The 56,730-nt window shown below is 64.0% G+C and carries 53 protein-coding genes (1 of these 53 only partly in view); 18 read left to right on the forward strand and 35 right to left on the reverse strand.

The genetic code is table 11. The annotated features are described in order from the left end of the window. Positions 1-161 precede the first annotated feature (161 nt). A complete protein-coding gene (acnA, locus tag AWB67_RS23985) occupies positions 162-2,879 on the forward strand; it encodes an aconitate hydratase AcnA (RefSeq protein ID WP_087658716.1) in 2,718 nt (905 codons plus the stop codon). Between the two features lie 91 nt (positions 2,880-2,970). On the opposite strand, the gene AWB67_RS23990 is transcribed toward acnA, so the two are convergent. Further along, positions 2,971-3,282, reverse strand: a complete 312-nt coding sequence (locus tag AWB67_RS23990; RefSeq protein WP_087658717.1) for a DUF2917 domain-containing protein — start codon at positions 3,280-3,282, stop codon at positions 2,971-2,973. 375 nt (positions 3,283-3,657) lie between these two features. Between AWB67_RS23990 and AWB67_RS23995 the strand changes: the two genes are divergently transcribed. After that, the gene (locus AWB67_RS23995) at positions 3,658-4,017 is read left to right on the forward strand and encodes an H-NS histone family protein (protein WP_087658718.1); all 360 of its coding nucleotides are present in this window, start codon (positions 3,658-3,660) and stop codon (positions 4,015-4,017) included. 33 nt (positions 4,018-4,050) lie between these two features. Continuing rightward, positions 4,051-4,311, forward strand: a complete 261-nt coding sequence (locus tag AWB67_RS24000; RefSeq protein WP_087658719.1) for a hypothetical protein — start codon at positions 4,051-4,053, stop codon at positions 4,309-4,311. Between the two features lie 4 nt (positions 4,312-4,315). Here the strand turns inward: AWB67_RS24000 and AWB67_RS24005 are convergent, their stop codons facing one another. Further along, positions 4,316-4,738, reverse strand: coding sequence for a universal stress protein (locus AWB67_RS24005; RefSeq protein ID WP_087658720.1), 423 nt, complete (start codon positions 4,736-4,738; stop codon positions 4,316-4,318). A 721-nt stretch (positions 4,739-5,459) separates the two neighbouring features. Between AWB67_RS24005 and oxlT the strand changes: the two genes are divergently transcribed. The 5 genes from oxlT (at position 5,460) to AWB67_RS24030 (ending at position 10,049) form a co-directional block, all read left to right on the forward strand. Next, positions 5,460-6,782, forward strand: a complete 1,323-nt coding sequence (gene oxlT / locus AWB67_RS24010) for an oxalate/formate MFS antiporter (protein ID WP_087658721.1) — start codon at positions 5,460-5,462, stop codon at positions 6,780-6,782. A 153-nt stretch (positions 6,783-6,935) separates the two neighbouring features. Beyond that, positions 6,936-7,166 (forward strand): hypothetical protein, encoded by a 231-nt coding sequence (locus AWB67_RS24015; RefSeq protein WP_087658760.1) that lies wholly within the window; start codon positions 6,936-6,938, stop codon positions 7,164-7,166. 575 nt (positions 7,167-7,741) lie between these two features. Further along, positions 7,742-9,154, forward strand: coding sequence for an aminotransferase-like domain-containing protein (locus AWB67_RS24020; protein WP_087658722.1), 1,413 nt, complete (start codon positions 7,742-7,744; stop codon positions 9,152-9,154). A 35-nt stretch (positions 9,155-9,189) separates the two neighbouring features. Beyond that, positions 9,190-9,606 carry a MarR family winged helix-turn-helix transcriptional regulator gene (locus AWB67_RS24025; RefSeq protein ID WP_087658723.1) on the forward strand — a complete coding sequence of 139 codons (417 nt, stop codon included), beginning with the start codon at positions 9,190-9,192 and terminating at the stop codon, positions 9,604-9,606. Between the two features lie 53 nt (positions 9,607-9,659). Beyond that, positions 9,660-10,049, forward strand: a complete 390-nt coding sequence (locus tag AWB67_RS24030) for a tautomerase family protein (RefSeq protein WP_087658724.1) — start codon at positions 9,660-9,662, stop codon at positions 10,047-10,049. Positions 10,050-10,095: 46 nt separating this feature from the next. On the opposite strand, the gene AWB67_RS24035 is transcribed toward AWB67_RS24030, so the two are convergent. From AWB67_RS24035 to AWB67_RS24045, 3 genes are read right to left on the reverse strand one after another with little or no spacing between them, the layout of a single operon-like run. Beyond that, a complete protein-coding gene (locus AWB67_RS24035) occupies positions 10,096-10,710 on the reverse strand; it encodes a hypothetical protein (protein WP_087658725.1) in 615 nt (204 codons plus the stop codon). A gap of 41 nt (positions 10,711-10,751) precedes the next feature. Next, positions 10,752-11,534 carry a molybdopterin-dependent oxidoreductase gene (locus AWB67_RS24040; protein ID WP_087658726.1) on the reverse strand — a complete coding sequence of 261 codons (783 nt, stop codon included), beginning with the start codon at positions 11,532-11,534 and terminating at the stop codon, positions 10,752-10,754. Between the two features lie 3 nt (positions 11,535-11,537). After that, positions 11,538-12,140: a cytochrome b/b6 domain-containing protein gene (locus AWB67_RS24045; protein ID WP_235025283.1), complete on the reverse strand. Its 603-nt coding sequence runs from the start codon at positions 12,138-12,140 to the stop codon at positions 11,538-11,540. Positions 12,141-12,292: 152 nt separating this feature from the next. Here AWB67_RS24045 and AWB67_RS24050 point away from each other — a divergent pair, with 152 nt between their 5' ends. Both AWB67_RS24050 and AWB67_RS24055 read left to right on the forward strand, forming a co-directional pair. Next, entirely contained in the window at positions 12,293-12,964 is a 672-nt protein-coding gene (locus AWB67_RS24050) for a heavy metal response regulator transcription factor (RefSeq protein ID WP_087658728.1), read from the forward strand. Continuing rightward, entirely contained in the window at positions 12,961-14,415 is a 1,455-nt protein-coding gene (locus AWB67_RS24055; protein WP_087658729.1) for a heavy metal sensor histidine kinase, read from the forward strand. Before AWB67_RS24050 ends, AWB67_RS24055 begins: the two co-directional genes overlap by 4 nt. Here the strand turns inward: AWB67_RS24055 and AWB67_RS24060 are convergent. The 14 genes from AWB67_RS24060 to AWB67_RS24125 form a co-directional block, all read right to left on the reverse strand. Beyond that, the gene (locus AWB67_RS24060) at positions 14,373-16,097 is read right to left on the reverse strand and encodes an FAD-dependent oxidoreductase (protein WP_235025285.1); all 1,725 of its coding nucleotides are present in this window, start codon (positions 16,095-16,097) and stop codon (positions 14,373-14,375) included. The genes AWB67_RS24055 and AWB67_RS24060 overlap by 43 nt on opposite strands. A gap of 92 nt (positions 16,098-16,189) precedes the next feature. Beyond that, positions 16,190-17,269, reverse strand: a complete 1,080-nt coding sequence (locus tag AWB67_RS24065) for a DedA family protein/thiosulfate sulfurtransferase GlpE (RefSeq protein WP_087658761.1) — start codon at positions 17,267-17,269, stop codon at positions 16,190-16,192. Between the two features lie 234 nt (positions 17,270-17,503). Continuing rightward, positions 17,504-18,460: a D-erythronate dehydrogenase gene (denD, locus tag AWB67_RS24070; RefSeq protein WP_087658731.1), complete on the reverse strand. Its 957-nt coding sequence runs from the start codon at positions 18,458-18,460 to the stop codon at positions 17,504-17,506. Between the two features lie 17 nt (positions 18,461-18,477). Beyond that, positions 18,478-19,266 (reverse strand): 2-oxo-tetronate isomerase, encoded by a 789-nt coding sequence (gene otnI / locus AWB67_RS24075; protein WP_087658732.1) that lies wholly within the window; start codon positions 19,264-19,266, stop codon positions 18,478-18,480. A gap of 165 nt (positions 19,267-19,431) precedes the next feature. Beyond that, complete coding sequence (locus tag AWB67_RS24080) at positions 19,432-20,766, reverse strand: MFS transporter (RefSeq protein ID WP_087658733.1); 1,335 nt, start codon at positions 20,764-20,766, stop codon at positions 19,432-19,434. Positions 20,767-20,802: 36 nt separating this feature from the next. Then, positions 20,803-21,444, reverse strand: coding sequence for a 3-oxo-tetronate 4-phosphate decarboxylase (gene otnC, locus AWB67_RS24085; RefSeq protein WP_087658762.1), 642 nt, complete (start codon positions 21,442-21,444; stop codon positions 20,803-20,805). A 7-nt stretch (positions 21,445-21,451) separates the two neighbouring features. After that, complete coding sequence (gene otnK / locus AWB67_RS24090; protein ID WP_087658734.1) at positions 21,452-22,717, reverse strand: 3-oxo-tetronate kinase; 1,266 nt, start codon at positions 22,715-22,717, stop codon at positions 21,452-21,454. Further along, complete coding sequence (gene ltnD / locus AWB67_RS24095) at positions 22,714-23,619, reverse strand: L-threonate dehydrogenase (RefSeq protein WP_087658735.1); 906 nt, start codon at positions 23,617-23,619, stop codon at positions 22,714-22,716. Before ltnD ends, otnK begins: the two co-directional genes overlap by 4 nt. Positions 23,620-23,643: 24 nt before the next feature. Further along, a complete protein-coding gene (locus tag AWB67_RS24100) occupies positions 23,644-24,348 on the reverse strand; it encodes a FadR/GntR family transcriptional regulator (RefSeq protein ID WP_087658736.1) in 705 nt (234 codons plus the stop codon). Positions 24,349-24,436: 88 nt separating this feature from the next. After that, positions 24,437-24,775, reverse strand: a complete 339-nt coding sequence (locus tag AWB67_RS24105; RefSeq protein WP_087658737.1) for a thioredoxin family protein — start codon at positions 24,773-24,775, stop codon at positions 24,437-24,439. Between the two features lie 62 nt (positions 24,776-24,837). Continuing rightward, positions 24,838-25,365, reverse strand: a complete 528-nt coding sequence (locus tag AWB67_RS24110) for a chromate transporter (protein WP_087658738.1) — start codon at positions 25,363-25,365, stop codon at positions 24,838-24,840. Further along, positions 25,362-25,928: a chromate transporter gene (locus AWB67_RS24115; protein ID WP_087658739.1), complete on the reverse strand. Its 567-nt coding sequence runs from the start codon at positions 25,926-25,928 to the stop codon at positions 25,362-25,364. The genes AWB67_RS24110 and AWB67_RS24115 overlap by 4 nt, the downstream gene beginning before the upstream one ends. Positions 25,929-26,005: 77 nt before the next feature. After that, entirely contained in the window at positions 26,006-26,947 is a 942-nt protein-coding gene (gene panE, locus AWB67_RS24120; RefSeq protein ID WP_087658740.1) for a 2-dehydropantoate 2-reductase, read from the reverse strand. Between the two features lie 32 nt (positions 26,948-26,979). After that, the gene (locus tag AWB67_RS24125; RefSeq protein ID WP_087658763.1) at positions 26,980-27,321 is read right to left on the reverse strand and encodes a hypothetical protein; all 342 of its coding nucleotides are present in this window, start codon (positions 27,319-27,321) and stop codon (positions 26,980-26,982) included. A 269-nt stretch (positions 27,322-27,590) separates the two neighbouring features. Between AWB67_RS24125 and gnd the strand changes: the two genes are divergently transcribed. Next, on the forward strand, positions 27,591-28,997 hold the full coding sequence (gnd, locus tag AWB67_RS24130) for an NADP-dependent phosphogluconate dehydrogenase (RefSeq protein WP_087658741.1): 1,407 nt from the start codon (positions 27,591-27,593) through the stop codon (positions 28,995-28,997). A gap of 49 nt (positions 28,998-29,046) precedes the next feature. Here gnd and AWB67_RS24135 read toward each other — a convergent pair whose 3' ends face one another. The 6 genes from AWB67_RS24135 to AWB67_RS24160 form a co-directional block, all read right to left on the reverse strand. Further along, complete coding sequence (locus AWB67_RS24135) at positions 29,047-30,189, reverse strand: Gfo/Idh/MocA family protein (protein WP_087658764.1); 1,143 nt, start codon at positions 30,187-30,189, stop codon at positions 29,047-29,049. Beyond that, entirely contained in the window at positions 30,183-31,244 is a 1,062-nt protein-coding gene (locus AWB67_RS24140) for a sugar phosphate isomerase/epimerase family protein (RefSeq protein ID WP_087658742.1), read from the reverse strand. The genes AWB67_RS24135 and AWB67_RS24140 overlap by 7 nt, the downstream gene beginning before the upstream one ends. 34 nt (positions 31,245-31,278) lie before the next feature. Continuing rightward, positions 31,279-32,241: a substrate-binding domain-containing protein gene (locus AWB67_RS24145; RefSeq protein ID WP_087658743.1), complete on the reverse strand. Its 963-nt coding sequence runs from the start codon at positions 32,239-32,241 to the stop codon at positions 31,279-31,281. Between the two features lie 63 nt (positions 32,242-32,304). Beyond that, on the reverse strand, positions 32,305-33,321 hold the full coding sequence (locus AWB67_RS24150; protein ID WP_087658744.1) for an ABC transporter permease: 1,017 nt from the start codon (positions 33,319-33,321) through the stop codon (positions 32,305-32,307). Beyond that, on the reverse strand, positions 33,302-34,789 hold the full coding sequence (locus AWB67_RS24155; protein ID WP_087658745.1) for a sugar ABC transporter ATP-binding protein: 1,488 nt from the start codon (positions 34,787-34,789) through the stop codon (positions 33,302-33,304). Before AWB67_RS24155 ends, AWB67_RS24150 begins: the two co-directional genes overlap by 20 nt. Before the next feature lies 1 nt (position 34,790). Then, entirely contained in the window at positions 34,791-35,816 is a 1,026-nt protein-coding gene (locus AWB67_RS24160) for a LacI family DNA-binding transcriptional regulator (RefSeq protein ID WP_087658746.1), read from the reverse strand. Positions 35,817-36,008: 192 nt separating this feature from the next. On the opposite strand from AWB67_RS24160, the gene AWB67_RS24165 reads away from it, so the two are divergent. After that, the gene (locus AWB67_RS24165; RefSeq protein WP_087658747.1) at positions 36,009-36,422 is read left to right on the forward strand and encodes a YciI family protein; all 414 of its coding nucleotides are present in this window, start codon (positions 36,009-36,011) and stop codon (positions 36,420-36,422) included. A 28-nt stretch (positions 36,423-36,450) separates the two neighbouring features. On the opposite strand, the gene AWB67_RS24170 is transcribed toward AWB67_RS24165, so the two are convergent. The 3 genes from AWB67_RS24170 to AWB67_RS24180 form a co-directional block, all read right to left on the reverse strand. After that, complete coding sequence (locus AWB67_RS24170; protein ID WP_087658748.1) at positions 36,451-37,641, reverse strand: thiolase family protein; 1,191 nt, start codon at positions 37,639-37,641, stop codon at positions 36,451-36,453. A gap of 18 nt (positions 37,642-37,659) precedes the next feature. Next, entirely contained in the window at positions 37,660-38,367 is a 708-nt protein-coding gene (locus AWB67_RS24175) for an SDR family oxidoreductase (protein ID WP_087658749.1), read from the reverse strand. A 109-nt stretch (positions 38,368-38,476) separates the two neighbouring features. Continuing rightward, a complete protein-coding gene (locus AWB67_RS24180; protein ID WP_087658750.1) occupies positions 38,477-38,917 on the reverse strand; it encodes a MarR family winged helix-turn-helix transcriptional regulator in 441 nt (146 codons plus the stop codon). 270 nt (positions 38,918-39,187) lie between these two features. On the opposite strand from AWB67_RS24180, the gene AWB67_RS24185 reads away from it, so the two are divergent. Next, positions 39,188-40,348 carry a branched-chain amino acid ABC transporter substrate-binding protein gene (locus tag AWB67_RS24185; protein ID WP_087658751.1) on the forward strand — a complete coding sequence of 387 codons (1,161 nt, stop codon included), beginning with the start codon at positions 39,188-39,190 and terminating at the stop codon, positions 40,346-40,348. A gap of 13 nt (positions 40,349-40,361) precedes the next feature. Here the strand turns inward: AWB67_RS24185 and AWB67_RS24190 are convergent, their stop codons facing one another. Continuing rightward, entirely contained in the window at positions 40,362-41,279 is a 918-nt protein-coding gene (locus AWB67_RS24190) for a LysR substrate-binding domain-containing protein (RefSeq protein ID WP_087658752.1), read from the reverse strand. A 111-nt stretch (positions 41,280-41,390) separates the two neighbouring features. On the opposite strand from AWB67_RS24190, the gene AWB67_RS24195 reads away from it, so the two are divergent. From AWB67_RS24195 to AWB67_RS24205, 3 genes are all read left to right on the forward strand, one after another. Beyond that, complete coding sequence (locus AWB67_RS24195) at positions 41,391-42,545, forward strand: methionine aminotransferase (RefSeq protein WP_087658753.1); 1,155 nt, start codon at positions 41,391-41,393, stop codon at positions 42,543-42,545. A 29-nt stretch (positions 42,546-42,574) separates the two neighbouring features. After that, positions 42,575-43,363, forward strand: a complete 789-nt coding sequence (locus tag AWB67_RS24200; RefSeq protein WP_200822297.1) for an ABC transporter substrate-binding protein — start codon at positions 42,575-42,577, stop codon at positions 43,361-43,363. Between the two features lie 93 nt (positions 43,364-43,456). Beyond that, positions 43,457-45,046, forward strand: a complete 1,590-nt coding sequence (locus tag AWB67_RS24205) for a DHA2 family efflux MFS transporter permease subunit (RefSeq protein ID WP_087658754.1) — start codon at positions 43,457-43,459, stop codon at positions 45,044-45,046. A 27-nt stretch (positions 45,047-45,073) separates the two neighbouring features. On the opposite strand, the gene AWB67_RS24210 is transcribed toward AWB67_RS24205, so the two are convergent. Both AWB67_RS24210 and AWB67_RS24215 read right to left on the reverse strand, forming a co-directional pair. After that, positions 45,074-48,745 (reverse strand): DUF748 domain-containing protein, encoded by a 3,672-nt coding sequence (locus tag AWB67_RS24210; protein ID WP_087658766.1) that lies wholly within the window; start codon positions 48,743-48,745, stop codon positions 45,074-45,076. Between the two features lie 128 nt (positions 48,746-48,873). Then, positions 48,874-50,331 carry a DUF1254 domain-containing protein gene (locus AWB67_RS24215; RefSeq protein ID WP_087658755.1) on the reverse strand — a complete coding sequence of 486 codons (1,458 nt, stop codon included), beginning with the start codon at positions 50,329-50,331 and terminating at the stop codon, positions 48,874-48,876. A 277-nt stretch (positions 50,332-50,608) separates the two neighbouring features. Between AWB67_RS24215 and AWB67_RS24220 the strand changes: the two genes are divergently transcribed. Both AWB67_RS24220 and AWB67_RS24225 read left to right on the forward strand, forming a co-directional pair. Next, complete coding sequence (locus AWB67_RS24220) at positions 50,609-51,247, forward strand: FMN-binding negative transcriptional regulator (RefSeq protein WP_087658767.1); 639 nt, start codon at positions 50,609-50,611, stop codon at positions 51,245-51,247. Positions 51,248-51,395: 148 nt separating this feature from the next. Then, positions 51,396-53,591 carry a heavy metal translocating P-type ATPase gene (locus AWB67_RS24225; RefSeq protein WP_087658756.1) on the forward strand — a complete coding sequence of 732 codons (2,196 nt, stop codon included), beginning with the start codon at positions 51,396-51,398 and terminating at the stop codon, positions 53,589-53,591. Here the strand turns inward: AWB67_RS24225 and AWB67_RS24230 are convergent. The 4 genes in view from AWB67_RS24230 to AWB67_RS24245 are tightly spaced (at most 25 nt apart) and all read right to left on the reverse strand, a layout consistent with a single transcriptional unit that may run on beyond the window. Continuing rightward, the gene (locus AWB67_RS24230; protein ID WP_087658757.1) at positions 53,531-54,028 is read right to left on the reverse strand and encodes a thioesterase family protein; all 498 of its coding nucleotides are present in this window, start codon (positions 54,026-54,028) and stop codon (positions 53,531-53,533) included. The genes AWB67_RS24225 and AWB67_RS24230 overlap by 61 nt on opposite strands. 10 nt (positions 54,029-54,038) lie before the next feature. Next, the gene (locus AWB67_RS24235) at positions 54,039-54,986 is read right to left on the reverse strand and encodes an L-carnitine dehydrogenase (protein ID WP_087658758.1); all 948 of its coding nucleotides are present in this window, start codon (positions 54,984-54,986) and stop codon (positions 54,039-54,041) included. Between the two features lie 21 nt (positions 54,987-55,007). Further along, positions 55,008-55,937: a 3-dehydrocarnitine:acetyl-CoA trimethylamine transferase CdhC gene (gene cdhC / locus AWB67_RS24240; protein ID WP_087658759.1), complete on the reverse strand. Its 930-nt coding sequence runs from the start codon at positions 55,935-55,937 to the stop codon at positions 55,008-55,010. A 25-nt stretch (positions 55,938-55,962) separates the two neighbouring features. Beyond that, positions 55,963-56,730, reverse strand: the 3' portion of a protein-coding gene (locus AWB67_RS24245; RefSeq protein ID WP_125477651.1) for a choline ABC transporter substrate-binding protein. It continues 192 nt past the right edge of the window; the window shows 768 of its 960 coding nt (coding positions 193-960); the start codon falls outside the window, past its right edge; it ends in the stop codon at positions 55,963-55,965.

Genomic DNA, 56,730 nt, shown 5'->3' on the forward strand with positions numbered 1-56,730 from the left:
CCGCAAAAGCAGCAACAGGCGATCCTCGCGGTATCGCTCGATCAGGCAAAGCTCGAAGCGATGCCGGTCAATGAATACGTCGATCTGTACGTGATCTAGTCAGTCAAACAGAAACGTTGCATCGAAGGTATTTCCTCGTTTAATACCCACGGAAAAAAATCATGGCCCACAATCTCCACAAAACGCTTAAGGAATTCGACAGCGGCTCCGGCAAAGGCAAGTTCTACTCGCTGCCGCAGCTCGGCAAAGAGCTGAACGTCAAGATCGAGCGCCTGCCGGTGTCGATCCGCATCGTGCTGGAATCGGTGCTGCGCAACTTCGACGGCAAGAAGATCGCCGAAGAGCACATCGAGCAACTCGCGAACTGGAAGCCGATCGCGGCCCGTACCGACGAAATCCCGTTCGTCGTCGCGCGCGTAGTGCTGCAGGACTTTACCGGCGTGCCGCTGCTCGCCGACATCGCCGCGATGCGCGGCGTCGCGAAGCGCGCGGGCAAGGACCCGAAAGCGATCGAGCCGCTCGTGCCGGTCGATCTGGTGGTCGACCACTCGGTGCAGATCGATCACTTCCGCGAACCGAACGCGCTCGACCTGAACATGAAGCTGGAATTCCAGCGCAACAACGAGCGCTACCAGTTCATGAAGTGGGGCATGCAGGCATTCGACACTTTCAAAGTCGTGCCGCCGGGCGTCGGCATCGTGCATCAGGTGAACCTCGAATATCTCGCGCGCGGCGTGCACAAGAAGTCGGATAACGGCGACACCCTGTACTACCCGGACACGCTCGTCGGAACCGACAGCCACACGACGATGATCAACGGCATCGGCGTGGTGGGCTGGGGCGTGGGCGGCATCGAAGCGGAAGCGGGCATGCTCGGCCAGCCGGTGTACTTCCTCACGCCGGACGTGGTCGGTGTCGAGTTGAAGGGCAAGGTGCGCGAAGGCGTGACGGCAACCGATCTCGTCCTGACCGTCACCGAATTGCTGCGCAAGGAAAAGGTCGTCGGCAAGTTCGTCGAGTTCTTCGGCGAAGGCACGGCGTCGCTGTCGCTGCCGGATCGCGCGACGATCGGCAACATGGCGCCGGAATACGGCGCGACGATGGGCTTCTTCCCCGTCGATGAAAAGACCATTGAATACTTCAGGGGCACGGGCCGCACCGACGCGGAAATCTCGGCCTTCGAAAACTACTTCAAGGCGCAGAACCTGTTCGGTATTCCGAAAGCAGGCGACATCGACTTCACGAAGACGCTCACGCTCGATCTGAGCACCGTGGCGCCGTCGCTCGCTGGCCCGAAGCGTCCGCAGGACCGCATCGAAATCGGCAACGTGAAGTCGAACTTCACGGAACTGTTCTCGAAGCCGGTCGGCGAAAACGGCTTCGCGAAGAAGCCCGCTGATCTCAACGCGCAGTACACGACGACCAACGGCGTCAACGTGAAGAACGGCGACATCCTGATCGCCGCGATCACGTCGTGCACGAACACGTCGAACCCGAGCGTGCTGCTCGCGGCCGGCCTGCTCGCGAAGAAGGCGGTCGAAGCGGGCCTCACGGTCGCGCCGCACATCAAGACGTCGCTTGCGCCGGGATCGCGCATCGTGACCGAGTACCTGACGAAGACGGGCCTCATGCCCTACCTCGACCAGCTCGGCTTCACGCTCGCCGCTTACGGCTGCACGACGTGTATCGGCAACGCGGGCGACCTTACGCCGGAACTGAACGACGCGATCACCAAGAACGACATCGTCGCGGCCGCCGTGCTGTCGGGCAACCGCAACTTCGAGGCGCGCATTCACCCGAACATCCGCGCGAACTTCCTGGCATCGCCGCCGCTGGTGGTCGCATACGCGATCGCGGGCAACATCACGCGCGACCTGATGACCGAGCCGGTCGGCACGAACAAGGAAGGCCGCGACATTTTCCTGGGCGACATCTGGCCAACGAGCGAGGAAGTGCATTCGCTGCTCAAGTTCGCGCTCGACGCCGACGCATTCCGCAAGAACTACTCGCAGCTCACGAAGGAAGGCGACCTGTGGAGCAAGATCGCGGGCGAAACGGGTCAGGTCTACGACTGGCCGAAGTCGACCTACATCGCGGAGCCGCCGTTCTTCGGCAGCGACTTCTCGATGCAGCCGGCCGACAGCATCCCGGCCGTGAAGGGCGCGCGTCCGCTCGGCATCTTCGGTGATTCGGTCACGACCGACCACATCAGCCCGGCGGGTTCGATCAAGGAAGATTCGCCCGCGGGCAAGTGGCTGAAGGCGAACGGCGTGCAGAAGGCCGACTTCAACAGCTACGGCTCGCGCCGCGGCAATCACGACGTGATGATGCGCGGCACGTTCGCGAACGTGCGGATCAAAAACCTGATGATTCCGCCGAAAGCGGACGGCGCGCGCGTCGAAGGCGGCCTGACGATCCATCAGCCGAGCGGCGAACAACTGTCGATCTACGATGCCGCGATGAAATACATCGACGCAGGCACGCCGACCGTCGTGTTCGCGGGCGAGGAATACGGCACGGGTTCGTCGCGCGACTGGGCGGCGAAGGGTACGCAACTGCTCGGCGTAAAGGCCGTGGTCGCGCGCAGCTTCGAGCGGATCCACCGCTCGAATCTCGTCGGCATGGGCGTGCTGCCGCTGCAGTTCAAGGGCACCGACAGCGTGCAGACGCTCGGTATCACGGGCGATGAAACCTTCGACATCGAAGGTCTCACCGACAACATCAAGCCGCAGCAGGAAGTGACGCTTGTGATCCGTAGCAAGGACGGCAGCGAGAAACGCGTGGCCGTGCTGCTGCGTATCGATACGCCGATCGAAGTCGATTACTACAAGCACGGCGGGATTCTGCCTTTCGTGCTGCGTTCGCTGCTCGCAGCGTAAATCGACTGGAAGCTTTGCAGGTGACCGCGCTCGATATGAGCGCGGGAACGTTGAACCCGGCCGCGGCCGGGTTTTTTTTATACGCCTGCGTTTAAGACGCCATCACGCGCGTAGCCGACGGGCGGCGTGCAAACCACGCGATCGCGCGCTCGACCCAGTGCTTGCGCGGCGCCGACACCGACGCCATCGAAAAACGCCCGCCCTCTTCGGCCGCGCTGACCCAGATCGTCGAGTAAGGCTGCAGTTCGAGCGATTCGCCCGCGCGCAGCCAGATGTCGCCGCCTTCGCCTTCGACGGTGACCCAAATCTGGCCGTGCATCACCTTCAGGGTTTGAGCACGGTCGATGAACCAGCCAGTGGGAACATCGCGCCGATCGAGTTCGTAATACCGGAATTCACGCATTTTGCCGCTCCTGAGTGCGCGTCGCGAAACGTAACGCATGCGGTTCGAAACCTTTTTGGTGTTGACAGCAGCCGCAGATTTGTCTCGCTGATATTTCATGTTGCTGGGAAGAGCAACAAAACCGGCGGCGGGCTGTCGATACAGTTACGAACCAGTGATCCCATTATCGAAGACTTTACGGCCAGCTTGAATGCACACTTGTGAACACTTCAGCCGAACTGTTCCGTCGCAATGGGTGAACACTTGGGTCTGCGGCAAGCTAGACGGTTGATAGAGAACAGCGGGGCGGTAACTCGGCAGCAATGCATCCAGACGAGTCCGCCCGCGCGTGATAGCCTCTCTTGTTTGTGACAATCCTATTTCCCCAATATCGTTATGGCATATCAAAGTCCGCAGCTCACCGAGTTGCTCGAAAAACACAACGCCCTGGAAAAACAGTTGGCTGAAGCGCGAGCAAAGGAAGTGCGTCTCGCAATGATCGAAATCGTGCAAAAGATGCGCGAGTACGGAATCACGCTGCATGAACTGGTCGGCCGGAAGGCAACACCGAATCCGGTTCAGGCCGAAGCCGCTCCGAAGTATCGCGATCCCGTCACCGGCGCGACCTGGAGCGGACGCGGACGAGCGCCGCATTGGATCGTCGGGAAGAATCGGGACGACTTCATCGTGTCGGCGCGTACTGATTCGCGCGCAGCGGCGCTTTCGCAAGCGTCGCTCTTTTCCGAAGACGCCTGACCGAGCGGCCAGCAGCATTTGAACCGTTGAAATATGGACAAGTGCCGATATTGCGAAAGAGTCCGTGACGAATGGGACTGTCACGGCGAGGATTGTCGAAGCGCGATAGCCAAAGCGCTCCGACGGCACCGCGCGGGCCTGCCGATGGTGCCCAAGACAATCCGCAACGAAGTCCCTGCCGGCGCAACGACGGGCGAGATCATCGCCGTTCTTTCGCGCCAGCGTCTGCGCGCTCGTCGTGAGAATGAAGATCGCCGCAAACGCAAACAGATGGAAGACGAGGACGTGAGCTAGCCCGCTAGCGAACGAGCAGCACCGGCACGTTACACCGTGCCAGCACACCGGTCGCCACCGATCCAAGCAGTACGTTCGCAATCCACGAGTGGCCGTGTGAACCCATCACAATGAGGTCTTGCTGTTCCGCCTTGGCGAATATGGCAATGGCTTCCCCGGCATGACCCACCGCGTATTTCGTCGCAATGGGAAGCGAATGGCGTTTCGCCGACTCGCGCAACGGCGAAAGTATTTTCTCGGCCTCATCACGGTAATACTCATCGACGACGGCATGACTCAAATAACGCGCAGCATGCGCGGGAATCGGAGCGACCGCGGTAAATGCCGTGTAGGTATGCCCCGGTCCGAATAGTGCGCCGTGGCTCGCAATGTAATCGAGTGTGCGCTGCGTGAATTCGCTACCGTCCACGGGCAAGAGGATGTTCACGGTGACCTCGCATTGAAGCGGCAGAAAGGATCGTCACAGTATCTGGCAGGGAACCGACGCGTTCAAGCGTGCATTTCGTGGTGATCGCGATACCGACGGCGCGCTCGAAACCGAGTAGCGAATATTCCACCACCAGGCCGCGGCTCTACATGACTGCGTTCAGCCTGCCCTGTCGGCCGCTATCAAAATAATTAATAAAACGCCTTTACATTACGTTTAACTTTCATCTATAACTGCGTGTACGTGTTGCGGACTGCCTGTCACGCATCATGCCTCGGCCCGCCAGGCTTGCCTGCGGGCCTTTTTTTGTCTGGAACTTCCGTAGTTACCCGCGCTGGTGAAAACCCTCCCGTACCTTTCACTTGACTTACTTGATATATCACATATTGTGTATCCAATCGCTGGTCGCTGTTTGATCGGTGACGACGGAGACGTCGGTCGACGTCCCATTACAAAGGCAGCAACGCCAAGGAGACGGTGATGGAAAGGAATCCCCACGCAGGTGCGTCGCGACCAGGTTAGTTGGGCAACGCTCGCTGCGCTGGCCCTGCTTGATTGAGCAAAGGGCCAGCGTACGGCTTTCAATTTTGTGAGCGGATGTCGATTGACGACATCACAACCCATGATCTAGGAAAACTAAACATGCTCGACGCCATATCGAATCTGAGGTGCATGTCCGCACCCACGCCTGTATCAAATCATATGATTCAAGGAGCGCCCAATGAATAACGCATCGACGGCGGCGCTTCGCCCCAACCATCCCGCCTCCGACAAAACCCGCTGGATCCAGCTTGCGGTCGGCGTCATCTGCATGATCGCGACTGCGAATATCCAGTACGCGTGGACTTTGTTCGTTCCCGAGATACAGGAAACCTACGGCTGGCCGCGCGCCAAGATCCAGATTGCCTTTACGATATTCGTGCTCGTTCAGACCTGGCTCGCGCCGATCGAAGGCTACTTCATCGACAAATTCGGCCCTCGCCTGATGGTCGCTTTCGGCGCCCTTTTCATCGGGGCGGCGTGGTGCATCAACTCGCAAGCGACCAGCCTGACGGGCTTCTATGTCGGCGCGGCGGTTGGCGGGATTGGCGTGGGGTCGATCTACGCGACTTGCATCAACAACGCGCTCAAGTGGTTTCCGGATCGGCGCGGCCTCGCTGTCGGCCTGACCGCCGGCGGCTACGGCGCCGGCTCGGCTGCGACGATCCTGCCGATCGCGGCGATGATCGAGTCGACGGGCTTTCAGGGGACGTTCCTGTTCTTCGGCATCCTGCAAGGGTCGCTCGCTTTTATCGCTGCATGGTTCCTGCGCTCGCCGAAGTCCAGCCAGGTCAAGGCATCGCAGAAGCTTGTTCAGGCGAGGCGCGACTACACGCTAAAGGAAGCGCTGAACACCAAGTTGTTCTGGCTGATGTTCGTGATGTTTATCCTGGTCGTCACCGGCGGCATGATGGCCGTGGCGCAACTCGGTGTGATCGCGAAGGATCTGGGCGTGAAGGAATTCCAGGTCGATTTGCATTTCTTCGTGATGGCTGCCCTCCCGCTCGCGCTGATGCTCGATCGCATCATGAATGGCATCTCGCGTCCACTGTTCGGCTGGATTTCGGACAACATCGGTCGTGAGAAGACGATGGTCATCGCCTTTACGCTCGAAGGGATCGGCATCATTGCTCTTGGATATTTCGGCAGCAATCCGTATGCGTTCCTGATCCTGTCGGGTGTCGTCTTTCTGGCGTGGGGCGAGGTGTATTCGCTGTTTTCGGCGCTCGCCGGCGACGCTTTCGGGACCAAGCACATCGGCAAGATTTATGGGGTGCTTTATACGGCCAAGGGGATCGGCGCGCTGTTCGTCCCGATCGGCAACCTGATGATGGAGGCGACCGGAACGTGGTCGACGGTTCTGTACACCGTCGCCGCGATGGATTTGACCGCGGCTTTTCTCGCGATCCTGATTCTGCGGCCAGTGCTCGCTACTCACGTCGCGACGTCCCGAAGTCTGTTCGCGAAGGAGACGGCTACCAATAACGCTGCTGCCGGCGCGTGACAATTGCAGCGACTAAGCGGGCTTCTTCGGTAGCTCGCCTCAGTCGCACCAGGGCTCCGTACCGTTAAGCGCTTAACGACAAAAGGTAACTTTTCCCGCGAACAAAAATAAGACGTTAAGCTAATTCGTTGACAATTCTGGAGGAGACACGTGATCGTTTTCTACCATCATGGAGCAGCCATTCAGCCTTCCGTGATTCGCGTCGGCAACACATTCATCGCGCGCGCATCGATCCTGGAAGAAGACGGCGAAGCTACTTCGCTCGGAAATCTGGGGCAATTCGCCAACCGGGACGGCGCGTTCCAGTTCGCCGTCCGATGCGCGACAGCCTTCATCGACGGCGAGTCGATGCCCGCACCACCGTTCACCGCCACGACCCAATGAGGCTGCGGTCTCGTCCGACGAGTCGATAGTTCGAGCGAGACGCGAGCGGCACGGCGTAGCGACGTGCCGCTCGCGACTTGCGCCCAACCTTCTGCACTGAGTCCTGTCCGCGTCGCTCACGCCGCTCTTCTTCATGGCGGCGCACGCCATCGTGTCAATCTCGCCGCCTGGTTCGTGCCGTGCGGCGCGGGCTTCGCTCGCCGCCGGCACCTACGCGTGCGCGATCGCCGAAATGTTCCCCGTCGATGTCAGATTCAGCGGCCTCGCGACCGCCATGACCCCGTCGCCACCGCCAATGCGAACTGGAGTCCCACGTTGCGCTCGTAACGTGTGCAGCGCTTGCGTTCGCGGCGTCCTTCGGCATGCCCTCGCGGCACCTGTCAGACCAATCACAGCGGAGCAGCCAGCCGCGCGCCTCGCAAAGAGCGCGGCTGAAGAATTCCTTAACTCCCTCTGCTCGCTCAAACCGATTGACGCCAATATTGCGATAAGGTCGAATATCGGGATGCACAGTACAGAACAGTTGGCCCAAACTGTTCACTAGTTTCGGGCGAACACCTGCGGGGAGAGGCCTTATGAGACTTGAAATCGACTCAAAAACCGGCGTGCCGTTGACCGACCAGCTCGTCGATCAGATCGAATCGCTGATTCGCGGACGCCGCGTCCTGGCGGGCGCGAAGCTGCCCTCGATCCGCCAGCTCGCCGCCGACCAGAAGATCAGCCGCTTTCCGGTGATCGAAGCCTACGACCGTCTGGCATCGCGCGGATTGATCCAGCCGAAACATGGTTCGGGGTTCTATGTCGCGGGCCATATCGATGAAGCCGAGCGCGGCAACGGCCGCTGCAATCCGCGTCTCGCCGAAGAGGAATCGAACCAGATCCTGCAGCAGTTCAACTACCCCGGCGAGACGCTCAAGCTTTCGAGCGGGTTCATCCCCGAGTCGTGGCGCGACGTCGACGGGCTCACGCAAGCGATACGTCACGCGTCGCGCATGGACGTGAGCAGCGTGATTGACTACGCGATGCCCTACGGCGACGCGAGCCTGCGCCACCAGGTTCAGATGCGGCTACATCTGCTCGGCATCGACGCCGATCTGAAAAACCTGATGATCACGTGCGGCGCGAGTCAGGCACTCGATCTCGTCGTGCGTTTCTTGCTGAAGCCGGGCGATACGGTGTTCGTCGAAGACCCGGGTTATTACAACCTCTTCGGCTTGCTGAAGCTGCAAGGCGTGAAGCTCGTCGGCGTGCCGCGTCTCGCGACCGGCCCCGACGTCGATGCCGCCGAGGAACTGCTCAAGATTCATCAGCCGAAACTGTTCTTCATCAACACCGTTTTCCAGAATCCGACCGCGACGAACGTCGCGCCGCAAGTCGCGTTCAAGCTGCTGCAACTCGCGCAGCAATACGGATTTTCGCTCGTCGAGGACGACATTTACGCCGACTTCCAGGCCGTGCCGACGCAACGCCTGGCTTCGCTCGATCAACTCGATCGCGTGATCTACGTGGGCGGGTTGTCGAAGACGCTGTCGTCGTCGCTCAGGATTGGGTACATCGCGGCGAATGCGGAACTTGTCAAGAATCTCGTCGACGTGAAGGTGCTGACGAGCCTCGGCGGCACGCGTTTCAGCGAGGCCGTCGCGGCGAATCTGCTGGAGCGCGGCACGTATCGGAAGTATCTCGAGCGGCTGCGCCGGCGCGTGCGCGATGCGCTTTCCGGAGCGGTTCAGCAACTCGAAGCGTGCGGCTGGGACGTCTTCGATGAACCGAGCGGTGGCAACTTCGTGTGGGCCAAAGTGCCGGGCATCGACGATTCGACGGTGCTCGTCGAGGAAGCGCTGAAGTTCGGCGTGACGCTCGCGCCGGGCAACTACTATCGGCCGAGCGGCGAGGCTTGCGCGTATGTGCGGATCAACTCGGCGCATACGGACGACGCGCGCGCAGTGCGGTTCTTCGAGGCGATGGGGGAACGCGCCTCGAAAAACTAGTTGCATAGCAAACTTGTATCTCCTACACTCCCCTCATGTTCGATCAATGCCTCTACTTCAACACCACCGCGCTGGCTCGCGTTCTTGAACGCGAGTGGACGAAGGCGTTCAAGCCATTCGGGCTGACGCCGTCGCAGGCTTTCATGCTGCGGGCGATTCTCGACAAGCCGGGTTTGCTGCAAAGCGAACTTGCGGCCGGGCTCGCCATCTCGCGTCCTACCGCTACGCGCTCGCTCGACGGGTTGCAGAAAATGGCGCTGATCGAGCGCTGGTCCACGGATCGTGATGGCCGCGAGTCCGCCGTTCACGCTACGGCGCTAGGCGAATCGATGAAGACGGATCTCAACGCGGCAAGCGCGGAAGTGACCAAGCGCTTGAAGAAAAAGCTGGGCGCCGCGCACTTCGACGATTCGGTATCGAAGATGAAAGGCATTCGCGCGCTGCTCGACTGATTTTTTTTGACCTTATAGTTGCATTGCTAACTACACATCGATGGAGAAACGTCATGCCGATTCTCAACGTGAAAGTCAGTGCCAAAAAATCGCCCGAACTGACGCGGAAGATCTCCGAGTTGCTGCTCGATCTCACCACACGCATCCTTGGAAAGAAGCGTGAAGTGACGGCCATTGCGATCGATTTCGTCGATCGCGACAGTTGGGTCGTAGGTGGGGAATTGCTGAGCGAGCAGAACAGGAACAGCTTCTACTTCGACATCAAGATCACTGACGAAACGAACACGAAGGACGAGAAGGCGCGCTATATCAGGGAAGCCTTCGCGGGCTTCGAGCGCATTCTCGGCAACCTGCATGAAGAAAGCTATATCTACGTGCAGGACGTGAAAGCGGCGTCGTATGGGTACGGCGGATACACGCAGGAATATCGCTACCATCATTAAATGCGACAACGCCCGCCGTTCGGCGGGCGTCTTTCGCGCACGAGAATTACATCGGCGGCACGACGCCATCCTTCTCCACGACGATCCGTTGCGCCGCGAACTGCGTACCGTTCACCGGGCTCGCTACGATGAATACCTTCTTGCCCGCGGTCAGATCGGTGCGAGCGGCCGGAGCGAATGTCACGACCGGTACGTTCTCGGGCACCGTCACCGAATTGTTGCCGCCCTTGTACGACAGCTTGAGGTCGCGACCGCTAGTGGCTTGCACAACGCTGTCCACGTTTGCGTTCGTCATCGAGCTGTTCGGGCCCAAGTCCCACGCGTAGTGACCTTCGCCCGTGCCGCGCGCGGCTTCGGGGAACACGAGCACTTCGGTGGCGGTCAGCTTGCCATCGGTGCCGGTCGTCGCAGCAGTGCCGACGAACGAGCCGGGCTTGATGTCCTCCAGCTTGATGTTCTTCACGGCCGTGACCGGAACGCTCGACTTCACATCGATCGTCACGGTGTCGCCGCTGCGTCGATGGACCGTCAGCGTGTCGCCGGTAAGCGAGACGATTTCGCCGCGAATGCGCGTGGGCTTTGCTGCGGGCGTCTGCGCGAACGCAGCCGAAGCGATGACGAACGTGGCGACAGCAGCGCCGAGTTTCAATTGCAGTTTCATGAAGTCTCCTTGGAGGGAACAGCAAAAAGCGAGCGGCAGACTCAGGACCCGCCGAACCAGTTGTAACCCTGGTTCTCCCAGTAGCCGCCGGGATAATCGTTCGTCACGGTGATCGAGACGATGTGCTTCGGATTCTTGTAGCCGAGCTTGGTCGGCATGCGCAGCTTCATCGGGAAGCCATATTTCGGCGGCAGAACCTGGCCGTCGTAAGTGAGCGTGAGCAGCGTCTGCGCGTGCAGCGCGGTGGGCATGTCGATGCTCGTCGAATAGTTATCCGCGCAATGGAACGCGACGTACTTGGCCGTCGTGTCGGCGCCGGAGCGCTTGAGGAAATCGGCAAAGCGCACGCCGCCCCACTTGCCGATCGCGCTCCATCCTTCGATACAGATATGCCGCGTCACCTGGCTTTCCTGCGGCAGCGCGCGCAGTTCTTCGAGCGTCCAGACGCGCTTGCCTTTGGCTAAACCACCGACCTGCAAGCGATACGTCGAAGCATCGACCTCGGGCACTTCATCGATGTCATAGAACGCGTTGAATGGAAACGGTCGCGTGATCATCGATTCGGGATAGGTTGGCGCGAGCTTGTTTGGATCGAAGAGCAACGCCTGAGCGTCGTCATTGAACGAGGACATCTTGCGCAGCATCGCGTTGACCGATTTATCGTTGGTGAGGTCGCAGCCTGAGAGCATCGCGAGACCGCCGAGCGTGAGAATGCGCTTGCCGAAGAGACGCCGCGCTGGCGCCTTCAATTCCTTCTGCGCATCCCTGACGATCGACTCCGCGTCCAGCCCCAACGCGCCCGTGAAAATTTTTCGAATCGACATGAATCAGCGTCCCCGGATCATCAAGAGCAGCGAGCGCGGCACGAGCGCGACCATCGCGACGTGCAGCACGAAGAACGCTACCAGAAAACTCATCGCGAAGAAGTGCACGACGCGCGCCGAATCGTAGCCGCCCATCAGCGCGCGAAGCAACGGAAACTGCACCGACTTCCACACGGCAAGCCCCGACACGATGACGATCACGATATCCACGATCACCGCGATATACGCGAACTTCTGCACCGCGTTGTAGTGCGTGAGATCGTCGTGCTTGAGCTTGCCGCGGAACGCCGCGAATGCATCGGCGATCACGCTCTTCACGCTCACCGGCCACAGCTTGCGGCGAAAGCGCCCGGTCGCCACGTTCAGCACGAGATACACGGCAAAGTTGACGACCAGCAGCCACATCGCCGCGAAGTGCCACAAGAGCGCGCCGCCGAGCCATCCGCCGAGCGTGATGCTTGCGGGAAACGTGATCGACTTGAAGATCGGCGAGGCGTCGTAGATTTGCCAGCCGCTCGTCACCATCGTGACGACCGCAAACGCGTTGATCCAGTGCGTGATGCGAACCCAGCCCGGCTGAGCGGTTTGCTGTAGCTGCTGTGTCATTGGGCCTCGGCGGGAGTGGTGAATCATGAGGTGAAATCGTAGCGGCGCGGCTCTGATGCACGCATGACGGCTCGATGACTTTTTTGTCATTTTCGCGAGTCACGTCCCCATGCTCGCTAGAATGTGCTCACTCCATTCATCGCAACGCGCGCATGACCATTCTCGTTATCGAAGACGACCGCAAGACGGGCGACTATCTGAAGAAGGGGCTCACCGAGTCCGGCTATCAGGTCGATCTCGTTCGTAACGGCACCGACGGGCTGCATCAGGCGCTCGCGCATCCGTACGAGCTGATCGTGCTCGACGTGATGCTGCCCGGTATCGACGGCTGGCAGATCATGTCGGCGTTGCGCGCGAAACGTGACCTGCCTGTCATTTTTCTGACTGCGCGCGATCACGTCACCGATCGCATCCACGGCCTCGAACTGGGCGCCGACGACTATCTCGTGAAGCCCTTTTCCTTCACCGAACTCGTGCTGCGCATCCGCACGCTGCTGCGTCGCGGCGTGGTGCGTGAAGCCGATGTGTTCCAGATCGCCGACCTGCACATTGATGTCTTGCGCCGCAAGGTCACGCGTCAGGGCATCGACATCGCGCTGACCAACAAGGAGTTCGCGCTGCTGCATCTCTTTTGCAGACGGCAAGGCGAAGCACTCTCGCGCACGCTGATCGCATCGGAAGTGTGGGACATGAATTTCGACAGCGATACCAACGTGGTCGATGTCGCGATCAAGCGGTTGCGCGCAAAGATCGACCAGCCGTTCGACATCAAGTTGATTCACACGGTGCGCAGCATCGGCTATTCGTTCGGAGAGAATCCTTGAACGCGAAGTGGCCGACGCATTCGCTCGCCGTTCGCATCACCTGCCTTTTTGCGCTGATCGTGTGCGTGGTGGTCGGCATGGTCGGCGCGTCGCTATATCAGGCGACGAATTCCGCCCTCTCCACGCGTGCGGACTATCAGTTGATCGGGCGCGTCGAGCACTTTCGCTCGTTGCTGCACGACATGTACACGATCACGCAGATCGAATCGCGTCCGCGTCTGTTCGAAACGATGCTCGGCGACAGGCAGGACGTCATCATTTTTCGCCGCGCGGGCGTCGCGCCGTTCATCAACGTCAATCCTGAGCAGAGGCCATTGCCGTCGCTCACACCCGTGCCGGTGACGCAGCCGGTCACACTCGACGCGCTTTACGAAGGCAAGAGCGCCGACGGCGTGCGCATGCGCTGGGTCGCGGCGCAGGCGCAGATCGGCGAGAGCGGCGAGACGGTCGAGATCATCGCCGCCCACACGATGACACAGGAAGCGCGCGTGCTCTCCGCGTACCTCGTGCGCGTGTGGATCAACGTGATCGGTGCCGTGGTCGTGACCGTGCTGCTCGCGTACTGGGTATCGAGCCGCGGCCTGCTGCCGCTCACGAAGATGGCCGCGAAGGCCGCCGAGATCACGCCGAACCGGATGTCGGCGCGGCTCGATGTCGCGAACGCACCGGCAGAATTGCAAAGTCTCGCGGAGTCGTTCAACGCGATGCTCGATCGCCTCGCGACGGGATACGAACGCTTGCTGCAATTCTCGGCGGACCTCGCGCACGAGGTGCGCACGCCGATCGGCGTTTTGATCGGCCAGACGCAGGTCACGCTCGCGCATACGCGAAGCACCGGCGAATATCGCAGCGTGCTCGAATCGAATCTCGAAGAGCTGGAACGCCTCGGAAGGATCGCGCAGAATATTCTGTTTCTCGCGCAGGCCGATCATGAAGAGCAGCAGATCGAACGCACGCGTTTGTCGATCCGCGAAGAGCTCGAAACAATCAGCACTTACTTCGAAGGCATCGCCGACGAGCGGCAGATCACGTTCGATGTTCAAGCCGAAGGTGAAATGGTTGCACATGCAATCATGTGCCGGCGCGCGATTGGTAACGTCGTCGTGAATGCGGTGCGGTATGCGACGCCGGGCACCGTCGTGCGCCTGTCGGGCTGCGCGGACGAAGATGGCGCGAGCATCGTGATCGGCAATCAGGGGAAAGCGATTGCGGAAGAAGAACTAATGCGTCTCTTCGACCGCTTCTATCGCGGCGATGCGGCCCGCAGCGAGTTCACGGAATCGAGCGGGCTTGGACTCGCGATCGTGCAGGCGATCATGCGCCTGCACGGCGGCCAGGCATCGGCCGCGTGCACGCGTGACGGGTGGATCGAATTCACGCTGCGCTTCGCGAACGCTGCCTCATCGGCTCAAACACGCGCGGCGCAAGGCGCGTCGACATCGAGTTCCTGACGCGCCGCGAGCAGCCCGTGGATCTGCGCGACGACCGCCGCGCCTTCTCCAACCGCCGCCGCCACGCGTTTCGTCGATGCCGAGCGCACGTCGCCAATCGCAAACACGCCCGGCACGCTCGTTTCCAGTGCCGGCGCGCCCGGTTCCTGTCCTTCATGCGCTTCCGGCCCAGTCAACACGAAGCCCTTGCGATCGACGCTCACGTTGCAGCCCGAGAGCCACGACGTATTCGGATCGGCGCCGGTAAAAAGGAACAGATGCCGCACAGGAAACGACAATGGCCCGTCCGCCGTCTTGCAGTTCACCGCAGTCAGCCCGCGATCGTCGCCCTCGAGCGAGCTGATCTGCGTATGCGTGTGCAGCGTGACGTTCGGCAGCGAAGCGATCCGGTCGACGAGATAGCGCGACATGCTCGCCGCCAGTCCCGCGCCGCGAATGAGCAGATGCACGTGCACGCAATGCGATGCGAGATACACCGCGGCCTGCCCCGCCGAATTGCCGCCGCCGACGAGCACCACTTCCGAATCCTTGCAGAGCTTCGCCTCGACGGGCGACGCCCAGTAATACGTCCCGCGTCCTTCGAAGCGCTCCAGTCCTTCGATTGCCGGCCGCCGGTAAGCCGCGCCGCTCGCGATCACGACCGTGCGCGTCGAGACGAGCGTGCCGTTCGCAAGTTCGACCTGAATCGGCGAACGGTCGCAGTGCAGCGACTTGATCTCGCTCGGGATTGCGATATGCGCGCCGAATTTTTGCGCCTGCACGAACGCGCGGCCCGCGAGCGCCTGTCCGGAGATGCCGGTCGGAAAGCCGAGGTAGTTCTCGATGCGCGAGCTCGCGCCCGCTTGTCCGCCCGGCGCGCGGCAATCGAACACGGCCACCGACAACCCTTCGGAGGCCGCGTACACCGCCGTTGCGAGCCCGGCTGGCCCCGCGCCGACGACCGCGACATCGTAGATATGCGCGCTGTCGAATTCCGGTAGCCAGCCGAGTTGCGTCGCGACCTGGTTCTCGTCGGGTGCGCGCAGCACGGTGCCGTCCGGACAGATCACGAGCGGAAAATCGGCCTTCGACGCCGAGATGCGTTCGAGCAAAGCGATCGCGTCCGGATCGGCGCAGGCGTCGATCACCGTGTGCGGATAGCCGTTACGGCGCAGGAACCCTTGCAGCGCGATCAGCTTGCCGTCGGTGGACTTGCCGAGCAGCACCGGCCCGCTGCCCTTTTCGATCAGCCCGACGCGCCGCAGGATCAGCGCACGCATGATGCGCTCGCCGAGTTCCGCCTCGGCGATGATCAGCGCCCGCAATCGCTCCGGCGGAATCACGATGCCTTCCACGTCTTCGAGCGCGTAGCCATCGACGAGGCAGGGCTTGCCCGACAACTGCGCGATTTCCGCGAGGAACTGCCCTGGCGGCTGGTCGATGATCAGATGCACGTGCCCGAGCGCGTCACGCCGGTTGATCCGCACGAGGCCCTTCAGCACGACCACCATTCCCTTCCCGACATCGCCCATCGTGAACATCGCCTCGCCGGCCTTCCAGCGCTCGATCGTGCCGAAGCGGCGCATGCGCTCGACTTCGCTCTCGGTGAGCAGCGGAAACATCTGGTGCGCGCGCGTCTGCAGCGGCGAGAACGGCGCCTCTTCGCCCCCGCTCACGGAGGGCGCACCGACCGCCGTCGGCATGATGTTCGGATCTTCGTGCGGCGTGTCGCGCGGGCCCCAGGCCATCCCTGCCGGGAAAAAGTCGTTCGACGGCTCGCCGCTCATACCTGTACTCATGCGCGATCTCCATGTGGAAAACCAGCTTCTTGCAGGGATCTCGAACCCGCCGCCGACTTCACCGGCCACGGGCACATTGCAGCCATTTCGCCGACTTCGTCGGTCATCACCGGGTCGTCGCCCAGTTCGGTGAGCGGCGCGACCTCGAAGCCCGCGAGCCGCCATGCGTCGAGCCCGCCTGTCAGCGGCACGACGTCCTTGAAGCCTGCGTTGCGCAGCGTCTTCGCCATCCACGCCGCAGACACTTCGTTCGGGCACGAGCAATAAATGATGATCTTCTGCGCCGGGTCGTATTCCGACATGATCCGTTGCAGTTCGCGTTCGTCCGCGAACACCGCGCCAGGGATCACGAACGGATCGAGCACGCGCTTCTCGCGCGAGCGGATGTCGAAAATCGTCGGCAGCGGCTTGTTTTCCATCATCGCGTAGAGCTCGTCGACGGTGACGCGCGCCTTTTCGAGCGTCTCCATCAGCGCGCGGCGACGCCACCAGCGATACGCGATATACGCCGCGAGCAGCACGGCGACGACCATGCCCGCCTGCCGTCCGAGCCGCGAGAGCATCGCGAAAAGCATCTCCAGCTCCGCCGCGAACGCGACGCCGAGCCCGAGCCCGACCGCCGCCCACAGCGCGACGCCCGCGCCGTCGTGCACGATGAAGCTGCGCAGGCGCACGCCCATTGCGCCCGCGAGCGGCACCGACACGAGCGAGAGCCCCGGGATGAACTTCGCGACGAGCAGCACGCGCACACCCCAGCGGCCGAAAAAGCGCTCGGTTTTCTTGACGCACGTATCGCGCGATAGCGAGAGCTTGCAGATCGTCTTGAGCGTGCGGTCGCCGTAACGCCGACCGCCCTGGAACCAGACGAGGTCGCCGAGCACGCCGCCCGCCACCGCGAGCGCCAGCATGCCGAGGATCGGCCAGAGCGTGCCCGCGCCGCGCAGCGCCATCACCTCGACCGAAGCGCCGACGACGATCAGCGTCGGCATGGCAGGCACGGGCAGCCCGAGGGCCGCGCCCATTACATTGACGAAGACGATCGCCGGGCCGAACCGATCGACGAGGTCATGGAGCAACATGGAATTCTCCCGCGCACAAGGTGGCGTCCGAAGAGGGCGACGAAGATATTTTTGCGATGCGCGCGAAAGCGCGGATGGGCTGCACGCGCCGATGCGTGCTGGGCTTGAGCCAGCTTCGTCACATTAAAGAGATGAGTGTAGCGCGGATTGCAGCAATGGTCGCGGGACCACGGCGCGAGGCAGGCGCCGCAAGGGCTGCGGCGCCGTATGGAGTGAAGGCTTAACGAATGGTCAGGCTTTCTGATCGGCGATGTAGGCGCGGATCACGTCGGCGAACGTCTTGTCGCCTTGCAGTCCAAGTTGCTCCGCGCGTTCGGGATTCCACGCGCCCGGCCAGCTTCCGACGATCTTCTCGATGCGCTCGTCACGCTGACGGTCGATGCGCGCGACGGTCTCCTCGCCCGCCACTTCGCCGAGCGCTTCGATCATCTCGTTCACGCTCACCGACAGCCCCGGCAGGTTGACCACCGGCCGGTTGCCGAGCTTCTCGCGATCGATTTCGAGGCCCGCGATCAGCGCCTCGATCGCGCTTTTCGGCGACAGCAGCCAGAGGCGCGTCTCACCGTCGACGGGACAGATCGCGCGTTCGCCGTTCAGCGGCTCGCGGATGATCCCGCTCGCAAACGACGACGCCGCCGCGTTCGGCTTGCCCGGCCGCACGCTGATGGTCGGCAGGCGCAGCACGCGGCCGTCTACGAAACCGCGTCGCGAGTAGTCGGAGAGCAGCAGTTCGGCGATCGCCTTCTGCGTCCCGTACGACGATTGCGGATTGAGCGCGGTGTCGTCCTGCACCACGTCGGGCAGCGCGCCGCCGTAGACCGCGACCGAGCTCGTGAACAGCACGCGCGGCGCGTGGCCGAGCGTGCGGCACACTTCGAGCAGCAGGCGCGACGCGTCCAGGTTGATGCGCATGCCGAGGTCGAAATCGGCTTCCGCCTGGCCGCTCACGATCGCGGCGAGGTGGAAGATCGCTTCGGTTTTCGTATCGATCGCGCGTTCGAGCACGCTGCGATCGGCGATGTCGCCGGTTTCGACGCGCACGCGCTTGTCGCCGAAATCGTTGCCCGCGACCACGTCGAGCAGCACCATTTCGGTGATCGGCTGGCCGTTCAGCTCGCCGCGATCGAGGAGACGGCGCGCGAGGCGCTGTCCGAGGAATCCGGCGCCGCCGGTAATGAGGATTTTCATGGTGTCGTTCAGGCAGTTTACAGGTAGGGCTTGAGCCAGCCGAGGCCGTCGGAGGTCGCCGCGCGCGGACGGTATTCGCAGCCGATCCAGCCGGTGTAGCCGAGCGAATCGATCAGGTCGAAGAGATACGGGTAGTTCAGTTCGCCGATGTCCGGCTCATGGCGCTCCGGCACGCCCGCGATCTGAATGTGGCCGATGCCCGCGTTCGGGCGCTTCATGTCGCGCTTGAGTTTCACCGCGAGATCGCCTTCGACGATCTGGCAGTGATAGCAGTCGAACTGGACTTGCAGGTTCGTCGCGCCGACTTCGTCGCAGATCGCCTGCGCGTCATCCTGGCGATTCAGGAAGAAACCGGGAATGTCGCGCGTATTGATCGGCTCGATGACGATCGTCACACCCGCCGGTTTCGCCGCGCTCGCCGCGATTTCCAGATTCTTCAGATACACCTCGCGATGCTTCTCGCGCGGCTGATCCGGCGCGATCAGGCCCGCCATCACATGCAGGCGGTCGTTACCGAGCGCGGCGGTGTATTCAAGTGCTTTGTCGAGCGCGCTGCGGAATTCGTCCTCGCGACCCGGCAGCGACGCGATGCCGCGTTCGCCTGCGGCCCAGTCGCCCGGTGGCGCGTTGAAGAGCGCTTGCGTGAGGCCGTTTTCCTGCAGGCGCGACTTGATGTCGGCGGCGGCGAATTCGTACGGGAACAGGAATTCCACGGCCTTGAAGCCGTCTTTCGCCGCGGCGGCGAAGCGGTCGAGGAACGCGTGCTCGTTGTACATCATCGTGAGATTGGCGGCAAAGCGGGGCATTGCGTTGTCTCCTGTCGACCAGAGTTAGCGCTGTCGGCCAGAGCTAGCGCTTACTCTGGCCCATGCACCTAACTCTGGTCCCATGCAGCGAAGTTGTTGTTCGACCTGGAGTTCGCGTTTCTAGGACGCTACTCTGGTCCCGTTAAAAACTCAGTTACTGCGGCTTCAGCGATTCACCAGCTTCGCAGGCGTCAGATACACCGCGATCGCACCGATCACGAGCATCGTGGCCAGCACATACATACCGGTCGCCGTGCTGTGCGTCAGGTCTTTCAGATAACCGATCATATACGGGCTCGCGAACCCGGCGAGATTGCCGATCGAATTGATGATCGCGATGCCGGCAGCCGCTGCCGCGCCCGACATGAACGCCGTCGGCAGCGACCAGAAGAGCGGCGCGCAGGTCAGCACGCCAGCCGCCGCAAGCGACAGCGCGATGATCGACACCACCGTATTGCCCGCGAACGACGCCGCGATCGAAAATCCAACTGCCGCCGCCAGCGCCGGCACGATCAGGTGCCAGCGGCGTTCGCGATGCTTGTCCGCGCTGTGGCCGAGAATATTCATCACGACGATCGCGACGAGAAACGGAATCGCGCTCAAGAGGCCGATGTTGAACGCACCGGTGACACCCGTCGACTTAATGAAGGTCGGCATCCAGAACGTCAGGCCGTACTGGCCGGTCACGAACGCGAAGTAGATCAGCGACATCCACCACATGCGCTTGTCGGCGAAAACGGCGCGCAGCGAATGCTTCGTGCCGTCGCCCGCGTGTTGCGGCTGCGCGGCGATTTCCTCTTCCAGCAGGCGCTTCTCGCGCTCGGAGAGCCACTTCGCGCTGCGGATGTTGTTATCGAGATAAAGGATCGTCGCGATGCCGACCAGCACGGCGGGAATCGCTTCGATCAGGAACATCCACTGCCAGCCGGCGAAGCCCTTGTGGCCCGCGAAACTCTGCATGATCCAGCCCGAGAGCGGATTGCCGAAGATGCCCGACACCGGAATCGCCGACATGAACACGGCGACGATCTTCGCGCGCCGGTGCGACGGGAACCAGTACGTGAGATACAGGATCACGCCCGGATAGAACCCCGCTTCGGCGAGCCCGAGCAGAAAGCGCAGGACGTAGAACTGCGTCGGCGTCTTGACGAACACGAACAACGCCGAGAGCAGACCCCATGTGATCATGATCCGCGCGATCCAGATGCGCGCACCGATCTTGTGCATCAGCAAGTTGCTCGGCAATTCGAACAGAAAGTAGCCGAGGAAGAAGATGCCGGCGCCGAGGCCAAACACGGTTTCGCTGAAGGCGAGGTCCTGCGACATCTGCAGCTTCGCAAAGCCGACGTTCACGCGGTCCAGGTAGGCGACCACATAGCACAGCATCAAGAACGGCACGATGCGCCAGAACACCTTGGCGTAAGTGCGTTTGGTTTCGTCCGCGGACGGCGCGGCAAAAGGTACCCGGGTGCCGCCCGGCACCGCTTGTTCAAGGCTCATTACGTGTCTCCAGGAAGGGATTTCGTGCAGTTCGTGTTACCAGCGCGCGTTAAAAGTAGCGCGCAGATCCTCGATGGCCGCTTCTTCGAGCGGCTCGGGGCGGGGCGTGGTCAGAAGCCACAGCCGCGCGGTTTCTTCCAGCTCTTCAAGCGCATAAGACGCTTGTGAGACCGATCGCTCCCAGACGACCGGACCGAGCCGTTCCAGCAAGACTGCGCGCACCTTGGAGGCGAGCGCCGCCACTTCTTCCGCGACCGCCGGATCGCCCGGCCGCCGATAGCGAATCAGCGGCACGTGGCCGACTTTCATCACGTAGTACGGCGTGATCGGTGGCAATACGTCGGTGTCGCGCCAGACGCCCGCGAGCGTCAGCGCGACGAGATGCGTCGAATGCGTATGGACGACGCCGCGCGCCTCCGCGTTGTTCTCATAGATCCGCCGATGCAGCGCCAGCGTCTTCGACGGCCGGCCGCCGGAAACGTGATTGCCCGCCGTATCGACTCTCGCGATTTCCGCCGGATCGAGACGGCCGAGGCAGACGTCGGTCGGCGTGATGAGCCAGCCGTCGTCGAGGCGCGCGCTGATGTTGCCCGCGCTGCCGACTGTGTAGCCGCGCTGATACAGGCTCGCGCCCGTCACGCAGATTTCCTCGCGGATGCGGTTTTCGTCGTGCGCCATGCTCATGTCAGGCAGCTCCGTCGAGGGTTTTCAACGCCTTCGCGAAGAAATCCGTCGTCCCGAAATTGCCTGACTTCAGCGCGAGTGCAAGCGGTTCGTCACCGATGGATTGCGTCGCCGGCACGCCCGGATCGATCTGCGGCCCAATGCGCAGCGTTGCGACATCGAGCGCCTGCACGACCGCGCCCGACGTCTCGCCGCCCGCCACCACGAACTTGCGCACGCCGAGATCGCGCAGGCCGCGCGCAATCGACGCCAGCGCCTGCTCGACCAGATGCCCCGCCTTCTCGACGCCCAGTTCCTTTTGCACCGCCTTCACTTCGTCCGGCGTGGAGGTCGCGTAGATCAGCACGGGCTCGTTGGCGTGCTGCTGCGCGAACGCGATCGCCTGCTCGGCGACCGGCTCGCCGCGCGAAAGCGCCATCGGCTCGACGCGAAAGCTCGGCTTCGACGCGCGCCACTCGGCGACCTGCGCATTCGTCGCCTTCGAGGCGCTGCCCGCCAGCACGACCGCTTTCCCTTCGATCTTCGGCAAGTCGGCGGCGTGGGCGGCGTCGGCAAGCTGGCCGAAGTTCTTCGGCAGGCCAAGCGCGATGCCCGAGCCGCCGGTGATGAGCTTCAAGTCCGCGCAGGCATCGCCGAGGACGTAGAGATCGGCGTCGGAGACGGCGTCCGCGATCGCAAGGCGCACGCCTTCCTTCCTGAGTTCCGCGATGCGCGCGCGCACCGCATCCGCGCCCTTCATGATCGTGTCGTAGCGGATCAGCCCGACTTTCGATTTCGTCTGACGCTGCAAGACGCGCACGAGGTTCGGATCGGTCATCGGCGTGAGCGGATGGTTTTCCATGCCCGACTCGTTCAGCAGCACGTCGCCGACGAACAGATTGCCGCGAAAGATCGTGCGGCCGTTCTCGGGAAACGCCGGGCACGCGATCGTGAAATCGTCCCCAAGCGCGTCGAGCAACGCATCGGCGACGGGGCCGATGTTGCCTTCGTCGGTGGAATCGAAGGTCGAGCAGTATTTGAAGAGGAACTGCTGGCAGCCCTGTGCCCGCAGCCATTCGAGCGCTTCGAGCGATTGCGCGACCGCTTCCGCCGCCGGAAGCGTGCGCGATTTCAGCGCGACAACGAGCGCGTCCGCCTCGATCGCGGTGCCGGCCGCGGGCACGCCTATCGTTTGCACCGTGCGCATGCCGCCGCGCACGAGCATGTTGGCGAGATCAGTGGCGCCGGTGAAATCGTCGGCGATACAGCCTAGCAGCGCCTTCGTCATTTTTTGTCTCCCTTCGGAACGTCGATGCCCGGGAAAATCTTGATGACGGCGGAATCATCCTCGCCGCCGTGGCCGGCGGTCGACGCCATCATGAACATCTGGTGCGCCGCCGCCGACAAGGGCAGCGGGAATTTCGACGTGCGCGCCGTATCGAGCACGAGGCCGAGGTCCTTCACGAAGATATCGACCGCCGACAGCGGCGTGTAGTCGCCCGCGAGGATGTGCGGCACGCGGTTCTCGAACATCCACGAATTGCCCGCGCTGTGCGTGATGACGTCGTAGAGCGCATCGGGATCGACGCCTTCGCGCAGGCCGAGCGCCATCGCCTCGGCGGCGGCGGCGATGTGCACGCCCGCGAGCAACTGGTTGATGATCTTGACCTTCGATCCCGCGCCGTGCGCGTCGCCCAGGCGGTAGACCTTGCCCGCGATCGCTTCGAGCACGTCCTCGCAGGCGGCGTAGGCGGCGGCGGGGCCGGAGGTCATCATCGTCATTTCGCCCGATGCCGCGCGCGCCGCGCCGCCGGAAAGCGGCGCGTCGAGCAGTTGCAAACCGGCCGCCTCGATGCGCTTGCCGAGATCGATTGCGAACGCCGGCGATACCGTCGCGCAGGCGAGCACGACGCCGCCCGGCTTCATCGCCGGTACCGCGCCGGACTTGCCGTCGGCGCCGAAGAGCACGGTTTCGGTCTGCGCCGCGTTGACGACGACAGTAACGACCACGTCGCACTTGCCGCCCAACTCGGCGGGCGTCGCGCAGGCGATGCCGCCTTCGGCCGCGAACGCTTCGAGCGCTTGCGCGCGGACGTCGCACGCATGGACCGCGAAGCCGGCGCGCAGCAACGAGCGCGCGACGCCGAGGCCCATTGCGCCCAGGCCGATGACTCCCACATTTCTGGACATGTCTTTTCTCTTCTGATTGAAGCGTTAGCGGATGCCGGCTTCCGCGAGGCGGCGGGCGGCATTGTAGAGATGCGTTTGGGCGGCATTGCGCGCGGCCATCGGATCGCCCGCGCGGATCGCGGCGGCGATCGCCGCGTGTTCCTCGCGGACCTGTCGCGAAAAGTCCTCGCGCAGCGCCTCGTTCCTGCGCGTGACGATCGTGCCGGCTTCGAGGTACTGATTCAGGAAGGTGAGCGTTTTCAGGAAGTACGGATTGCCCGTCGCATTCGCGATCGCGCGATGGAACGCCACGTCTTCGGCGACGCCGTCCTCGCCATCAGCGACGGCGGCTTCGATTCTCGCGAGCGCGGCGTCGATGTCGGCCATGTGCGCGTCGGTGCGGCGCATCGCGGCTTCCGATGCCACTTCCGCCTCGATCGCGCGCCGCAACGCGAGGATGTGCACGACCGAGCCCGGCTCGACGGCCTGCGCGTAATCGATGCGCAGCGGCCGGATGCCCGCGCGCTCGACGACGAACACGCCGCTGCCCTGACGCGGCTCGACCATGCCTTCGTTCTTCAGGCGCGAGATCGCTTCGCGGATCACGGTGCGGCTCACGCCGAATTCCTGTGCGAGCACGGCTTCGGTCGGCAGCTTGCCGCTTTTCGCGAAGCTGCCTTTTTCGATCTGCTTCTGAAGTTGCTGCGCGACGGTGTCGCTCAACGCCCGCGCCGGGATTTTCTCGAACATGAACCGTGTCGTCGTTTGTTAGGTGATCGGGTCATCATACAAATTTTGGTCGTGGACAACGTATTGGAGATAACCCTTAAAGGTAGACTCAGCGCGCCAGCGGCTCGTCGATCAAGGCGAGCGCGTCACGGATGTCGGAAGCATCGCCCGGCCGCACGAGCCGCGCGACTTCCCTGCCGTCGAGCATGAAGACGAGCGTCGGCCAGAGCTTCACGCGAAACGATCGTCCGAGCGGCCGGCCGCTGCCGTCCTCGATTTTGAGATGACGAACACCGGAATGCCCCTGGAACGCCTGCGCGATCAGCGGCTGCGCGGCGCGGCAAAAGCCGCACCAGTCGGTGCCGAATTCGACGACGGTCGCGCCCGCAAGGTCGTCGATGTCCGCGCGCGGCGGCTGGGAGGTCGCGTAAGAGGTGGTCATTGCCATGATTTATTCCTTCGTTCTGGTCCTTGAGGCATGCGCCAGCAGGAAACCTGCCCGCCTTGGCCCTACTGCCCGAACCCCGTCAGTCCGATTAGACTTCCCGCCGCCAGCAGCCACAGCGGATGCAGCTTCGTCCGGTACGACAGCACTGCGACGCCCGCCGTGATCGCCCCGAGCAGCCACGTCCTGTCCGATGCCTCCGCGATCAGCGCTGCGCTCGCCGCGACGAGGCCGGCCGTCATCGGCACGAGTCCCGACTGGATGAAGCGCCGCCACGGATGATCCTTGAAGCGCTCCCACGCGTGCATCGCGGCGATCGTCACGAGCGACGATGGCCCGAACTTCGCAATCGATGTCACGATAACCCCCGGCCATCCCGCCACGTGCCAGCCGATGAGCGTGACGACCATCATGTTCGGCCCGGGCGCCGCCTGAGCGAGCGCGAAGAGCGCGGAAAAATCCGCCTTCGACATCCACTGATGCACTTCGACGACTTGCCGCTGCATCTCCGGCAGGATCGTGTTGCCGCCGCCGAACGCGAGCAGCGAAAGCTGGCTGAAGATCGCGGCGAGCGAAACGAGGACGTGATTCATCGGCGCACCTTCCACGCGAGCAGCACGGAAATCGGCGTGAGAACGAGCATCGTCGGCAGCAGCGGGAAGCGCAGCAGCGCGATCGCGACGAACGCGAGCACGGCGATCAGCGCCATCTCCGGCTTCTTGCGCAGCGGCCACGCGATCTTCACCGCCATCGCGACGAGCAGCCCAGCCGCCGCCGCCGCAAGCCCCGCGAACAGATGCGCGACGCGCGGGTCCTGGTGCGTGCGCTGATACAGCACGCCGAGCGCGATCACGATCAGCGACGGCCCGACGATCAGCCCGAGCAGCCCCGCGAGCGCGCCGGGCACGCCGCGAAAGCGCATGCCGATCGCAACCGACAAATTGATCACGTTGCCGCCCGGCAGGAACTGGCAGAGGCCGAGGAGTTCGGTGAACTCGTCGGCATCGAGCCACTTGCGGCGCTCGACGATCTCCCGGCGCGCGAGCGGCAGCGCGCCGCCGAAGGCCGTGAGGCCGAGCATCAGGAAGCCGGTGAAAATCCCGGCGACGGTGGGAACGGGCGCGTGCGGGCGCGGAAGGGCGGCGTCAGGCTGCATGGCTTGGGCGGTGCTGGGTCGGAAAAGCCGCCAGCGTAACGCGGAATCCTTGCGCTTTCCAAATGGCGTCGGGGTTGCTAGTCCGCCTTCTGCCCCGTGCGAGCGCGCCGCGCCTCGTAAGCCTTCAGATGCGTGTAAGCAGCCGCCAGCACCGACGCCCCTTCGCGCGAAGTCTTACGCCGCGCCAAAAGATCGCCGACGATGTGATCCGCTTCGATCGCCGCGTTGTTTTCGAGGTCGCGCAACATCGATGCCGTCAGGAGCGACCCCTTTTCCGTGAAAGTCGTGCGGGCGCCCGCCGCGCTCCGTTCGCCCGGCGCGTGCCCGTGATCCGCCGCGACCGCGCTGCATTCGTCGAAGAGGCCGAGCAGCAACGCCTCGCCGCCCGGCGCCGCTAGAATGTCGCCGATCGGCGCGCGCATCAGGCACGTGCCCGAGGCGAGCGTCGCGAGGAACACCCACTTTTCCCACATCGATTGCAGGATGTCGCCGCTCAACTGGAACTCGAAACCGGCGCCGTCGAACTGCGCGGCGATCGCTTCGATGCGCGGCGTGCGTTCGCCCGAACGCTCGCCGATCGTCATCGAGTGCAGCTTGTTCAGGTGGACGATCTCGCCCTCCGCGTCGAGCGTCGCGGCGATCACGCACTGACCGCCGAGCACCTTGTCCGCGCCGAAATGCGCGTCGAGCACGTCCAGATGGCGCATGCCGTTCAGGAGCGGCACGACCACCGTGTCCGGCCCGACCGCGTTTTTCACCGATTCGATCGCGCCTTCGAGGTCATACGCCTTGCAGCTAAGAAGAATGATGTCGAACGGCTCGGCGATGTCCTTCGACAGAATCGTCGGAGGGCATTCGAGCACCAGGTCGCCGAGCGCGCTTCTCAGTTTCAATCCGCACTGCGCGAGCCGCTCGGCGCGCCGCTCGCGCACGAGGAAGGTCACGTCCCTGCCTGCGTCGAGCAGCCGCCCGCCGAAATACCCGCCGATCGCCCCCGCGCCCACCACCAGAATCCGCATGTCCTGCTCCTGTTTTGCCAATATTCGTGTATTCAAGCCTGCCAGACGCCGTAGCCCGCTTCCCGCAGCCCGATCGCCAGTTCGACTTCCATCTCGCGCGCGCCGTCGTAGGGCATCGGGTTGTAGACGTCGTAGAGACGCGGCAAGAGCCGCAGCCCGAAATCGCGCACGTAGCGGTTCGACTGGATGCCGGCCTTGTGCTTGTCGAAGCGCACGTCCGGATCGACGCCCGTCATGCCGACGTAGACGAACGGCATGCCTAACACGTAGTCCGGATTCGCGCGCCGGAAACGCGCTTCGTTCCAGACGGCATCGGACAGCTCGACCACGTACACACAGTAATGATGATGACGCGGCTTGCGACGAAGCGCCATGCGCTGATCCGGCTTCGGCCGGCACGGGTTGCGGGCGTTCATTCTAGATCGGCGGCGGCGCGTGCGCTCGAACGGCGGAGGCCGTGCCTGCCAGATGTGTGTCGAAGTGGTAATCTCGGGTCCGTCTGCGCCCGCGCGCGGCGCTGCGCTTCGCAGGCAAGCCTCTCGCCCGAAGCCGCACGCCGCCGGGCGCTGCGCCAATCGACACGATTCATTCGTCGCGCCGCCCGTCAGGCGCCGCCGGCGCGACGGTCATCCGGAGAGAAAGCATGAGCAAGCAAGCAATCGGCGTGGTGGGCCTCGCCGTCATGGGCCGCAACCTGGCGCTGAATATCGAAAGCCGCGGACACGCCGTGTCGGTCTACAACCGCAGCCGCGAAAAAACCGACGAACTGATCGCAGAGCATCCGGACAAGAAGCTCGTGCCGGCCTTCACGCTGGAGGAATTCGTCGAGTCGCTGGAAACGCCGCGCCGCATTCTCCTGATGGTCAAGGCAGGCGTTGGCACCGACGCCACCATCGACGCGCTGCGTCCGCTCCTGCAAAAGGGCGACATCCTGATCGACGGCGGCAATACGCATTTCACCGATACGATCCGCCGCAATCAGGACCTCGCGAAGTCGGGGCTGCACTTCATCGGCACGGGCGTGTCGGGCGGCGAGGAAGGCGCGCTGAAGGGCCCGTCGATCATGCCGGGCGGACAGCGCGAAGCGTACGACCTCGTCGCGCCGATCCTCACCGAGATCGCAGCGAAGGCGCCGGACGGCGAGCCGTGCGTCGCGTACATGGGGCCCGACGGCGCGGGGCACTTCGTCAAGATGGTGCACAACGGCATCGAATACGGCGACATGCAGTTGATCGCCGAAAGCTACGACGTGCTGAAGCGCGTGGCGGGGCTATCGAATGAAGAGCTTCACGAGGTGTATTCCGAGTGGAACAAGGGCGAGCTCGACAGCTACCTGATCGAGATCACGACGAAGATTTTCACGAAGAAGGACGAGGAGACGGGTCAACACCTCGTCGATGTGATCCTCGATCGCGCCGCGCAGAAGGGCACAGGCAAGTGGACGAGCCAGAACGCGCTCGATCTCGGCGCGCCGCTGCCGCTCATTACGGAAGCAGTGTTTGCACGCGTGCTGTCGTCGCTGAAGGATCAGCGCGTGAAGGCGAGCAAGCAGTTGAGCGGGCCGTCGCCGAAGTTCGACGGCGATCGCGCGGCGTTCATCGAGTCCGTGCGACGCGCGCTTTATCTGAGCAAGATCGTGTCGTATGCGCAGGGGTTTGCTCAGTTGCGCGCGGCATCGGACGAGTATAAGTGGGACCTGCATTACGGCGAGATTGCGAAGATCTTCCGGGCGGGGTGCATCATCCGCGCGCGCTTTTTGCAGAAGATCACCGATGCGTATGCGAAGGATGAAGCGCTCGCGAACCTGCTGCTCGATCCTTATTTCAGCGACATCGCAGCGAAGTATCAGGACGCGCTGCGGGACGTCGTCGTCGCGGCGGTGAAGGCGGGCGTGCCGGTGCCGGCGTTTTCGTCGGCGGTGGCTTATTTCGACAGCTATCGGTCGGAGCGGCTGCCGGCGAATCTGGTGCAGGCGCAACGAGATTTCTTCGGCGCGCATACGTTCGAGCGGGTGGACAAGAAAGGGAGTTTTCACGCGGATTGGGCGTGAGGAAATGATCCGGTGAGAAGGGGGCGGTCCTGTGAGGGCCGCCCCTTTTTTATTCGATGGCCACCCACTCCCCGTTCCCCCGGCTACTCCTCAACACCGCGTCGATGAACCGCAACCCCGCGACGCCATCCTCCACATTCGTCAGCAACGCACTCTCCGCCGGAGCCTCATCCGCATTGATCGCAGCGTCAATCTGCGCTGCCGCATCCGCATAAAGCTGCGCGAACGCTTCCAGATACCCCTCAGGATGCCCCGCCGGAACCCGCGTCGCGTGCAGCGCCTCCGTGCCCTGCACCCGCCCGCGCGTGATTCGCTCGGCAGCTCCCCCAAGCGGCGTCACCCATAGTTCGTTCGGATTCTGCTGATCGAAGCTCAACCCCGCCTTCGTTCCGTACACGCGCAGGCGCAGCGCGTTTTCCTCGCCCGCCGCGACCTGGCTCGCCCAGAGCAAGCCGCGCGCACCGTTCGCATAGCGCAGCATCGCCTGGACGTGATCGTCGATCGGCCGGTTTTCCACGAACGTCGACACTTCCGCCGATACTTCCGACGGCCGCATCCCCGTCACGAACTCCGCGAGCTGATACGCATGCGTGCCGATATCGCCGAGACAACCCGCCGGGCCCGCCAGCGCCGGATCGGTGCGCCAGGCGGCCTGCCGGTTCGACTCGCGCTCGATCGGCTGCGACAGCCAATCCTGCGCATATTCGACGTTCACTAGCCGCACATCGCCCAGCGCGCCCTGCTGAACCAGCGCCCGCGCGTGACGCACGAGCGGATACCCCGTGTACGTGTACGTGACCGCGAACACCAGCCCCTTCTCCCGCGCGAGCCGCGCCAGCGCCTCCCCCTCATCGAGCGACACCGCGAGCGGTTTGTCGCAGATCACGTGGATGCCAGCCTCGAGAAACGCCGTCGCAACGCGTGCATGCAGATGATTCGGCGTGACGATGGCCACGGCATCGATGCCGTCCTCGCGCGCCGCTTCCATTGAAGCCATCTCTCGGAAGTCCGCATAACTGCGCGCCAGGCCGATGCTCGCCGCGCTCGCCATCGCGCGCTCAGGATCGGACGACAACGCGCCCGCCACGAACTCGAAACGATCATCGATACGCGCCGCGATCCGATGCACCGCGCCGATGAACGCGCCCTCGCCGCCCCCGACCATCCCCAGCCGCAGACGCCGCCTCATGATTTCTCTCCGATGCCGAGCACGCCGCGCAACTGCTCGCGATTCGCGCCGCTGCCCGCAAAGTCGTCGAACGCGCGCTCGGCCACGCGGATGATGTGATCGCGGATGAACACCGCGCCTTCGCGCGCGCCGTCCTCGGGATGTTTCAGCGCGCATTCCCATTCGAGCACGGCCCAGCCGGGAAAATCGTATTGCGCCATCTTCGAGAAAATCGCGTTGAAGTCGATCTGGCCATCGCCGAGCGAGCGAAAGCGTCCCGCGCGCTCGACCCATCCGGAATAGCCGCCATAGACGCCCTGCCGACCGCTCGGACGAAACTCCGCGTCCTTCACATGAAACGCCTTGATGCGTTCGTGATAGATATCGATGAACGCAAGATAGTCGAGCTGCTGCAGCACATAATGACTCGGATCGAACAGGATGTTCGCGCGTGGATGATTGCCGACTGCTTCCAGGAAACGCTCGAACGTCACGCCGTCGTGCAGGTCTTCGCCCGGATGCAGCTCGTAGCAGACATCGACGCCGGCTTCATCGAATGCATCGAGAATCGGTCGCCAGCGCGCCGCGAGTTCCGCGAACGCCTCCTCCACAAGTCCCGCCGGACGCTGCGGCCACGGATAAAAATACGGCCACGCGAGCGCCCCGGAAAACGACACGTGCGCCGACAATCCAAGCCTCCGCGACGCCGCCGCCGCGTACTTCATCTGCGCGATCGCCCACTCGGTGCGCGCTGCCGGATTGCCGCGCACGTGTGGCGCGGCGAATCCGTCGAAGAGCGTGTCGTACGCGGGATGCACCGCAACCAGTTGCCCTTGCAAGTGCGTCGACAACTCGGTGATGCACACGCCCGCATCGCTCACGGTCTGCCGCAGCTCATCGCAATACGCATCGCTCGTCGCGGCCTTTTCGAGGTCGATCAGGCGCGGATCGGCGGGCACCTGAATGCCTTCATAGCCCAAGCCTTTCGCCCATGCGGCGAGGTGCGCGAGGTTGTCGAACGGCAACTCGTCGCCGAGAAACTGCGCGAGGAATATCGCCGGGCCTTTGATCGTTTTCATGTCATTCGCTCCATGAACACGTCCCCAAGCGAACTCAGAACGGCGAGTTCGGATAGTAGAACTGCTTCGCGTTGTCCTTCGTGATGAGGACGGACGGGATGATCGTCGTCGGCGGCAGCTTCTCGCCTTTCAGGCGCGCTTCGGCCGTCATCTTGATCGCGTCGTAGATGAACTTCGGCGAGTACGACACATCGGCCTTCACGCGCGGATCTCCGTCGATGATGCGCTTCACCGCTTCCTTCGATCCCGCGCCGCCGAATACTTCCTTGATGTCGGTGCGCTTCGCCTGGTCGATCGCCTTCAGCACGCCGACCATCATGTCGTCGTCGGCGGCCCAGACGGCGTCGATGTGCTTGAAGCGCGTGAGGTAATCCTGCATGACCTTGAACGCATCGTCGCGATTCCAGTTTGCGTACTTCGCGTCAAGAATCTTCATGTCAGGATGCTGTTTGATCACAGATTCGAACGCGGTCCAGCGTTCGTTGTCGAGCGTCGTCGGAATGCCGCGCAACGCGACGATGTCGCCCTTGCCGCCGAGCGTCTTCGCGAGATACTCGGCGGGCAGCTTGCCGAACGCGGTGTTGTCGCCCGCGACGTATGCGTCCTGCGCGCTGGTGTCGGTCAGGCCGCGATCGACCACGGTCACGTAGACGCCCTTCTTCTTCACCTGCGCGACCGGCTGCGTCAGCGACGCCGATTCGAACGGGAAGATCACGAGCGCGTTGATCTTGTTGACCGTCACGAGATCCTGCAACTGGTTCGCCTGTTCAGGCGCGCCGCCCGCCGTCTTCACGATGATCTTGAGGTCCGGATGCGCTTTTTCGAGCTCCTTCTTCGCCTCGTTCGCCCACCAGACGATGCCGCCCGTAAAGCCGTGCGTCGCCGTGGGAATCGCGACGCCGAGCACGACCTTGTCGGCGGCCTGTGCGGTCGATGTTGCGGCGAATGCGCCCGCCGCGAGGGTCACGGCGCCGATTGCGCGAAGCAGTCTTTTCATGGTGATGTCTCCAGTTTTTCAGCACGCGGTGCGCGCCCGGTTATAAATTCACTTCGAAGATTCTCAACGCCGACTACGCTGCAGGAACGCCACAAAAATAATCACGGCGCCTTGCACCGCCGCATTCAGATACACGCTGATGATGCTCGTCAGGTTCAGGATGTTGCCGATGACAGAAAGCAGGATCGCGCCGATCACCGTGCCGATCACGCGCCCTTCGCCGCCCTTCAACGCCGTCCCGCCGACGACTACCGCCGCGATTGCCTCCAGTTCCCAAAGGAGGCCCGTCGTCGGTGTGGCCGAGCCGAGACGCGGAACATACAGCACCGTCGCGACGCCCACGCACAACCCGAGCAGCACGTAGGTCGCGATCTTCACGGCATCGACGCGAATCGCCGCGTATCGCGCCACCTGCTCGTTCGAGCCGATCGCCTGGACGTGCCGGCCGAACACCGTGCGGTTCAACACGAGCGTGCCGCCCGCCGCGACGATCAGGAACACCCAGATCGGCACCGGCACGCCGAAGAGGCTCGCGTAGTACACCGGGCCGTAGAGATCGGCGAGGGAGTTGTCGAGCGTGAGCGCGCCGCCATCCGCAAGCCATGTCAGAAGCGCGCGGAACATGCCGAGCGTGCCCAGCGTCACGATGAACGGCTCGATGCGTCCCTTCGTCACGAGCAAGCCGTGCGCGAGACCGAAAAGACCCCCTAAAACAAGGGCTAAAACGATGCCGAGCACCACGATCGTCAACGGCGCGAACGTATGTCCGCCGACGCCGTCCTTCAGTCCGTTCATCAACCAGATCATGCTGCCGGCGATGAGCGCGGCCATCGATCCGACCGACAAATCGATGCCGCCCGAGATGATCACGAACGTCATGCCGACTGCGATGATGCCGATGAACGACGTTCGTGTGAGCACGTTCATCGCGTTGTCGAGCGTGGCGAAGTCGCTGTTGAGCAGCGTGCCGCCGACGCACAGCGCGACGAGCCCGAGCAACGGTCCGATGCCGTGCAGCCGCCGCGCGAAGCGTCCGATACCGCCGCTTCGTTCCGCGCCTTCAGTGTGTGCCGGTCGCATGCGCGATCAACCTCTCTTCGGTCAGTTGTTCGATGCCGAGCGTCGCGACCAGTTCGCCCGCGCGCATCACCGCGACGCGATGACACAAGCCGATCAGCTCGATCAGTTCGGAGGAAATCACGATCACCGCGCGCCCTTCGGCGGCGAGCCTATGAATCAGGAAATAGATGTCGCGTTTCGCGCCGACGTCGACGCCGCGCGTCGGTTCGTCGAGCACGATCACGCGCGGATCGGGATGCAGGAACTTGGCAAGCGCGAGCTTCTGCTGGTTCCCGCCCGATAGCATGCGCGCGCGGCTCGCGAGGTTGCCCGTGCGGATGCCGAAATCGCTGACGGCCTGGCGCAGCGCTTCGCGCTCGGCGCCGCCATCGAGGAACGGATGCGCGTAGCGTTCGAGCGTCATCAGCGTGAGGTTATCCTTCAGCAGCATGTCGACGTGCAGCCCGCGCCCCTTGCGGTCCTCGCTGAGATATGTGAGGCCGCGCTTCATCGCGTCGCGTGGATTGCGCGGATTCACCGTCCTGCCATCGAGCGCGATGCTGCCCGCCGTGCGCGCGCGCACGCCGATCAGCCCTTCGAAGAGCTCCGTGCGCCCCGCGCCGACCAGGCCCGCGAAGCCGAACACCTCGCCCGCGCGCACTGCGAAGCTCACGTTGCGCGCCCAGCCTGGCACGCTGACGCCATCGACCTTCAACGCGACGGGCGCATCGGCGGCGAGCGGCGGCTTGGCCGGGAACATGTCCGACACTTCGCGCCCGACCATCAGGTTCGCCATCTGGTGCCGCGTGACCTCGGCGGTCGGCGCGCGCGTGACGAAGCGGCCGTCGCGCATCACGATGACCTCGTCGGTCACGCGCTCCACCTCGTCGAGCTTGTGCGAGATGTAGACGATCGTCACGCCGTCCTCCTTCAGCCGCGCCATCAGCGCGAACAGACGCTGCGTTTCAGCGGGCGTGAGCGTCGCGGTCGGTTCGTCCATGATGAGCAGGCGCGCCTCGCGCAGCATCGCCTTCGCAATCTCGACCAACTGTTTCTCCGCGACGATCAGGTCGCGCACTTTCGTGTCCGGATTCTTGTGCAAGCCGACATCGTTCAGACGCACGCGCGCCGCTTCGCGCATCGCGGGTTCGTCGAGCAGGAAGCCGCGCCGCTTTTCATGACCGAGGAACATGTTCTGCACGATGCTCAGGTGGTCCGCGAGATTCAGCTCCTGATGAATCAGCACGATGCCGGCGGCTTCCGCGTCCCGCGAACTGTCGAACGCGACCGGCACGCCGCCCACCGAGAGCGTGCCCGCCGTCGCACGCTCGTAGCCGGCGAGGATCTTCATCAGCGTCGACTTGCCCGCGCCGTTCTCGCCGAGCAATCCGTATATACGTCCGGGCGCGAGATCGAAGCTCACGCCGTGCAGCACGCGCACGGGGCCGAACTGCTTTTCGATCGCGTCGAAGCTGACGGAAAGGCTCATGTCACGCGCTCCTACGCAGGATCAGCCGATGCGGCAACAGCACGCCCGGAACGTGCACCTTCGGTTCGCGCAGGCGTTTTAGCAGCAAATGCGCGGCCGTTTCGCCGAGTTCCTGCATCGGCTGCGCGACGGTCGTGAGCGGCGGATCGATGTGGGCAGCCACCGCGATATCGTCGAAACCGACGACCGCCACGTCGTCCGGCACGCGCAGGCCCACGCCGCGCAGGCCGTTGATCACGCCGATCGCGAGCGTATCGGAGACCGCGAAGACCGCCGTCGGCCGGTCGTCGTGAAGCGCCGCGAGCTGCCGCGCCGCGTCCTCGCCCGCCGCGTAATCGAGGCTGTCGAGTTCGATCTGCCACGCCGGATGCGGATCGATGCCCGCGTCGCGCAGCGCATCGCGATAGCCTTCCAGGCGCTGCCGCCCGTAGAGATAACCGTGGCCCGAATTGATCAGCGCGATCTTGCGATGCCCTCGCCCGGTCAGGTAGCGCACGACGTCGCCAGCGGCCGCATGGTTATCGATGCCGACGAACGGCACGCCCGCCGCCGGATCGAACTCGCAGCACGCGACCCAGGGCAGCGCCGACGCCTCTTCGGCCAGCGCCTTCTGCACGGCGGCGGGGTCGAGGCAGATTGCGCCATCGGCACGGCGGCCGCGCAAGAGGTCGAAGTAGCTGCGCTCGCGCAAGGGGTCGGCGCCGGTGTCGCAGAGCAGCATGAAATAACCGTTCTGGCGCGCGACGCTGTCGATGCCCCGCACGATCGCTGCGTAGAACGGATTGCCGAAGTCGGGCACCATCGTGAGAAGCAGGCGGCTTTCGGCCGTGCGCAGGTTGCGCGCGAGTTCGTTGATCCGGTAGCCGCTCTCGGCCACGGCGGCGAGCACCTTTTCGCGCGTCGGCTGGCGCACGTTGGTGTGGCCGTTGAGCACGCGCGAAACCGTCGCAACCGATACGCCCGCCCGCTCGGCGACATCGGCAATCGACACTTCTTCGCTCGCACGGGCTGTCTCGGAGACGATCATCGCGACGTGTCGCCTGCAAAATGTAATGGATTACATTATTGGATTTGCTGCGCTGCGTTCGCAACAGCAATCGCATAGGGACAAACGCGGAGAAGCAATTTGACGGCTCATGTCGATTTCATCGGGCGCGCGTCGTCGTATTGTCGAGAGCGCGATATTTCGCCCGTCATAGACTAACCAAAGGAGCTTTCAATGAGATTCATGATGCTGATGATCCCGCACGGCTACGAAACCGCCGCGCCCGACGCCATCCCGACTGCGGAAGCCGTCGCCGCCATGATGAAGTACAACGAGGAATTGCAGAAGGCCGGCGTGCTGCTCGCGCTCGACGGCCTGCATCCGCCGTCGTCGGGTGCGCGCGTGTCGTTCGAAGGCGGCAAGCCGCGCGTCACCGACGGTCCGTTCGCCGAAGCGAAGGAAGTGGTCGGCGGGTACTGGATGATTCAGGTGAAGTCGCGCGAAGAGGCGATCGAGTGGGCGAAGCGTTGTCCGGGGTCGGACAATGAAGTGATCGAGGTGAGGCAGGTGCACGAGATGTCGGACTTCCCGGAGGACGTGCAGAAGGCCGCCGCCGGGTTCGAAGATATGCAGCGGGGCAAAAAGTAAGCTTCTGCCTCGCTGCACGCTTCGTCGCTTAGTTCAGCACTTCCAGCGCCAGCGCAATCCCCTGCCCGCCGCCGATGCACAGCGTCACCATCGCGCGGTGCACACCGTCACGGCGCATCGCGTGGGCGAGACGCGTCGTCAGCACCGCGCCCGTCGCGCCAATCGGATGACCATGCGCGATCGCGCCGCCGTCCACGTTCACGATGTCGTCCGGCAAGCCGAGCGTGCGCGCAACGGCGATCGGCACCGCCGCGAACGCCTCGTTGATCTCGAAGCGCTCCACGTCCGCGAGCGTCCAGCCCGCGCGCTGCAACGCCTGCTGCACGGCCGGCACAGGGCCTAGACCGAACATCCCCGGCTCGACCGCCGCGATCCCGAACGCGACGAGCCGCACGAAAGGCTCGATGCCGCGCGCCTCGGCCGCGCGCCGGTCGGCGACCAGCATCGCCGACGCGCCGCTGTTCAGCCCCGGCGCGTTGCCCGCCGTAATCGTGCCGTCGGGCCGGAACGCGGGGCGCAGTTTGCCGAGCGTCGCGAGGGTCGTCTCGGGACGCGGCTGTTCGTCGCGGGCGAAGGCGACGGTCTGCTTGCCCGCCTTCACGTCGATTCCGACGATCTCGGCGTCGAACAATCCCTTTTCCTGCGCCGCCGCGAAGCGTTGCTGCGAGCGATCGGCCCAGCGGTCCTGCGCCTCGCGCGTGATGTCGATCTGCGTAACGAGGTCTTCCGTGTGCCAGCCGGAATGCTCGCCGGAGAAGGCATCGGCGAGACCGTCGCGCAACATGCTGTCGTGGATCTGCGCGTTGCCCATCCGGTAGCCGTGGCGGCCGCCGTCGAGCAGGTACGGCGCGCGGTCCATGTTCTCCATGCCGCCCGCGATCCCGATCTGCGCGATGCCCGCCGCGATCTCGGTCGCGATGGTCGCGATTGCCTGCGCGCCCGAGCCGCAGACGCGGTTCACCGTCAGCGCCGGCACCGACACCGGCACGCCGCCGCCGACCGCCGCCTGCCGCGCCGGATTCATGCGGTTTCCCGCCTGAATCACGTTGCCGAGCACGACCGAATCGATCCCCGACGAATCGATGCCGCCCGCGCGCCGCAGCGTCTCGCGCACTGCCGCCGCGCCGAGGTCGGTGGCGCGGACGTCCTTCAACGATCCGTTGAACGCGCCGATCGCCGTCCGGACCGGATGACACAACACGATTTCATGCGAATTCATAGTACGGTTCCTCGAAGATCAACGCGGGATGCCAGTGAGATACAGCGGTTTTGCCGTAGAAAGCGATTCCTTCACCGCGCGCCCGGTATCGTCGACGAGCACTTCCTCCCGATCGCGCTGGATCGCAGCCAGCACCTCGCCCACGACGTGCTCGGGCGTCGTCTTCGGGGCGGTCACGCCAGCGGTCATGTCGGTATCGATGTAGCCGGGATGCACGGCGACCACCAGCGTGCCCTGCTCGCGCAACTCCTCGCGCTGGACGTTGGTCAAGGCCCATGCCGCCGACTTCGACACGCTGTAAGCCCCGCCCGAAGGCAGCGCGACCCAGCTCAGCACCGACAGCACGTTCACCACCGCGCCGCCCCCGTTGCGCTTCAGGATCGGAGCGAAGGCCTGCGTGAGAGCCAAAGGCCCGATCACGTTGACTTCGAAGAGATCGCGCACGCCTTGCGTCGATGCCGGGTCGGTCAGCAGGCCGCGTGTCGTGGCTCCAGCGTTGTTGATCAGCACTTGCACGTCGGTGTAGCGCTTGGCGGCGGCAGCGATGTCGTCGGGATTGGTGACGTCGAGCGGAATCGCTTCGACGCCTTCGATCTTCACGCTGCCCGGATCGCGCGCGGCCGCATAGACTTTCGCCGCTCCCGCTTCGACGAGCGACTTCGCGAACTGCTTGCCGAGGCCGCGATTGGCGCCCGTGACGAGTACGACTTTGCCCTTGATCTGCATGGTGTTTCTCCAATTTCCTGGTTTGTTCGATCATGTAAGTGCATATACACTTTCACGATCGAAAAAAAAGGACCCATCGCCTGAAGGGTCCGTCCAATGCGATTCCGTCTCAACCCGTCGATGTCAATGCGAACAGGGATTTGCGCAATTCCCGCGCGCGGTCCTGCCCGAATTTCTCTTCGAATTCGACTTGCGCGGCCTGCCAGCGGAGCACCGCCTGCGCGAGCGTTTCCTTGCCCGTTGCGGAAAGCCGCAAGCCGACCGCCCGCGATCCCGAGGATTCCGGCGCTGCCTCGACGATGCCGTCCCGCTGCAATGGCTTCAATGCACGCACGAGCGTGGTGCGGTCCATGACCATTGCGTCGGCGAGATCGGCCATTTGCACGCCGGGCCTGCGCGCGATTGCCGCCACGAGCGTGAACTGCGCCGCCGTCAACCCAGCCTCGGACAGGTGGCGTTCATACAATTGCGATACATAGCGCGCCGCCTGCCGGATGGCGAAGCAGTTGCAGTCGAGGTAGGTAGAGGGTGTGGTTGATGCGGAAGTCATGCGATCGAGGATAGTTGTGCATATGCACTTTGTCAAGGCGGATGTTGACGCACATCGAAGACTGAAAAAAGAGCCGCGAAGCCTGTGCCGAAATCCGCACCCGCCGTGCGACGAAAAACCAAGACGCGCGGATATTGGCTTCCTAAATTGCGGGTGTTCCAACGGGATCAGGATTCGCTGGCGACGCCCGCCGCGCTCGGGGCAATCCCTGCTTGCGCCGCTTATGCCGCTCGTGTTCCAGTCGTCAGCCAACTACAAGGAGAGGAAAACATGCGTGTTCGTACGAGCTTGAAACCGCTTGCCTGGATGCTGGCCTGTGCCGCCGGCACGCTCGCCGTGATGCCGCTCGCGGCATCGGCGGAAGATCTCGCCGTGAAGGTCGGCTTTGCCGCGCCGCTCACCGGCGCGAACGCGGGCTACGGCAAGGACCTGCAAAACGGCGTGCAGCTCGCGCTCGACGAAGCCAACGCGAAGAACATCAAGATCGGCGGCAAGACCGCGCGCTTCGAGATCGCCGCGCAAGACGATCAGGCCGACCCGCGCGTCGGCGTGCAGGCGGCGCAGAAGCTGGTGGACGACAGCGTCTCCGTTGTCGTCGGGCACTTCAACTCCGGCACGACGCTGCCGGCATCGCGCGTGTACGAGAACGCCGGCATCCCGATGATCGACCCTGCCGCGACCAACCCGACGATCACCACGCAAGGCTTCGCCAACGTGTTCACCGTGATTTCGAGCGACGCGCAGAACGCGGGCAACGCCGGCCTCTACGCGGTGACGACGACCAAAGCGAAGCGCATCGCGATCATCGACGACCGAACGGCCTTCGGCCAGGGCGAGGCCGACGAATTCGAGAAGGCGGTGAAGTCGAAGGGCGGCACGATCGTCGCGCGCGAGTTCAGCGACAACCAGACGGTCGATTTCTCCGCGCAACTCACGCGCATCAAGGCCGAGAACGCCGATCTGATCTTCTTCGGCGGGCTCGACCGGCAGGCGGCGGCGGTCGTCAAACGGATGAAACAACTCGGCATGAACGCGCAGTTCGTGGGCGGCGGCGGCGTGATGGACGCGGATTTCCTGAAGCTCGCGGGCGACCCGGCCGAAGGCGCGCAGGCGTGGGAATACGGCAGCCCGCTGGAGAAACTGCCGCACGGCAAGGCGTTCGACGAGAAGTTCAAGAAGCGCTTCGGCGTCGCGATTCTTTCCTACGCCCCGTTCGGGTATGACGCTGCGTGGGCCGCGATCCACGCGATGCAAAAAGCGAATTCGAGCGATCCGAAGGTCTATCGCGCGGAATTGAAGAAGGTGTCGTTCGACGGCATCACCGGCCCGATCGCCTTCGACGACAAGGGTGCGCTGAAAAACGCGTCGTCGACGCTGTATCAGGTGAAGAACGGCGCGTGGGTTCCGGTCGTGACGAAGCAGGGGATGTAAGCGCGGCGCTTCTTCAAGCCGCTTGCAGGTAGCCGGAGAGATTCGCCCGGGTTTGCGCAGCCTCGTTTTCGAGCCACTGCGCAAACTGCTGCAACGCGGCTGAAGGCGCCGGCCGCTCCGGATAAATCAGGTAATACGCGGCGCCGCTCGGCACGCATAGCGAGAACGGCGTGATCACGCGTTTCGCGCGCACGTCTTCTTCGATCAGCGAAAGATCGCCGATCGTGACGCCAAGTCCCTGCATCGCCGACGAAATCGCGAGATCGAGCGTGTCGAAGTGCTGCGCTTTCGTCGACGGCAAGCCGCGGTAGCCGTACGCCTCGAGCCAGCGCAGCCAGTCGCGGCGGTCGCGTGTGGGATGCAGCAGCGTTTTGTCGGCGAGATCGTCGGGTGTCGCGGCGCGGCCCTTTTTCCCCTTCCAGAGCCCGGGCGCGCAAACCGGCGTCAAAACTTCGTCGAAAAGATGGTGGATCGTCACGCCCTTGACGGTCGGCTGGCCAAAGACGATCGCAGCGTCGAACTGCTCGGCGTTGAACTCGACCCCATGCGATACCGCCGCCGTCACCTCCACCACCAGCTCGGGCCGCTCGTTCTGCAGCCGGATGACACGCGGCAAAATCCAGCGCATCGCGCAGGTCGGACATTTCACGCGCAGTGTGCCGGACTGCGCGCCGCTCTTTTCCAGCGCCTCGGTGATCTGCGCGAATGCCTGCTGCAAAGGCGCGAGCAGCATCGCGCCATTCGGCGTTAGCGCAAGGCCGCGCGCCTGACGCACGAAAAGCGCGTAGCCGAGATGCGACTCCAGCCCGGAAATCTGACGGCTGACCGCGCCCTGCGTGAGATTGAGGACGTCGGCGGCACGCGTGAAGTTGAGCTTCTGCGCCACGACGAGAAAGGTTTTCAGCACGTCGAGAGACGGAAGCGGTTTCATGGAAAGTGTCCCTAGTCATGATCGGCAAGCATGGCTAGTATGACAAACTTTCGATTGTCCGCGCATTATTGCCGCGGTTGAATCATCGAAACCGCTTCTGGAGCCGCCGTCGTGAAAAGTGCATGGATTCCCCAATCGAAGCTGCCGAACGTCGGCACCACTATTTTTACCGTGATCGGCCAGCTCGCCGAAGAACATCACGCGCTGAACCTGTCCCAAGGCGCGCCGAATTTCGCGTGCGATCCGAAACTCGTCGAGGCCGCGTCGCGAGCCATGCGGGCAGGTCATAACCAGTACTCGCCGATGTCGGGCGTGGTCGCCCTGCGCGAGGCGCTCGCTATCAAGACCGAAAAGCTGTACGGCGCGAAGTACGACCCGGGCACGGAAGTGACGGTGGTGGCGAGCGCGAGCGAGGGGCTGTACGCGTCGATCAGCGCGCTCGTGCATCCCGGCGACGAAGTGATCTACTTCGAGCCGTCGTTCGACAGCTACGCGCCGATCGTGCAACTGCAAGGCGCGACGCCGGTCGCGATCAAGCTGTCGTCCGAGACGTTCCAGATCGACTGGGACGAAGTCGCCGCGAAGATCACGCCGAAGACGCGCATGATCCTCGTCAACACGCCGCATAACCCGAGCGGCAGCGCGTTCACCGCGCACGACATCGAGCGCCTCACCGCGCTCACGCGCGACACACAGATCATCGTGTTGTCGGACGAGGTGTATGAACACGTCGTCTTCGATGGCGCGTTGCATCACAGCATGGCGCGTCATCCGCAACTGGCCGAACGCAGCGTGATCGTGTCGTCGTTCGGCAAGTCGTATCACGTGACGGGATGGCGCGTCGGCTTCTGCCTCGCGCCCGCCGAGCTGACCGCCGAAATCCGCAAGGTCCACCAGTTCATGACCTTCTCCGCCGATACGCCGATGCAGATCGCGTTCGCCGAAGCCCTCGGCGACGAATCGAGCTATCTCGGCCTCGGCCCGTTCTATCAGCGAAAACGCGACCTGCTCGCGAAAGCGCTGGCTGGATCGCGTTTTGAACTCTTGCCTAGCGCGGGCAGTTTCTTCATGCTGGCACGCTTCGGCGCGTTTTCCGAAGAGAGCGACAGCGACTTCGTGCTGCGCCTGATCCGCGAGGCGCGGGTCGCGACGATCCCGCTGTCGGCGTTTTATACGGACGGCACGGACAATCGCGTGATCCGCCTCTCCTTCGCGAAGGACGACGACACGCTGCTCGAAGGCGCGCGCCGGCTTTGCTCGATTTAATGCTTACGCTTAAAGAGAAGAGACCAAAAATGATTAAACTAAACCACAAGCTGGCAGCCGCCCTCGTGCTCGCCTGCTCGTTCGGCAGCAGCGCGGTTTTCGCCGCCGACACCCTGCGCTTCGGCCTGGAAGCGCAATACCCGCCGTTCGAATCGAAGTCGTCGACGGGCGAGTTGCAAGGGCTCGATATCGACGTCGGCAATGCCGTCTGCGTCGCGGCGAAGATGACGTGCAAATGGGTCGAGACCTCGTTCGACGGCCTGATTCCCGCGCTGCAGGGCCGCAAGTTCGACGCGATCAACTCCGCGATGAACGCCACCGACGCGCGCCGCCAGGCGATCGATTTCACGACCGTCGTGTATCGCGTGCCGACGCAACTGATCGCCAAGACCGGCAGCGGCCTGCAGCCGACCCCGGAGTCGCTGAAGGGCAAGAGCGTCGGCGTGCTGCAAGGATCGATTCAGGAAACCTTCGCCAAGGCGCACTGGGCGAATAGCGGCGTGAACGTCGTCGCGTACCAAGATCAGAACCAGGCGTACGCCGACCTCGTCGCGGGGCGGCTCGACGGCACGCTCGTGCTCTCGCCCGCCGGGCAGACCGGCTTCCTGTCGAAGCCGGACGGCAAGGGCTACAGCTTCGCGGGAGCGCCCGTGCGCGACGACAAGATTCTCGGCAGCGGCATCGCGTACGGCGTGCGCAAGGGCGACGATGCGCTCAAAGCGAAGCTCAACGCCGCGATCGACAAGGTCAAAGCCGACGGCACCATCGACAAGTACGCGAAGAAATATCTCGGCGATATCGATATTTCGGCGAAGTGAGCGCGAAGTAAGCCTGAGCGCTACGCGGCGCCGGCCGTGCAGCACTTTATCGGCGCTGGCACACTGGCGGCTTGATCTCATCGGACCAGACGCATGAGCACGCCGCCACCGACCGCCGCCGCGCCCGCTGCATCGGCTGCACCCGCTGCACAGCCGCCGCTCAAGGGCGGCCAGCTCGTCCTCGCGACGTTCGCCGTCGCGCTCGCCACATTCATGAACGTGCTGGATTCGTCGATCGCGAACGTCGCGATTCCGACGATCTCCGGCAATCTCGGCGTTTCCGTCAACGAAGGCACGTGGGTCATCACCGTCTTTGCGGCCGCGAACGCCGTCTCCATTCCGCTGACCGGCTGGCTCACGCAGCGCATCGGACAGATCAAGCTGTTCGTCGGCGCGATCCTGCTGTTCGTGATTTCGTCGTGGCTGTGCGGGCTCGCACCGAATCTACCGGTGTTGCTCGTCGCGCGCGTGTTGCAGGGCGCCGTCGCCGGGCCGCTGATTCCGCTGTCGCAGGCGATCCTGCTCGGGTCGTATCCGAAGGAGAAGTCGTCGATGGCGCTCTCGCTGTGGGCGATGACCGCGACCGTCGGCCCGATCGCGGGTCCGGCGCTCGGCGGCTGGATCACCGACAGCTATTCGTGGTCATGGATCTTCTACATCAATATCCCGGTCGGGCTGTTCGCGGCGGCGGTCACGTGGATCATCTACCGCAAGCGCGAATCGCCGACGCGCAAGGCGCCGATCGACTCCGTCGGGCTCGCGTTGCTCGTCGCGTGGGTGGCGTCGCTGCAGATCATGCTCGATAAGGGACGCGATCTCGACTGGTTTTCGTCGCCGGTGATCGTCGTGCTCGGGATCGTCGCGGCGATTGCGTTCGCGTTTTTCGTCGTGTGGGAGCTGACGGACGCGAACCCGGTCGTCGATTTGCGGCTTTTCGCCGGGCGCAATTTCTTCGGTGGGACGGTGGCGATTTCCGTGGCGTATGGCGTGTTCTTCGGCAACCTCGTGTTGCTGCCGCAGTGGATGCAGCAGTATCTGAACTACCGATCCGTCGATGCGGGGCTCGTGACCGCGCCGCTCGGCATCTTCGCGGTGATTCTCGCGCCGGTGATGGGCAAGGTGCTGCCGCGCAGCGACGCGCGCGTCATCGCGACGATGGCGTTCGTCGGCTTCGCGATCGTGTTCTACATGCGCTCGAAATACGTGATCGAAATCGATACGTGGCATCTCGTGCTGCCGACGCTCCTGCAAGGCATTCCGATGGCGCTGTTCTTCGTGCCGCTGACGTCGATCGTGCTGTCGGGGCTGCCGCCTTCGAAGATTCCGGCGGCGGCCGGGTTATCGAATTTTGCGCGCGTGTTTTGCGGGGCGGTCGGGACGTCGCTCTTCGGGAACGCCTGGGACAACCGGATTGCGCTCCATCACGAGCGGCTGACTGAGCTGGCGAATGTCTATAACCCGGCGTTCGTGCAGTCGATCGGACTTTCGCAGGGCGTGCTCAACGTGAACGATGCGCAGGCGCGCGGATTGTTCAATTTCACCCTGAGCACCCAGGCCGCGATGATGGGGCTCAACGACATCTTTTTTATCTCCGCCGTTATTTTTCTCGCGATCATTCCGCTTATCTGGATCACCAAGCGGTCCAAGGGCGGCGGTGGAGGCGCATCGGCTGGCGCGCATTGATGGCGCCAGCGCTAGCGGGTCGAACGCCTACTTGAGCCCGAAATCGACCCGCGTTCCTGCTCCCTTGTCCTTGATCCCTTCCGCGTCCATCTTCGCGGCGACGACGAAAATCCGGCCACTATCGATTTTCCCGTCGAAGAACTCCTGCACGCTCGCCGCCCGCGCCTGCGCCAACGCGCGCAGCGCCGCATCGTCGACCGGGGCGTTTTCGGCGAGCGCCTTCTTCATCTCCTCGTCCGGCAGCGTCTTCGTCAGGCCGATCATATTGCGCGGCTTCTTGAAATCTGCCGCCTTGTAAGCCTTCTCCAGATACCCGCTGTACTCATCGGCGGAAACCTTGACCGCCGAAGGATCGACGCTTTCGCCGCCCTTCCTCGCATCGCGCAGCTTGGCAATGCGCACCTGCCGATCCACGTAAGCCGCGCGCAAACCAGGAATATCAACCGCCGGATCGACGCGCGCCGACAAATCCAGCTTGATCGAAGGCTTGTCCGTTAGCGCCTTGGCAATTGTGTCGAGCTTCTTCTGCGCGGCATCGTTGAGATCGGACGAACCCGGATCGAACTCGACGTAACCCAGCTCCTCCCCATTCCCGCCGAACGCACGCGCGAGCAACGTGAACGGCGCGGTGACGGCCTTCTGTACGAGATTGACGATCGCCTGCCAGACGAGCCCGCCAATCGAGAACTCCGGATTCGACAGCGATCCCGAAATCGGGATGTTCACGTCGATCTGGCCGCGCGAGTTCTTCAACAGCGACACCGCGAGCCGCACCGGCAGCTTCGTCGCGCTCGGGTTGTCGACGTGATCGCCGAACGTAAGCTGGTCGATGAACAGGTGATTGTTTGCCGTAAGCTGATCGTTCGCGAGCATGTAGTGCAGATCGACGTTGAGCTTGCCCTTCGTGATCGGATAGCCCGCATATTTCGACGAATACGGCGTGAGATTCGTCAGCTCGACGTCGTGCGCGCTCGCCGTCAGGTCGAGCGACGGCTTCTTGATCAGCGGATTCACCTGTCCCTTGATCGATACCGGCCCGTTTGCGGCGAGCTTCGCGGCGACGTCGACAGGTGCGGGCGTCGTCGAATGGGTGCCGAACGCGCCGATCGTGCCCGTAATCGCGACCAGATTCGCCGTGAAATTCGGCTTGATGAAGTTGTCGCTGTAGGTGACTCGGCCGCCCTGCAGCACGAGCTGGCCGAAGTGCAGGTTGACCGGGCTGCTCGGCCCCGTCGCCGCCGTGACGTTCTGCGGCGCGCTCGCCGCGAGCGGCGCCGAAGCCGCCGCGCTGTTCTCGCGCGTGACCGATTGCGCCGGCCCGCTCTGGCTCGCGACCACGTCGCGCAGGTTCAGCTTGCCCTGCGCGTTGAGCAGCACGCGCCCGTAGAAATTCGCGAACACGACGCGCGCGGCATCGACGTCCGTGCCGCGCTCGCTGTAATTCACCTTGACGTTCGTCAGGCCGAGCAGCTTCCAGCCGGCAAACGGGTCGGCGCTCGCCTTGTCCATCATGCGCACGTCGGTGAGCGACACGTCGCCCTTGTACGACGCCTTGAGCACCGGCCCGCTGCCCGCCATCGCGACATCGCCGTTCGCGTTCAGGAGCGCGCTCGCGATCGCGACGTTGAGCTTGCTGCCGAAATACGGCTCGAACGCGGCGGCATCGATCTGGCTGCCGTCGACGTGCAGCGCCACTTTCAGCGGGCTCACCGTCACCGTCCCGCCGACGCCGAGCGCGCCCTTCCCGTTCAGCGTGAGCTTGCCGTCGACGGCGAGCGGCTTCGACAGGTCGTCGCTGAACTGGCGCACGTTCGCGTTCAGCGAAGCGACGCGCAGCGTGACGGGCGTCGGCATCGTTTCGTCGGTGAAATTGGCGGCCGAATCGGCAAGCGCGATCTCGCCGATCTGATAGCGCCACGCCGGACCCGCCGCCTGCGCCTTCTGGATCTTGTGCGCGGCGCTCGGCTCGGGCGCGGCTTCGTGTGGCCCGGCGAGTGCGGCGAGGTCGATCGTCCCGTCCTTCTTGCGCGTGGCGTCGAGGGAAAGGCCGCTCAGCCGCACGCTTTCGAGCGCGGCCGTGCGCGCGCCGACATCGATCTTCTGGATCTTCGCCACCGCCGACGCCAGCGCGACCGGCGCCGTGTTCGCCTGCGGCACGAGCTTGAGCGACTTGAGCGTCACGTCGCCCGCGCCGACCTGGATCGCGGGCTCGGGCTTCGACCAGTCGAGCGTCAGCGGCAGGTTCGCACCGAGCGTGCCGTCGGCGACGCGCGCGGCCACCGAACTCGCGATGTACGGCTGCAACGGCGGCAGCGCAAGCGCATCAAGCACGAGCTTCACGTCGGCGGTCTTCGCGACGAGCGTGAAGCCGCCCGACGCGCTCAGCGTGCCGCTCTTGTCGAGCGCCGTCTTGAGCGTGTAGCGCGCGGGCGTTTTGGCGAGCGTCGAAAAATCGTCGACGGTCACACCGAGGTTCGACAAGGCGAAATGCGTGCGCTTCGCCATCAGGCTGTCGTCGAAGGCGATCGTGGCGCCGTCGATGGCGAGATGCTTGATCGACAAGTCGAGCGGCGGCGCTTTTTCTGCTGACTCCGCGGCCGGCGCGGATGGCGCAGGCGCCAGTTTCGCGACGTTCAGCACGCCCGACGCGTCGCGCGCGAGCTTCACGTCGGGTTGCGAGAGCCGCAGGTCGTCGAGCTGATAGACATTGCGCAGCGGCTCGGCGTTACGGATCGCCACGTGCAGCGCGCGCGACGCCACGAGCGGCGCGTTCTGCTTGTCGGTGACGGAGAGATCGGCGAGATCGGCGGTGCCGTTGATGTGGATCGCGGGGGCTTCAGCTTCGATCGAAAAGCGCACGTTCAAGTCGGTCGAGAGCCGCCCGCCCTTCACGATCACCGGCACCGACGCCGGCGCATACGACGCGATCCGCGGCACGTCCAGCCCGTCGAGCGTGACCGCGATTTCCGAGTCGCGCGACTGCGAGAACGGCTTGGTGCGCCCGGTGATCGAAAGCGGCGAACCGTCGATGCGCGCCTGCAACGAAGGCGTCACGTAAATGTCGGTGGCCGAGGGCAGCGTCGCGATGAACGGAATGCCGATCGCCCAGCGGTCGATCACATGTTGGGACTTGAGCAGCCGGTCGTCGAATTCGATTCGGCCGTTCTCCAGCCGGATATTCGACACGGAAAACCGCGCCGGGCTGCTCGAAGGCGTCGGCGACGGCTTCGAGAACTTCGCGATCAGATCGGAGAAATTGAAACGCTCGGCGTCATAGCGCACGAGGTGGAAACGCGGCGAGTCGATTTTGACTTCGTCGATGATCGGCGCCGCGCGAAACAGCGACGACCACGACGGCTGCACGACCAGCCGCTCGATATCGATGAAGCTCGCGGCCTTGTCCGGCGCGCTGGACAGATTGGCTGCCGCCTCGCCGATATGCACACGATCGGCTTCCAAGGCAAGCGTGTAGGGATTGAGCGCGATACGCCCGATCGTGACCGGGCGGTCGAGTTGCGCGCCGAGTTGCTGCTCGGCGACGTGCCGGATGAGCGGCGGCGCGGCGAAGAATCCGAGGAGACCGATGACCGCCAGCGCGACCAACAGGCCGATGATGATCCGCCGCGTGCGGCGCGCGTTCGCCACGCCGCGCAGGGTTTGTCCGGCCGATGCCAGCGAAGACTTGGTGACGCTTGCCATGCGTTTCTCGTTCAGCGCAGCCGGATGAACGTCGGCCGCCACGCTGATCCGTTATTGTGATTCCCAAGTATACGACGAGGTATCACGCAAACGTTGCACAAAAACGCATGAAAAAGCGCGCGCTGCGTTTATTGCCTCTGGACGACGGGCGGCGCCCAGGTACCGTCGGCGGCTTGCGGCTTGGGCGCGTAAAGACGCATCACGAGCTGGAAGTCGCCGCCGGGCACCGGCAGCCAGTTCGACGCCAGCCCCTTGCCAGGCGTTGCCTCGGACACGACGACGTCGATCGAACCGTCGCGGTTCTTCTTCAGCTTGTCGCGATCGGAGAGCGACAGGCGCGGGACCTTGCCTTCGACGAGCGCGCCGTCCTTCGTGTACGCGGTGAGCGTCCAGAAGCCGCGCACCGGCGGCAACTGGTTCGGCGCGAAGTGCAGCACGTAGGTGTTCGCGCCGTTGAGCGGATGATCGTCGCTGTCGACGCGCGCGACCGGCTTCACTTCGCTTTCTTTCGTCGCGGTTCCCGGGTCGCGCCGTGCAAGGTACGCGCGCAGCGTGTAATCGGCGCCGTACTTGCCGACGCTGTCGCCGAACCACGTCCATCCGTTCTTCGAGATCGCGTTCGACGGCACGGTCGCGAGACGCTCACGGCCATCGGCGAGACCTGTGGCCAGCAGCGCCGCGTCGCTCTTGCGGAACTGCACCTGCTCGCCCGGTACGACGCCCAGCTCGGCGAGCTGGCTCATCTCGTGGGCGTCTTCGGCGGAGGGCGGGTTGTCGTCAAGCGCGTGGGCCAAGCGCGCGAAGAACCTATTGGCGTCGAGCGTCTCCGCCTGCTCGGTCGGCGACGACGCGGTCGCGGGCGTCGCCGGATGGTCGGCGGCAGCGTTCGACCACGCGCCGCTCGTGGCGGCTGCCGGATCGGGCGCGGCGCGCGGCGCGCCCGACAGGGTGTCGATCTGCATCGCCGTCTGGAGCTTGCGCGCCTCGCGCACGTCGCGCGGGCCGTTCACGCGCACACGGATCGAAAGCCAGACGTAACGCGTGGGCGCGTCGATGCGCAGGACGCCCGCCGGCAGCGTGCCTTTCCAGCCGGCCGGGACGAACGCGATCGTCTGCGCCTTCGGGTACGGCGCGCGCTCGGCGCTCGAATAGAGCACGTTGGTCCACGCGTCGAACGCGCGGGCGTCGTAGTAGCGGCCGCGCGGCGCCGCCGGCAGCGACACGAGCACCGGCTCCTTCGCGACATCGAGCCAGGCGGTCGATTCGAGCGTATCGACGCTCGGCGCACCCGTCACGCCGACGGGTGGCAGCGCGCTCGCGTGGCGCAGCGTGTTGAGCGGCGCCTGGCCGGGGCGCGTGCCGTCGCCGCCCGCCGCCCGCTCGCGCGCCACATCGGACGCCACGAGCGGAAAGCCGAACGTATAGGCGTCGGCGACCTGGTCTTTCAGCCAGCCGCCGCTCGTCTTCGGTTGCGGCGCATTCGAGGCGCAACCCGCCAGGAGCGCCGCCGCGCCGGCGAAAGCGGCCAGACAGACGGCCGAACGGAGCGGCAGCAAGGAAAACGCCCAGCGTCGATTGGTTTTCATTCGAGTTCGAATCCGGTTCTTCTACTTTGTGACCATCGCCGCGACGCACCGTGGCTTTTCCCGTGGCTCATGCCTTTCGCCCGCACCCCTTGCGCCGCACAGTTTTTCTATCTTGGAATCGGGGTTTTATCTTATCTATCCCGGATAGGCAAGAAGCGCGTTGAATCGCGCGAAAAGCCGGCAGGACAAGGCCTCGACAGCGCTCGCGCTTGCCCTTCCGGCGTCCCGCCGCATCGCTTACCATTACTATCTGTATATCCCAAAAAGAAAGACGCCGATGTATCTCCCCACCCATTTCGAAGAAACCCGTCCCGAGGCGCTTCATGCGCTGATTGCCGCGCACCCGCTTGGTGCGCTCGTGACCAACGGACCGTCCGGCCTCGACGCGAATCACGTCCCTTTCGAATTCGACGCCGCCCAAAGCGAGCACGGAATCCTGCGCGCGCACGTCGCGCGGGCGAATCCGGTGTGGCGGGAGGTTCAGCCGCAGCAGGACGTGCTCGTGATTTTTCAGGGCGCGACCGGCTACATCTCGCCGAACTGGTATCCGAGCAAGCACGAGGCGCACAAGCAGGTGCCTACTTATAACTATCTGGTGGTGCACGCGCACGGCCGGATCACCGTTCGCGACGACGAAGCCTTCGTGCGCGGCCTCGTCGCGCGGCTCACGCGCAAGATGGAGGCGGGTGAGCCCGTGCCGTGGAAGATGGGCGACGCGCCGCGCGATTTCATCGACCAGATGCTCTCCGCGATCGTCGGGATCGAGATCGAAGTGACGCGTCTCGTCGGGAAGGCGAAGCTCTCGCAGAACAAGTCCGACGCGGACCGGCTCGGCGCCGTCGGGGGCCTGCGCCGCGACGGCCGCGAAAGCGCGCTCGCCGATGCGATGCTCGCCGCGCCGCCTTCCATTAAATAAGGGCATGCTTGACCTTCCAAGCATTGGAAGGTCGATACTGGGTCTATCGGGACGAGTTTGCCGTTTTCATGCTGTACTCGTCCCAGCCAGACCGGAGTGCTCTTTCATGTCAGATGTTTCCAAAACTGCCGAATTCGCCGTCGGGGGTATGACGTGCGCGTCGTGCGTCGCGCGCGTCGAGAAGGTGCTGACGCGCGTGCCGGGCGTCGAACGCGTATCCGTCAACCTCGCGACCGAAAAGGCGACGGTCCACGCCGCGCCCTCCGTCACCGACGACCAGCTCGTCGCCGCGATCACCAAGGCGGGCTACGAAGCCACGCCGATCGTCCCGGAAGCGCCGCCCGTCGCCCCTTCATCCAGCTCGCGTCAGGGCCAACTCATCGCCGTGATCGTCTCGGCGCTTTTCACGCTGCCGCTCGTCCTGCCGATGTTCGGCCCCGCGTTCATGCCCGATATGTGGGTGCAACTCGCGCTCGCGAGCGTCGTGCAGTTCGTGCTCGGCGCGCGCTTTTACGTCGGCGCGTGGCACGCGGTGCGGGCGAAGGCCGGCAACATGGACCTGCTCGTCGCGCTGGGAACGTCCGCGGCGTGGGGGCTGAGCGTCTATCAGATGGCCGCGCATCCGGGCGATTCGATGCATTTGTACTTCGAGGCGTCGGCAGTCGTCATTACGCTCGTACGCTTCGGGAAGTGGCTGGAGGCGCGCGCCAAACGCCAGACCACCGACGCAATCCGCGCGCTGAACGCGCTGCGCCCCGACAAGGCGCGCATCCGCGACGCGTCGGGTGAGCGCGAGATCGCGCTTACAGACGTGCGCGTCGGCGATACGGCGATCGTGCGGCCGGGCGAACGCGTGCCGGTCGATGGCATCGTGCGCGAAGGCCGTACGCACATCGACGAGTCGCTGATCACCGGCGAGAGCCTGCCGGTCGCGAAGGAGCCGGGCGCGCGCGCGACGGCCGGTTCGATCAACGGCGAAGGCGTGATCGCGATCGAAACGACGGCGATCGGCGCCGAAACCACGCTCGCGCGGATTATCCGGCTCGTCGAATCGGCGCAGGCTGAGAAGGCGCCGATCCAGCGGCTCGTCGATCGCGTGTCGGCGGTCTTTGTGCCGGCGATTCTCGCGATCGCGCTCGTCACGCTGGTTGGCTGGCTCGTGCATGGCGCGAGTGCCGAAACGGCGCTGCTCAACGCGGTCGCGGTGCTCGTGATCGCGTGCCCGTGCGCGCTCGGCCTGGCGACGCCCGCCGCGATCATGGCGGGGACGGGCGTCGCGGCGCGCCACGGCGTGCTGATCAAGGATGCCGAGGCGCTCGAACTCGCGCATCGGATCAAGGTCGTCGCTTTCGACAAGACCGGCACGCTGACCGTCGGGCGACCGGCGGTGACAGCGTTCGAGGTTGCGCCGGAGGTTGATCGGCATGAGGCGATGGGGTTTGCCGCGGCCGTCCAGCGCATGAGCGACCATCCGCTCGCGCGCGCAGTGGTCGCAGCGGCCGATGAAGCGGACGCGCCACGCTTCGAGGCGAGCGCGGCAAGCGCGGTGCCGGGACGCGGCGTGGAGGCGCACGTCGCATCGCAGCGCCTTGCGATCGGCAGCGGCCGCTGGCTCGACGAATTGAACGCGCAGGCGCCGCATGATCTCGCCGCGCGGGCGCTCGAACTCGAAGCGCAAGGCAACACGGTTTCGTGGCTGATCGACATGGATCACGCGCGCGTACTCGCACTCATCGCATTCGGCGACACCGTCAAGCCGACGGCCCGCGCCGCGATCGAGCGGCTGGCGTCGATGGGCGTGCAGAGCGTGCTCGTCACCGGCGACAACGCGGGGAGTGCGGCGAGCGTCGCGAAGGCGCTCGGCATCGCGCCGCGGGACGTGCACGCGCAGGTGCTGCCTGACGACAAGGCGCGCGTCATCACGCAACTGAAGGCATCGACGGATGGCGTGGTCGCGATGGCCGGCGACGGCATCAACGATGCCCCGGCGCTCGCCGCCGCCGATATCGGCATTGCAATGGCGAGCGGCACCGACGTCGCGATCGAAGCGGCCGGCATTACGTTAATGCGCGGCGATCCGGCGTTAGTTGCAGATGCAATCGATATTTCGCGGCGCACGTACCGCAAGATTCAGCAGAACCTCTTCTGGGCGTTCGTCTACAACCTGATCGGGATTCCGCTCGCCGCGTTCGGCCTGCTCGACCCGATGTTCGCCGGAGCCGCGATGGCGTTCTCCAGCGTGAGCGTCGTGACGAATGCGCTGCTGCTCAGGACGTGGCGGGCTCAGGCGGGATCGGTCGCGACGGATGACCGCCTGGGCAGGCCGATCACGCGGCCCGCATAACGTGCTGCGGACGCGTCGCTCGTGCAACACGCGGCGATGCGCCCGGCGACGTCTTCATCGAACGCGGCGGCTTTCGGTTCGCTACTCGTATCTATATGCAGCAGCATCTGCTCGCTCGCCGACACGGGTTCCTGAGAGTCGCCCTCGAACATTTCCATATACAGATGCACACGCTTCGCATCGTGCGCTAGCACAAGAGCATCGATGCGAACCTGCGCGCCTTCCTTGATCTCACGCAGGAAGTTCACGTGCGCTTCGAGCGTGTAGATCGTGCGATGGCGCGCGCGGCGTGTCGCATCGTCGAGACCGATGCGGTCCATGAACGCATCGGTCGCGAGGCTGTAGATCAGCATGTAGAACGCATCGCGCAGATGGCCGTTGTAGTCGACCCATTCGGGCTTCACCGTGTCGCGGTAAATCGTGAATGCAGCGGCCATCCGTTGTCTCCTAGTCTTCGATTCCATGCCGCGCCTTGGCGGCAGCGATTGCATCGATCACGCTCGTGATGCAGTCATCGCGATAGCGCTCCAGCTCCTTGATGCTGCGCCCGCCTGTCTGCCGCGAAGTGCCCTCCACCACGCGATCGATCAGTTCGTCGGTCAGCTTCGGCGCGACGAGCTTCGTCCACGGCAATTCGAGCGCGGGACCGAACTGCTGCATGAAGTGTCGCATGCCGGCCTCGCCGCCTGCCAGCGTGTAGGTCAGGAACGTGCCCATGAACGACCAGCGAATGCCCGCGCCGAAGCGAATGGCGTCGTCGATTTCGCCGGTCGTCGCGACGCCCTCGTTCACCAGATGCAGCGCCTCGCGCCAAAGCGCTTCGAGCAGCCGGTCCGCGACGAAGCCCGGCACTTCCTTCTGCACCTTCAGCGGCCGCATGCCGATGGACGCGTAGAAGCTCATCGCGGTATCGATCGTGTCGGCCGACGTGCGCTCGCCGCCGAGCACTTCGACGAGGGGCAGCAGATACACCGGATTGAACGGATGCCCGACGATGCAGCGCTCGGGATGAATCGCGCTCGCATAGAAATCGGTGGGCAGCAAACCCGATGTCGACGATGCGATGATCGCTTCGCGCTTCGCCGCGCGGCTCACGCGTTCGTGCAGCGCGAGTTTGAGGTCCTCGCGCTCCGGCGCGCTCTCCTGAATGAAATCGGCCTCGGCGACGCATTCCTCGACCGTCGCGACGAATCGCAAGCGCGCCTGCGACGCGTCCTTCGCGAGCCCGACGCGTTCGAGCGCGGGCCACGCATTCGCCACGTTCGCTCTCAGTTGCTGCTCGGCGCCCGGGCCCGGGTCCCACGCGATCACGTCGAGTCCATGCGCGAGCGCGCGCGCCACCCAGCCGCTACCGATTACGCCCGCGCCCAGCGCGGCGAATGTTTTCATTTGCATGTACTTTGTCCCAGTAGAGAATCAGGCGAATTCCTTAAGCGCGCGACGGTCGAGCAGACGCTCGCCGCGTGCGGGCAAACCGAGCTTTTTGCGCCCTTCCGCAGGTGTCAGCGCGCGCCCCCCGAGCCGCTCGATGATCTCGACCGCGCGCTGCACGAGCGAGCCGTTGGTCGCATGCACGCCGCGGTCAAGGTACAGGTTGTCCTCCAACCCGACGCGCACGTGGCCGCCGAGCAGCATCGCCTGCGCGACCATCGGCATCTGCATCCGGCCGATGCCGAAGCCGGCCCAGTGGGCGCCCGGCGGCATGTTGTCGACCATCGATTTCATCGTGCCGGTGTCGGGCGGCGCGCCCCACGGAATGCCCATGCAGAGCTGGAACAGGGGCGGATCGTCGAGCAGGCCTTCCTTCAGCAATTGCTTCGCGAACCACAGATGACCCGTATCGAAGATTTCCAGTTCGGGCTTCACACCGAGTTCCTGGATGCGCTTCGCACCGGCGCGCAGTTGCGCGGGCGTCGATACGTAGATGTAGTCGCCGTCGCCGAAATTGAGCGTGCCGCAATCGAGGGTGCAGATTTCCGGCAGCAACTCCTCGACGTGCGCGAGCCGCGTCATTCCGCCGACGAGGTCAGTGCCCGCGCCGAACTGCATCGGCGATTCGCCTGCACCAATTTCAAGGTCGCCGCCCATGCCCGCAGTGAGATTGATGATGACATCCGTATCCGATGAGCGGATGCGATCCACCACTTCGCGATAAAGCGCGGGATCGCGGCTGCCTCGCCCCGTTCGCGGATCGCGCACATGACAATGCGCGACAGTCGCGCCCGCGCGCGCGGCTTCGATCGCGGCATCGGCGATCTGTTTCGGCGTCACGGGGATGGCCGGGTGCTTGTTCGTCGTATCGCCTGCGCCGGTTACGGCACAGGTCACGATCACTTCGTAGTTCATGTTCGCGCTGTCCTTTGCTTGATGTTCACAGACCGAGGTACTGCTTCACTGCTGGCAAGCCGTCCTTGCCATCGACCGTCTTCACGCCCGCGAGCCAGCCGTCGAGCAGTTGCGGATTCTTCTTGAGATACGCCTTCGCGGCATCGGCGGGGCGCTCCTTGTTCATCACCGGCTGCATCAGCTGGTTTTCGAGTTGCGTCGTGAAGCGCAGGTTCGTGACGAACTTGCCCGCGTTCGGGCAGCGCGTGAGGAAGTCGGTATTGGTCAGCGTGTAGACGCGCGCTTCGCCGTAGTTCGGACCGAACACCTCGTCGCCGCCCGAGAGATAGTCGATCTTCATCTGGATGTTCATCGGATGCGGCTCCCAACCCAAAAAGACCACCCACTTCTTGTCGCGGATCGCGCGTTCGACCGTCACGAGCATGCCCGCCTCGCTCGACTGCACTAGCTTGAATCCGCCGAGCCCGAACTGGTTCGTGTCGATCATCTTCTGGATCTTCGCGTTCGCGCTGCTGCCCGGCTCGATGCCGTAGATCTTGCCGTCGAGCTGGTCGCGATGCTTCGCGATATCGGAGAAGGTCTTCAGCCCCGCCTCGTATTCGTAGCTCGGCACGGCGAGCGTCGCCTTCGCGCCCGAGAGATTCGGCGGTTCGAGCTTCTGGATCGACTTCGATTCGAGGAACGGCTCGACAGCCTTTTGCTGCACCGGCCACCAGTAGCCGAGCGAGACATCTATCTGCTTGCTCTTCAGGCCCGCGAGCGAGATCGGCACCGAGGCGACGGTCGTCTTTGG

This window comes from Caballeronia terrestris (genome assembly GCF_001544515.1).
In the GTDB taxonomy this organism is placed as follows: domain Bacteria; phylum Pseudomonadota; class Gammaproteobacteria; order Burkholderiales; family Burkholderiaceae; genus Caballeronia; species Caballeronia terrestris.

Excerpts from the sequence above, each read along its gene's own strand:
- acnA (WP_087658716.1), top strand. The coding sequence starts at position 162 with ATGGCCCACAATCTCCACAAAACGCTTAAGGAATTCGACAGCGGCTCC.
- AWB67_RS23990 (WP_087658717.1), bottom strand. The coding sequence starts at position 3,282 with ATGCGTGAATTCCGGTATTACGAACTCGATCGGCGCGATGTTCCCACT.
- AWB67_RS23995 (WP_087658718.1), top strand. The coding sequence starts at position 3,658 with ATGGCATATCAAAGTCCGCAGCTCACCGAGTTGCTCGAAAAACACAAC.
- AWB67_RS24000 (WP_087658719.1), top strand. The coding sequence starts at position 4,051 with ATGGACAAGTGCCGATATTGCGAAAGAGTCCGTGACGAATGGGACTGT.
- oxlT (WP_087658721.1), top strand. The coding sequence starts at position 5,460 with ATGAATAACGCATCGACGGCGGCGCTTCGCCCCAACCATCCCGCCTCC.
- AWB67_RS24020 (WP_087658722.1), top strand. The coding sequence starts at position 7,742 with ATGAGACTTGAAATCGACTCAAAAACCGGCGTGCCGTTGACCGACCAG.
- AWB67_RS24025 (WP_087658723.1), top strand. The coding sequence starts at position 9,190 with ATGTTCGATCAATGCCTCTACTTCAACACCACCGCGCTGGCTCGCGTT.
- AWB67_RS24030 (WP_087658724.1), top strand. The coding sequence starts at position 9,660 with ATGCCGATTCTCAACGTGAAAGTCAGTGCCAAAAAATCGCCCGAACTG.
- AWB67_RS24035 (WP_087658725.1), bottom strand. The coding sequence starts at position 10,710 with ATGAAACTGCAATTGAAACTCGGCGCTGCTGTCGCCACGTTCGTCATC.
- AWB67_RS24040 (WP_087658726.1), bottom strand. The coding sequence starts at position 11,534 with ATGTCGATTCGAAAAATTTTCACGGGCGCGTTGGGGCTGGACGCGGAG.
- AWB67_RS24045 (WP_235025283.1), bottom strand. The coding sequence starts at position 12,140 with ATGACACAGCAGCTACAGCAAACCGCTCAGCCGGGCTGGGTTCGCATC.
- AWB67_RS24050 (WP_087658728.1), top strand. The coding sequence starts at position 12,293 with ATGACCATTCTCGTTATCGAAGACGACCGCAAGACGGGCGACTATCTG.
- AWB67_RS24060 (WP_235025285.1), bottom strand. The coding sequence starts at position 16,097 with ATGCCGACGGCGGTCGGTGCGCCCTCCGTGAGCGGGGGCGAAGAGGCG.
- denD (WP_087658731.1), bottom strand. The coding sequence starts at position 18,460 with ATGAAAATCCTCATTACCGGCGGCGCCGGATTCCTCGGACAGCGCCTC.
- otnI (WP_087658732.1), bottom strand. The coding sequence starts at position 19,266 with ATGCCCCGCTTTGCCGCCAATCTCACGATGATGTACAACGAGCACGCG.
- AWB67_RS24080 (WP_087658733.1), bottom strand. The coding sequence starts at position 20,766 with ATGAGCCTTGAACAAGCGGTGCCGGGCGGCACCCGGGTACCTTTTGCC.
- otnC (WP_087658762.1), bottom strand. The coding sequence starts at position 21,444 with ATGGCGCACGACGAAAACCGCATCCGCGAGGAAATCTGCGTGACGGGC.
- otnK (WP_087658734.1), bottom strand. The coding sequence starts at position 22,717 with ATGACGAAGGCGCTGCTAGGCTGTATCGCCGACGATTTCACCGGCGCC.
- ltnD (WP_087658735.1), bottom strand. The coding sequence starts at position 23,619 with ATGTCCAGAAATGTGGGAGTCATCGGCCTGGGCGCAATGGGCCTCGGC.
- AWB67_RS24100 (WP_087658736.1), bottom strand. The coding sequence starts at position 24,348 with ATGTTCGAGAAAATCCCGGCGCGGGCGTTGAGCGACACCGTCGCGCAG.
- AWB67_RS24105 (WP_087658737.1), bottom strand. The coding sequence starts at position 24,775 with ATGGCAATGACCACCTCTTACGCGACCTCCCAGCCGCCGCGCGCGGAC.
- AWB67_RS24110 (WP_087658738.1), bottom strand. The coding sequence starts at position 25,365 with ATGAATCACGTCCTCGTTTCGCTCGCCGCGATCTTCAGCCAGCTTTCG.
- AWB67_RS24115 (WP_087658739.1), bottom strand. The coding sequence starts at position 25,928 with ATGCAGCCTGACGCCGCCCTTCCGCGCCCGCACGCGCCCGTTCCCACC.
- panE (WP_087658740.1), bottom strand. The coding sequence starts at position 26,947 with ATGCGGATTCTGGTGGTGGGCGCGGGGGCGATCGGCGGGTATTTCGGC.
- AWB67_RS24125 (WP_087658763.1), bottom strand. The coding sequence starts at position 27,321 with ATGGCGCTTCGTCGCAAGCCGCGTCATCATCATTACTGTGTGTACGTG.
- gnd (WP_087658741.1), top strand. The coding sequence starts at position 27,591 with ATGAGCAAGCAAGCAATCGGCGTGGTGGGCCTCGCCGTCATGGGCCGC.
- AWB67_RS24140 (WP_087658742.1), bottom strand. The coding sequence starts at position 31,244 with ATGAAAACGATCAAAGGCCCGGCGATATTCCTCGCGCAGTTTCTCGGC.
- AWB67_RS24145 (WP_087658743.1), bottom strand. The coding sequence starts at position 32,241 with ATGAAAAGACTGCTTCGCGCAATCGGCGCCGTGACCCTCGCGGCGGGC.
- AWB67_RS24150 (WP_087658744.1), bottom strand. The coding sequence starts at position 33,321 with ATGCGACCGGCACACACTGAAGGCGCGGAACGAAGCGGCGGTATCGGA.
- AWB67_RS24155 (WP_087658745.1), bottom strand. The coding sequence starts at position 34,789 with ATGAGCCTTTCCGTCAGCTTCGACGCGATCGAAAAGCAGTTCGGCCCC.
- AWB67_RS24160 (WP_087658746.1), bottom strand. The coding sequence starts at position 35,816 with ATGATCGTCTCCGAGACAGCCCGTGCGAGCGAAGAAGTGTCGATTGCC.
- AWB67_RS24165 (WP_087658747.1), top strand. The coding sequence starts at position 36,009 with ATGAGATTCATGATGCTGATGATCCCGCACGGCTACGAAACCGCCGCG.
- AWB67_RS24170 (WP_087658748.1), bottom strand. The coding sequence starts at position 37,641 with ATGAATTCGCATGAAATCGTGTTGTGTCATCCGGTCCGGACGGCGATC.
- AWB67_RS24175 (WP_087658749.1), bottom strand. The coding sequence starts at position 38,367 with ATGCAGATCAAGGGCAAAGTCGTACTCGTCACGGGCGCCAATCGCGGC.
- AWB67_RS24180 (WP_087658750.1), bottom strand. The coding sequence starts at position 38,917 with ATGACTTCCGCATCAACCACACCCTCTACCTACCTCGACTGCAACTGC.
- AWB67_RS24185 (WP_087658751.1), top strand. The coding sequence starts at position 39,188 with ATGCGTGTTCGTACGAGCTTGAAACCGCTTGCCTGGATGCTGGCCTGT.
- AWB67_RS24190 (WP_087658752.1), bottom strand. The coding sequence starts at position 41,279 with ATGAAACCGCTTCCGTCTCTCGACGTGCTGAAAACCTTTCTCGTCGTG.
- AWB67_RS24200 (WP_200822297.1), top strand. The coding sequence starts at position 42,575 with ATGATTAAACTAAACCACAAGCTGGCAGCCGCCCTCGTGCTCGCCTGC.
- AWB67_RS24205 (WP_087658754.1), top strand. The coding sequence starts at position 43,457 with ATGAGCACGCCGCCACCGACCGCCGCCGCGCCCGCTGCATCGGCTGCA.
- AWB67_RS24210 (WP_087658766.1), bottom strand. The coding sequence starts at position 48,745 with ATGGCAAGCGTCACCAAGTCTTCGCTGGCATCGGCCGGACAAACCCTG.
- AWB67_RS24215 (WP_087658755.1), bottom strand. The coding sequence starts at position 50,331 with ATGAAAACCAATCGACGCTGGGCGTTTTCCTTGCTGCCGCTCCGTTCG.
- AWB67_RS24220 (WP_087658767.1), top strand. The coding sequence starts at position 50,609 with ATGTATCTCCCCACCCATTTCGAAGAAACCCGTCCCGAGGCGCTTCAT.
- AWB67_RS24225 (WP_087658756.1), top strand. The coding sequence starts at position 51,396 with ATGACGTGCGCGTCGTGCGTCGCGCGCGTCGAGAAGGTGCTGACGCGC.
- AWB67_RS24230 (WP_087658757.1), bottom strand. The coding sequence starts at position 54,028 with ATGGCCGCTGCATTCACGATTTACCGCGACACGGTGAAGCCCGAATGG.
- AWB67_RS24235 (WP_087658758.1), bottom strand. The coding sequence starts at position 54,986 with ATGCAAATGAAAACATTCGCCGCGCTGGGCGCGGGCGTAATCGGTAGC.
- cdhC (WP_087658759.1), bottom strand. The coding sequence starts at position 55,937 with ATGAACTACGAAGTGATCGTGACCTGTGCCGTAACCGGCGCAGGCGAT.